Source organism: Cupriavidus necator (assembly GCF_040578825.1).
Classification (GTDB): domain Bacteria; phylum Pseudomonadota; class Gammaproteobacteria; order Burkholderiales; family Burkholderiaceae; genus Cupriavidus; species Cupriavidus necator_E.
On record NZ_JBEFLI010000008.1, the window covers coordinates 57,672 to 114,831 of the forward strand.

47 protein-coding genes (1 of these 47 running past the window's edge) are annotated in these 57,160 nt (G+C 67.0%); 22 read left to right on the forward strand and 25 right to left on the reverse strand.

What is annotated here, in order from left to right:
• Positions 1-10 precede the first annotated feature (10 nt).
• Positions 11-985 carry a Bug family tripartite tricarboxylate transporter substrate binding protein gene (locus AB1I47_RS06620; RefSeq protein ID WP_354682971.1) on the reverse strand — a complete coding sequence of 325 codons (975 nt, stop codon included), beginning with the start codon at positions 983-985 and terminating at the stop codon, positions 11-13.
• A gap of 113 nt (positions 986-1,098) precedes the next feature.
• Between AB1I47_RS06620 and AB1I47_RS06625 the strand changes: the two genes are divergently transcribed.
• Positions 1,099-2,010: a LysR family transcriptional regulator gene (locus tag AB1I47_RS06625; RefSeq protein ID WP_354682972.1), complete on the forward strand. Its 912-nt coding sequence runs from the start codon at positions 1,099-1,101 to the stop codon at positions 2,008-2,010.
• A gap of 7 nt (positions 2,011-2,017) precedes the next feature.
• Here the strand turns inward: AB1I47_RS06625 and AB1I47_RS06630 are convergent, their stop codons facing one another.
• Positions 2,018-2,923, reverse strand: coding sequence for a LysR family transcriptional regulator (locus AB1I47_RS06630; protein ID WP_354682973.1), 906 nt, complete (start codon positions 2,921-2,923; stop codon positions 2,018-2,020).
• Between the two features lie 119 nt (positions 2,924-3,042).
• Between AB1I47_RS06630 and AB1I47_RS06635 the strand changes: the two genes are divergently transcribed.
• The 6 genes from AB1I47_RS06635 (at position 3,043) to AB1I47_RS06660 (ending at position 9,533) form a co-directional block, all read left to right on the forward strand.
• Positions 3,043-3,252 carry a tautomerase family protein gene (locus AB1I47_RS06635; RefSeq protein ID WP_354682974.1) on the forward strand — a complete coding sequence of 70 codons (210 nt, stop codon included), beginning with the start codon at positions 3,043-3,045 and terminating at the stop codon, positions 3,250-3,252.
• Complete coding sequence (locus AB1I47_RS06640) at positions 3,249-4,052, forward strand: 2-keto-4-pentenoate hydratase (protein ID WP_354682975.1); 804 nt, start codon at positions 3,249-3,251, stop codon at positions 4,050-4,052. Before AB1I47_RS06635 ends, AB1I47_RS06640 begins: the two co-directional genes overlap by 4 nt.
• Positions 4,049-4,816, forward strand: a complete 768-nt coding sequence (locus AB1I47_RS06645; RefSeq protein WP_354682976.1) for a 2-keto-4-pentenoate hydratase — start codon at positions 4,049-4,051, stop codon at positions 4,814-4,816. The genes AB1I47_RS06640 and AB1I47_RS06645 overlap by 4 nt, the downstream gene beginning before the upstream one ends.
• A gap of 27 nt (positions 4,817-4,843) precedes the next feature.
• Positions 4,844-5,797 carry an acetaldehyde dehydrogenase (acetylating) gene (locus AB1I47_RS06650; protein ID WP_354682977.1) on the forward strand — a complete coding sequence of 318 codons (954 nt, stop codon included), beginning with the start codon at positions 4,844-4,846 and terminating at the stop codon, positions 5,795-5,797.
• Between the two features lie 5 nt (positions 5,798-5,802).
• A complete protein-coding gene (gene dmpG / locus AB1I47_RS06655) occupies positions 5,803-6,828 on the forward strand; it encodes a 4-hydroxy-2-oxovalerate aldolase (RefSeq protein WP_354682978.1) in 1,026 nt (341 codons plus the stop codon).
• A 164-nt stretch (positions 6,829-6,992) separates the two neighbouring features.
• Complete coding sequence (locus tag AB1I47_RS06660; RefSeq protein WP_354682979.1) at positions 6,993-9,533, forward strand: NAD-dependent epimerase/dehydratase family protein; 2,541 nt, start codon at positions 6,993-6,995, stop codon at positions 9,531-9,533.
• A gap of 23 nt (positions 9,534-9,556) precedes the next feature.
• On the opposite strand, the gene AB1I47_RS06665 is transcribed toward AB1I47_RS06660, so the two are convergent.
• Complete coding sequence (locus tag AB1I47_RS06665) at positions 9,557-10,684, reverse strand: sensor histidine kinase (RefSeq protein WP_354682980.1); 1,128 nt, start codon at positions 10,682-10,684, stop codon at positions 9,557-9,559.
• A 141-nt stretch (positions 10,685-10,825) separates the two neighbouring features.
• Between AB1I47_RS06665 and AB1I47_RS06670 the strand changes: the two genes are divergently transcribed.
• On the forward strand, positions 10,826-11,194 hold the full coding sequence (locus tag AB1I47_RS06670) for a VOC family protein (protein WP_354682981.1): 369 nt from the start codon (positions 10,826-10,828) through the stop codon (positions 11,192-11,194).
• Positions 11,195-11,199: 5 nt separating this feature from the next.
• Positions 11,200-12,120, forward strand: a complete 921-nt coding sequence (locus AB1I47_RS06675; RefSeq protein WP_354682982.1) for a MipA/OmpV family protein — start codon at positions 11,200-11,202, stop codon at positions 12,118-12,120.
• Between the two features lie 73 nt (positions 12,121-12,193).
• Here AB1I47_RS06675 and AB1I47_RS06680 read toward each other — a convergent pair whose 3' ends face one another.
• From AB1I47_RS06680 to AB1I47_RS06730, 11 genes are all read right to left on the reverse strand, one after another.
• Positions 12,194-12,520: a hypothetical protein gene (locus AB1I47_RS06680; RefSeq protein ID WP_354682983.1), complete on the reverse strand. Its 327-nt coding sequence runs from the start codon at positions 12,518-12,520 to the stop codon at positions 12,194-12,196.
• A gap of 230 nt (positions 12,521-12,750) precedes the next feature.
• Positions 12,751-13,788: a class II fructose-bisphosphate aldolase gene (fba, locus tag AB1I47_RS06685; protein ID WP_354682984.1), complete on the reverse strand. Its 1,038-nt coding sequence runs from the start codon at positions 13,786-13,788 to the stop codon at positions 12,751-12,753.
• Positions 13,789-13,800: 12 nt separating this feature from the next.
• The gene (gene gph, locus AB1I47_RS06690) at positions 13,801-14,547 is read right to left on the reverse strand and encodes a phosphoglycolate phosphatase (protein WP_354682985.1); all 747 of its coding nucleotides are present in this window, start codon (positions 14,545-14,547) and stop codon (positions 13,801-13,803) included.
• Positions 14,547-16,559, reverse strand: a complete 2,013-nt coding sequence (gene tkt / locus AB1I47_RS06695; RefSeq protein ID WP_354682986.1) for a transketolase — start codon at positions 16,557-16,559, stop codon at positions 14,547-14,549. Before tkt ends, gph begins: the two co-directional genes overlap by 1 nt.
• 28 nt (positions 16,560-16,587) lie before the next feature.
• On the reverse strand, positions 16,588-17,466 hold the full coding sequence (locus tag AB1I47_RS06700; RefSeq protein ID WP_354682987.1) for a phosphoribulokinase: 879 nt from the start codon (positions 17,464-17,466) through the stop codon (positions 16,588-16,590).
• 11 nt (positions 17,467-17,477) lie between these two features.
• Positions 17,478-18,566: a class 1 fructose-bisphosphatase gene (locus AB1I47_RS06705; protein ID WP_354682988.1), complete on the reverse strand. Its 1,089-nt coding sequence runs from the start codon at positions 18,564-18,566 to the stop codon at positions 17,478-17,480.
• A 49-nt stretch (positions 18,567-18,615) separates the two neighbouring features.
• Positions 18,616-19,380 (reverse strand): ribulose-phosphate 3-epimerase, encoded by a 765-nt coding sequence (rpe, locus tag AB1I47_RS06710; RefSeq protein ID WP_354682989.1) that lies wholly within the window; start codon positions 19,378-19,380, stop codon positions 18,616-18,618.
• Position 19,381: 1 nt separating this feature from the next.
• Positions 19,382-20,155, reverse strand: a complete 774-nt coding sequence (locus AB1I47_RS06715; RefSeq protein ID WP_354682990.1) for an HAD family hydrolase — start codon at positions 20,153-20,155, stop codon at positions 19,382-19,384.
• A gap of 3 nt (positions 20,156-20,158) precedes the next feature.
• Positions 20,159-21,094: a CbbX protein gene (cbbX, locus tag AB1I47_RS06720; RefSeq protein ID WP_354682991.1), complete on the reverse strand. Its 936-nt coding sequence runs from the start codon at positions 21,092-21,094 to the stop codon at positions 20,159-20,161.
• 137 nt (positions 21,095-21,231) lie between these two features.
• Positions 21,232-21,663, reverse strand: a complete 432-nt coding sequence (locus AB1I47_RS06725) for a ribulose bisphosphate carboxylase small subunit (protein WP_354682992.1) — start codon at positions 21,661-21,663, stop codon at positions 21,232-21,234.
• 56 nt (positions 21,664-21,719) lie between these two features.
• Entirely contained in the window at positions 21,720-23,180 is a 1,461-nt protein-coding gene (locus AB1I47_RS06730) for a form I ribulose bisphosphate carboxylase large subunit (RefSeq protein ID WP_354682993.1), read from the reverse strand.
• Between the two features lie 185 nt (positions 23,181-23,365).
• Here AB1I47_RS06730 and AB1I47_RS06735 point away from each other — a divergent pair, with 185 nt between their 5' ends.
• On the forward strand, positions 23,366-24,316 hold the full coding sequence (locus AB1I47_RS06735) for a LysR family transcriptional regulator (RefSeq protein WP_354682994.1): 951 nt from the start codon (positions 23,366-23,368) through the stop codon (positions 24,314-24,316).
• Positions 24,317-24,361: 45 nt separating this feature from the next.
• Here the strand turns inward: AB1I47_RS06735 and AB1I47_RS06740 are convergent, their stop codons facing one another.
• Genes AB1I47_RS06740 through AB1I47_RS06755 form a run of 4 tightly spaced genes read right to left on the reverse strand, consistent with a single transcriptional unit; the run spans position 24,362 to position 32,861 of the window.
• The gene (locus tag AB1I47_RS06740) at positions 24,362-25,381 is read right to left on the reverse strand and encodes a Bug family tripartite tricarboxylate transporter substrate binding protein (RefSeq protein ID WP_354682995.1); all 1,020 of its coding nucleotides are present in this window, start codon (positions 25,379-25,381) and stop codon (positions 24,362-24,364) included.
• A 44-nt stretch (positions 25,382-25,425) separates the two neighbouring features.
• Positions 25,426-27,909, reverse strand: coding sequence for a CaiB/BaiF CoA-transferase family protein (locus AB1I47_RS06745; protein WP_354682996.1), 2,484 nt, complete (start codon positions 27,907-27,909; stop codon positions 25,426-25,428).
• 37 nt (positions 27,910-27,946) lie between these two features.
• A complete protein-coding gene (locus tag AB1I47_RS06750) occupies positions 27,947-31,264 on the reverse strand; it encodes an acetyl-CoA carboxylase family protein (RefSeq protein WP_354682997.1) in 3,318 nt (1,105 codons plus the stop codon).
• A 49-nt stretch (positions 31,265-31,313) separates the two neighbouring features.
• Positions 31,314-32,861 carry an acyl-CoA carboxylase subunit beta gene (locus AB1I47_RS06755; protein ID WP_354683028.1) on the reverse strand — a complete coding sequence of 516 codons (1,548 nt, stop codon included), beginning with the start codon at positions 32,859-32,861 and terminating at the stop codon, positions 31,314-31,316.
• Positions 32,862-33,081: 220 nt separating this feature from the next.
• Here AB1I47_RS06755 and AB1I47_RS06760 point away from each other — a divergent pair, with 220 nt between their 5' ends.
• Positions 33,082-34,797 carry a sigma-54 interaction domain-containing protein gene (locus AB1I47_RS06760; protein WP_354683029.1) on the forward strand — a complete coding sequence of 572 codons (1,716 nt, stop codon included), beginning with the start codon at positions 33,082-33,084 and terminating at the stop codon, positions 34,795-34,797.
• A 95-nt stretch (positions 34,798-34,892) separates the two neighbouring features.
• Here AB1I47_RS06760 and AB1I47_RS06765 read toward each other — a convergent pair whose 3' ends face one another.
• The gene (locus tag AB1I47_RS06765) at positions 34,893-35,951 is read right to left on the reverse strand and encodes a VWA domain-containing protein (RefSeq protein ID WP_354682998.1); all 1,059 of its coding nucleotides are present in this window, start codon (positions 35,949-35,951) and stop codon (positions 34,893-34,895) included.
• Positions 35,952-36,025: 74 nt separating this feature from the next.
• Between AB1I47_RS06765 and AB1I47_RS06770 the strand changes: the two genes are divergently transcribed.
• The 4 genes from AB1I47_RS06770 to AB1I47_RS06785 are packed head-to-tail and all read left to right on the forward strand — an operon-like array spanning position 36,026 to position 40,051.
• Positions 36,026-36,946: a S1C family serine protease gene (locus AB1I47_RS06770; protein ID WP_354682999.1), complete on the forward strand. Its 921-nt coding sequence runs from the start codon at positions 36,026-36,028 to the stop codon at positions 36,944-36,946.
• Between the two features lie 12 nt (positions 36,947-36,958).
• The gene (locus tag AB1I47_RS06775; RefSeq protein ID WP_354683000.1) at positions 36,959-37,972 is read left to right on the forward strand and encodes an AAA family ATPase; all 1,014 of its coding nucleotides are present in this window, start codon (positions 36,959-36,961) and stop codon (positions 37,970-37,972) included.
• A complete protein-coding gene (locus AB1I47_RS06780) occupies positions 37,950-38,996 on the forward strand; it encodes a DUF58 domain-containing protein (protein WP_354683001.1) in 1,047 nt (348 codons plus the stop codon). Before AB1I47_RS06775 ends, AB1I47_RS06780 begins: the two co-directional genes overlap by 23 nt.
• Positions 38,993-40,051 (forward strand): VWA domain-containing protein, encoded by a 1,059-nt coding sequence (locus tag AB1I47_RS06785; RefSeq protein WP_354683002.1) that lies wholly within the window; start codon positions 38,993-38,995, stop codon positions 40,049-40,051. Before AB1I47_RS06780 ends, AB1I47_RS06785 begins: the two co-directional genes overlap by 4 nt.
• 174 nt (positions 40,052-40,225) lie before the next feature.
• Here the strand turns inward: AB1I47_RS06785 and AB1I47_RS06790 are convergent, their stop codons facing one another.
• From AB1I47_RS06790 to AB1I47_RS06800, 3 genes are all read right to left on the reverse strand, one after another.
• Entirely contained in the window at positions 40,226-41,296 is a 1,071-nt protein-coding gene (locus tag AB1I47_RS06790; protein WP_354683003.1) for a glycine-rich domain-containing protein, read from the reverse strand.
• 72 nt (positions 41,297-41,368) lie between these two features.
• The gene (locus tag AB1I47_RS06795) at positions 41,369-44,755 is read right to left on the reverse strand and encodes a bifunctional diguanylate cyclase/phosphodiesterase (RefSeq protein ID WP_354683004.1); all 3,387 of its coding nucleotides are present in this window, start codon (positions 44,753-44,755) and stop codon (positions 41,369-41,371) included.
• Between the two features lie 305 nt (positions 44,756-45,060).
• On the reverse strand, positions 45,061-47,073 hold the full coding sequence (locus AB1I47_RS06800) for a transcriptional regulator (protein ID WP_354683005.1): 2,013 nt from the start codon (positions 47,071-47,073) through the stop codon (positions 45,061-45,063).
• Between the two features lie 84 nt (positions 47,074-47,157).
• Here AB1I47_RS06800 and AB1I47_RS06805 point away from each other — a divergent pair, with 84 nt between their 5' ends.
• Genes AB1I47_RS06805 through AB1I47_RS06815 form a run of 3 tightly spaced genes read left to right on the forward strand, consistent with a single transcriptional unit; the run spans position 47,158 to position 49,598 of the window.
• On the forward strand, positions 47,158-48,396 hold the full coding sequence (locus tag AB1I47_RS06805) for an MFS transporter (RefSeq protein ID WP_354683006.1): 1,239 nt from the start codon (positions 47,158-47,160) through the stop codon (positions 48,394-48,396).
• A gap of 10 nt (positions 48,397-48,406) precedes the next feature.
• Complete coding sequence (locus AB1I47_RS06810; RefSeq protein ID WP_354683007.1) at positions 48,407-49,303, forward strand: alpha/beta fold hydrolase; 897 nt, start codon at positions 48,407-48,409, stop codon at positions 49,301-49,303.
• Positions 49,304-49,349: 46 nt separating this feature from the next.
• Positions 49,350-49,598: a hypothetical protein gene (locus AB1I47_RS06815; protein ID WP_354683008.1), complete on the forward strand. Its 249-nt coding sequence runs from the start codon at positions 49,350-49,352 to the stop codon at positions 49,596-49,598.
• 104 nt (positions 49,599-49,702) lie between these two features.
• Here the strand turns inward: AB1I47_RS06815 and AB1I47_RS06820 are convergent, their stop codons facing one another.
• Together AB1I47_RS06820 and AB1I47_RS06825 are read right to left on the reverse strand one after the other, a co-directional pair.
• On the reverse strand, positions 49,703-51,748 hold the full coding sequence (locus tag AB1I47_RS06820; RefSeq protein WP_354683009.1) for a sensor histidine kinase: 2,046 nt from the start codon (positions 51,746-51,748) through the stop codon (positions 49,703-49,705).
• Positions 51,745-53,148, reverse strand: coding sequence for a sigma-54-dependent transcriptional regulator (locus AB1I47_RS06825; protein WP_354683010.1), 1,404 nt, complete (start codon positions 53,146-53,148; stop codon positions 51,745-51,747). The genes AB1I47_RS06820 and AB1I47_RS06825 overlap by 4 nt, the downstream gene beginning before the upstream one ends.
• A gap of 309 nt (positions 53,149-53,457) precedes the next feature.
• On the opposite strand from AB1I47_RS06825, the gene AB1I47_RS06830 reads away from it, so the two are divergent.
• Positions 53,458-54,885 (forward strand): L-lactate MFS transporter, encoded by a 1,428-nt coding sequence (locus AB1I47_RS06830; RefSeq protein WP_354683011.1) that lies wholly within the window; start codon positions 53,458-53,460, stop codon positions 54,883-54,885.
• Positions 54,886-54,918: 33 nt separating this feature from the next.
• Positions 54,919-55,041, forward strand: coding sequence for an MFS transporter small subunit (locus AB1I47_RS06835; protein WP_354683012.1), 123 nt, complete (start codon positions 54,919-54,921; stop codon positions 55,039-55,041).
• Between the two features lie 29 nt (positions 55,042-55,070).
• On the opposite strand, the gene AB1I47_RS06840 is transcribed toward AB1I47_RS06835, so the two are convergent.
• A complete protein-coding gene (locus tag AB1I47_RS06840; RefSeq protein WP_354683013.1) occupies positions 55,071-55,322 on the reverse strand; it encodes a hypothetical protein in 252 nt (83 codons plus the stop codon).
• 233 nt (positions 55,323-55,555) lie between these two features.
• On the opposite strand from AB1I47_RS06840, the gene AB1I47_RS06845 reads away from it, so the two are divergent.
• Both AB1I47_RS06845 and AB1I47_RS06850 read left to right on the forward strand, forming a co-directional pair.
• Entirely contained in the window at positions 55,556-56,611 is a 1,056-nt protein-coding gene (locus tag AB1I47_RS06845) for a catalase family peroxidase (RefSeq protein ID WP_354683014.1), read from the forward strand.
• A gap of 40 nt (positions 56,612-56,651) precedes the next feature.
• Positions 56,652-57,160 carry the 5' portion of a cytochrome b gene (locus AB1I47_RS06850; RefSeq protein ID WP_354683015.1) on the forward strand. It continues 37 nt past the right edge of the window, so only the first 509 of its 546 coding nucleotides appear in the window; the start codon lies at positions 56,652-56,654; its stop codon lies beyond the right edge, outside the window.

The following is a 57,160-nucleotide window of genomic DNA, read 5'->3' on the forward strand; positions in this document are numbered from 1 at the left end:
GGTTGAGCGCTTAGTTGAGGGTGATGCCTGCGTCCTTCATGACGCGACCCCATTTGTCCGTCTCCTGCAGCATGTATTTCGCAAAGGCTTGCGGCGCCATGCCCTCCACTTCGAACCCTTGCGTCCCCAGCTGCGACTTCACGTCCTCTGACTTGAGCGCTTCGTGGAATGCCGCAACCAGTTTCGTTTGCACGGCAGCCGGTGTGCCTGCCGGCGCGACGACGCCGAACCATACGGAGGATTCGAAGTTGCGAAGCCCGAGCTCAGCCAGCGTTGCGAGCTTCGGTGCTGCCGGCGAGCGATGCGCACCGGCCGAGGCCAACGCGGTCAGCTTGCCGTCGCTGACGTAGCGCATCACGGTCGATGCCGGTGCGAACATGACATTGACCCGTCCGGCAAGCAGGTCAGTCATGGCTTCGGCGCTGCCCTTGTAGGGAACGTGGAGCATTTCCACGCCGGCGACTTTGTCGAACAGCAGCGCTGCCAGGTGCGGCGAGGTGCCAATGCCAGACGACGCGTAGCTCAGCTGACCGGGCTTCGATTTCGCCAGGGAGATGAAGTCCTGCAGGGACCTGGCGTTAAGGGATGGATGCACGACCAGCACGTTCGGCACGCGGCCAAGGAGCGTGATGGGGACAAACGATCTGGGCAGGTCCACCCCCACGGTGCCGCGCGAGTTCGCGTTGATGGCATTGGCCACCGTCACGACGAACAGCGTGTAGCCGTCAGGCGGCGACGCGGCGACGGCACGGGCCGCCGCGGAACTGCTCGCGCCGGGACGGTTGTCGACGACCACCGGCTGCTTGAGGATTTCCCCGGCGCGTTTCGCCACGATGCGCGACACGACATCCGTTGAGCTGCCCGCGGCGAAGCCGACGGTGAGTTTGATGGGACGATCGGGAAAGGCCTGTTCCGCCATTGCACCGGCCGGACAAACCAGTGCAAGGGCCGTGGCAAGACCACAGAGAAGGTCACGGCGTAGCATTTCTGTCTCCTGTGCAGGATGCCTTCTGTGTCATGGCACCCGTTGCCAGCATTTAATACCCGCGCCATCTATAATTCAAACGACTTATACCTATCAATATATTGGGTTTTCCAATGAATGTGACGCTAAAGCAGCTGCAGGCGCTGGTGCTGGTGGCGCGCTATGCCAGCTTTACCAAGGCGGCGGAGTCCATGCATCTGACCCAGTCGAGTGTGAGCCTGCTGGTGCGGGATCTCGAGGAAACCCTGAATGCCAAATTGCTGGACCGCTCCACACGCTCGGTGGCGCTGACGGAGGTCGGGCACGATCTCTTTGCCGGGGCGGAACGTATTCTCGGTGACCTCAACCACGTGGTCACGAACGTGGGCGAGCTGGTAGCGAAGCGGCGTGGCCGCGTGGTGCTGACCGCGCCCCTGGTTCTGTCCAGCACGTTTGTGCCGAGAGTGATTGCCGCGTTCCGATCGCGCTACCCCGGCATCGAGCTGCTGCTCAAGGACTCGCTACCCGACCAGGTGCTGCCCCAGGTGGCAAATTCTGCGGCGGACGTCGGCATCGGGACATTCGGCTCGACGCCCGATGGTGTGCACGCCACCGTACTGTTCCGGGAACCGCTCGCCGCGGTCTTTCCCATCGGCCATCCCCTGGCTGGCAAGGCACAACTGAACTGGGCCGATCTGCGGGACATGCCCTTGCTGGCGTTGCCCCGTGGCAGCGTGCTGAGGGAACTCGCCGACAGCGGACTGATCGCCGCTGGCCTGGACGGCGAACCGGTCTTCGAGGCGACCTACGTCGGCACGCTGATCGGCCTGGTCAAGGCTGGCCTTGGCGTGGCGATCGTGCCAGGCTCCGCGACCGTGCTGGCCGACCAGAGCAAGATCGCCTGGAAGCGGCTGGACAATCCCGTCATCGAGCGCGAAGTGTTCCTTATCCACCGCGGCGCGAGTTCGCTCTCCCCGGCAGCCGAAGCGTTGATCGAAACGATCGGGCAGGAAGCCTTGACGTTCTTCTCCGCGGTGACGGCATAGGCTGCCACTAAGGCGCGACGACGCCAGGATCATTCCGGTAGGCGCGCACGATGCCGAGAAAGGCCTGCAGCACGGCAGACGTGTCCCCGCGGCGATAGACACAGCTCAGCTCGATGTCGCGCAACCTGGGATCTTGCAAGGGCTTGTACACAACCCCCGGCAAACGGAGATTGGCTGCGGACTCCGTCGTGACCGCGAGTCCAAACCGGCTGGCGACCAGCGCAATGCATGTCACCACGTCCTCAACCTCCTGCTCGACCCGCAGCCTGGCCCCTGCCAGCCGGAACGCTTCCGCAACCTCCTGCGCCAGACCGTGCAGCGGGATATTGGGGTAAAGGATCATCGGCTCGTTGTCGAGATCGGCGATGGATATGGCCTTCCGGCGGCACAGTGCATGGCCCTCGTACAGGGCGACCAGATAGGGCTCGCGCAGGACCGGTTCCACAACCAGGTCTGCTTCTTCCGGCACCAGGCGGTTAAACGCCACGGTGATACGACGCTCGCGCAGCGCAACGATCTGCTCGTTTTTCGTCATGTTGTGAAGGCTGATCCGGACTTCCGGCCGCGCGGTATGAAACCGGGCCAGCAGGCGGGGAATCACGTTGAGGATGCCCGCGCTGAAGATGCCCACGTCTAGCCGCCCGAGCATGCCCGCCCCCGCGAGCCTGGCCTGCTCTTCCGCCAGCCTGGTCAGCGCCAGGATGTTGGGGACGTCCTGCAGCAGCCGCTTGCCCGCCTCGGTGAGTTCCGTGCCGCGATTGCCGCGCTCGAACAGCCGCACGCCGATCTGCCCCTCGAACGCCCGTATCTGCCTGGTCAACGGAGGCTGGGCCATGTGCAAGCGCTCGGCGGCCCGGCCAAAGTTGAGCTCCTCCGCCACTGCCAGGAAGTAACGCATCTGACGCACGTCCATTGTCGCCTCGCTGTCCTGCGGAAATCACGATACCGGAATGGTATCACCGGGCATGAAAACGGTATTGGACCGGCATCGCAGCGCGCCGCAATACTTCCTCCACTCTCAGGAGATTCGCTATGCCAATCGTTCAAATCTCGCTGGTCAGCGGCCGCGATCAGGCCGTCGTGAAGCGCTGCCTCAAGGCCGTTGCACAGACCGTACATGAAACGTTAGGGGCCCCGCTCGAATCGATCCGCGTTTTCGCCACGCCCGTGGAACCGGCGCACTGGGTCATGGGCGATCGCGCCAAGGATGAGCCCGCCGACACCCGGGAGGTATCCGAGTGAAGCCAACCGAAATCGCAACCGCCGCCCTCGCCTTGCGGCAAGCGGCGCAAACGCGCGAGTACATCGCCCCGTTACGCGAAACCTATCCGGACCTCACCATCGAATCTGCCTACGCGATCCAGCGTCTCAACACGGTGCAGAAATGTGGCGAGGGCCATCGCGTGGTGGGTTGCAAGATCGGCCTCACCTCCGTCGCGGTGCAAAAGCAGCTCGGCGTCGATCAGCCGGACTTCGGCATGCTGTTCGACGACATGAGCTATGGCGATAGCGAGCCCATCCCTTTCGAGACGCTGACGCAGCCGAAGATCGAAGCCGAGATCGCGTTCGTGCTGGGACGGGACCTGACGATGAACCATCCCGGACAACTGGACGTCCTCAACGCCGTGGAATACGCGCTGCCGGCGCTCGAAATCGTGGGAAGCCGGATTGCAGACTGGAACATCGGCATCACCGATACCATCGCCGACAACGCTTCTTCCTCGGCTTTCGTGCTCGGCAGTTCGCCGAAAAAACTGAGCGAAATCGACCTGCGCCTGTGCGGAATGGTGCTGGAACGCGCGGGTGACCCGGTGTCGACCGGTGCCGGCGCCGCATGCCTGGGCAATCCTCTGAACGCCGTCGTTTGGCTGGCCCGCACGATGGCCGCGTTCGGCACCCCGCTGAAGGCAGGCTCGGTGGTCCTTTCGGGGGCGTTAGGCCCGATGGCCGCCGTACGCGCCGGCGACATATTCGAAGCCCGCATCAGCGGACTGGGCTCCGTCAGGGCCGTATTCGGGCCATCGGCCAGGGAGGCAGCATGAGCCAATACTCCGACTTCGCACGCATTCTCGATGCAGCCGCGCAACGCGCGCAGCCCGTCGCGCAGTTCGATCCCGAGGGAGTCATGCCCCTCGCTGAAGCTTACGAAGTGCAGCGTGCATCGATCCGATGCCGCCTCGCGCGCGGCGAACAACGCGTTGGCGTAAAGATGGGCTTTACCAGCCGCGCCAAGATGCTGCAGATGGGCCTGTCCGACGTGATCTGGGGACGGCTGACCTCCGGCATGCTCATCGAGGAAGGATCGACAGTCGATGTCTCGCGCTTCATCCATCCGCGTGTCGAGCCCGAACTGGCGTTCGTCCTGCGCGCGCCGCTTTGCGGGCAGGTCACTGCAGCGCAGGCGCTCGCTGCCGTGGAGGCCATCGCGCCGGCGCTCGAAATCATCGATTCGCGTTATCAGGACTTCAGGTTCTCGCTGCCCGAGGTCATTGCCGACAACGCCTCGTCAAGCGGCTTTGTCATCGGACCATGGCAGGACCCGCACCAGGACTTCTCGAACCTGGGCCTCACGCTGTCGCTCGACGGGCGCACGGTGCAGGTCGGATCCACCGCCGCGTTGCTCGGCCACCCGCTGCGGTCACTGGTCGCTGCCGCGCGTCTGGCCGAGCTTGCCGACGAGCCCCTGCAGGCCGGATGGATCGTCATGGCCGGTGGCGCGACGCCCGCCGAGTGGATCACGCCGGGGCAGTATGTCTGCGTCGACATGGAGCGGCTTGGACGGACGGGCTTTCACGTCGGCGGCTGAGACCGCCCGGGTTTTATGGAGACAGACATGCAACACAAGGTCAAGGTTGCGATCATTGGGCCCGGCAATATCGGCACCGACCTGATGATCAAGGTCATGCGCAACAGCAAGCATCTGGAGATGGGCGCCATGGTCGGCGTCGATCCGGCGTCGGACGGCCTGGCAAGGGCATCCCGGCTCGGCGTTGCCACGACCGCCGACGGCATCGAAGGTCTGCTTCGACTCGATGTCTTCCGCGATATCGATATCGTCTTCGATGCCACCTCCGCCAGCGCGCACGCGCGCCACAACGAGGTCCTGCAACGTGAAGGCGTGCAGGTGATCGACCTCACGCCCGCGGCGATCGGTCCGTATGTCATTCCGGCGATCAATCTCGAGGAAGAGGATGCGCCGAACATGAACATGGTGACGTGCGGCGGGCAGGCGACGATTCCCATGGTGGCGGCGGTGTCGCGCGTCGCCAGGGTCCACTACGCCGAGATCGTTGCATCGATCGCGAGCAAGTCCGCCGGACCCGGCACACGCGCGAATATCGACGAGTTCACCGAGACCACCCGCAAGGCGATCGAGCAGATTGGCGGCGCCGAGCGCGGCAAGGCCATCATCGTGCTGAATCCGGCGGAGCCGCCATTGATCATGCGCGATACGGTCTTCGTGTTGTCGGAACAGGCCGACCGCGCGGCCGTGGAGCAAAGCATCGCCAGCATGGTGAAAGCCGTCCAGTCTTACGTACCCGGCTACCGCCTGAAGCAGGCGGTCCAGTTTGAGGACATTCCCGCGGACAAGCCGATCAATGTGCCGGGGCTTGGGCTGCGGCATGGGCTCAAGACCTCGGTATTCCTCGAGGTCGAGGGCGCAGCCCACTATCTCCCCGCCTATGCGGGAAACCTGGACATCATGACCTCCGCGGCGCTGGCGTGCGGGGATCTGATGGCGCGGCGCCGGATGGCCGCCGGCATCGCGCGTGGCGCAAAGGAGTGAAAACAATGAACCCCACCAAGCGAATCTACGTCTCGGATGTCACGCTGCGCGACGGCAGCCATGCCGTACGCCATCAGTATAGCCTGGACAACGTGAAAGCGATTGCCGCCGCATTGGATCGGGCCGGCGTCGACAGCATCGAGGTCGCGCATGGCGACGGCCTGGAAGGCTCGAGTTTCAACTACGGCTTTGGCGCACACTCGGATGTCGCGTGGATTGCGGCCGCGGCGGAGTCAGTCCGCAACGCGGCAATTGCGACGCTGCTGCTGCCGGGCATCGGCACCACGCACGATCTGCGCAATGCGTTTGACGCCGGCGCTCGCGTGGTCCGCGTGGCGACACATTGCACCGAGGCGGACGTTTCCCGCCAGCACCTGGAATACGCACGCGAGCTCGGCATGGACGCCGTCGGCTTCCTGATGATGAGCCACATGACAACGCCGCAGCATCTCGCGGCACAAGCGAAGCTGATGGAAAGCTACGGCGCGACCTGCGTCTACGTGGTGGATTCGGGCGGCGCACTGGGAATGAGCGACGTGCGCGACCGCTTCCGGGCATTCCAGGACGTGCTGGATCCGAAGACCGAAACGGGCATCCACGCGCATCACAATCTGAGTCTCGGCGTTGCGAATTCGCTGATTGCGCTCGAGGAGGGTTGCACACGCGTTGACGCAAGTCTGGCCGGCATGGGCGCCGGTGCGGGCAACGCGCCGCTGGAGGTATTGATTGCCGCGGCGGAACGCCAGGGGTGCAAACACGGCTGCGACCTGTATGGCCTGATGGACGCCGCGGACGACCTGGTCCGTCCGCTCCAGGACCGCCCGGTGCGCGTGGACCGCGAAACGCTTGCGTTGGGCTACGCCGGCGTGTATTCCAGCTTTCTGCGCCACGCGGAAATCGCCGCCGCCAAGTACGGCCTGAAGACCGTAGACATCCTGGTCGAACTGGGCCGCCGCAAGATGGTAGGCGGCCAGGAGGACATGATCGTCGATGTGGCGCTGGATCTGCTTCGGGATGGAACGCTTCACTGACAGGGGCGGCAATCCGAAGAAATTACCCCCGCCGGCTGTAAAAGCTGCATGCAACCACCTGAAGCCATCGGATACCGCACCTGCGTATCGGTTTTCAATGCTTCAGCGCTTCGGGTGCGCATCTTGCGTCCTGGTTGGACGACGTGCCATGCCAAGGGGATACCATGCCTGAGCAAAAACCTGTCGTATTGATCACCGGTTCGGAAGGCCGGATTGGTAAAGCGATCGCCGACGAACTGTCGCACGCATATACGGTCGTGGGCTTCGAACGCGCCTGCCGGGGCGATAACTGCCTGGATGCGGACATCACATCCGACGAATCGCTGGCGCAGGCTTTCGCGCAATTGCGCGCCGGGTACGGCGAGCGCATCGCCTCGGTGATCCATCTCGCTGCCTTCTATGACTTCTCCGGCGAACCCGATCCGCAATACGAGGAAGTGAACGTCAAGGGCACGCAGCGGCTGCTGCGCGCCTTGCAGGCCTTCGAGGTCGAACAGTTTGTCTATGCCAGCACCATGCTGGTCCATGCACCGAGCGCGCCAGGGCAACCCATCAACGAAGATTCCCCGTTGCAACCGGCATGGGCCTACCCGGAATCCAAGCTGGCGGCCGAGCGCATGGTGCAGGCCGAGCGCGGACGCATTCCCGCGCTGACGCTGCGCATCGCCGGCGTGTATACCGATAACTGCGAACTGCCTGCGCTCGCCTATCAGATCGAGCGCATTTACGAGCGGCAGATGTTGAGCAGGCTGTTTCCCGGCGATGCGACGCACGGACAGGCGTGTGTGCACCTGGACGACGTGGCACGGGCGTTCCGCGCCGCCGTCGAGCGGCGCGCGCAATTGCCGGAAGAGACCGCGATTCTGCTCGGCGAGCCGGTGACTGAAAGCTATGAAGCGTTGCAGAACCTGATCGGGCGGCTGGCGCATGGCGAACCCTGGGATACGCGGCAAATCCCCAAGCCCGTCGCCGCCACGGGCGCATGGCTACAGGACAAGGCGGAGGCGGTGATCCCGGATGCGATCGACCGCGGCACGGAGCCGTTCATCAAGCCATTCATGGTGGAGCTGGCCGACGATCATTACGAGCTCGACATCTCACGCGCCGAACGCCTGCTTGACTGGCATCCGCAACACAACCTGCGCCGCTCCCTGCCGCTGATGATCGGCGAATTGCGCGAAGATCCGGCGCAATGGTACAAGCGCAACAAGATTCCTCTGCCGCTGTGGCTGGAAGAAAGCGCGGACCAGGGCGCGCCGAGTCCGGCTGCGATCGCCGAATACCATGCGCTGGACCGCTCCGAGCATCAGCGCACGCTGTGGTGCCACTTTGCCAACGTCGCGCTGGGGCTGTGGCTGATCAGCAGCCCGTTCGTCCTTGGCGTTGCCGACACCTGGCTGCAGGCCATTGAACCGCTCACGCCGACCGGGCGCGGGCTCGCTTACTCCGACACATGGATGACCCTCAGCGATGTCGTGACCGGCGCACTGATCGTGCTGTTCGGGCTGTTGTCGCTGTCGCGCGATGCCGGCTGGGCCCGCTGGGCCGTGGCCGCGCTCGGCTTGTGGCTGCTGTTTGCGCCGCTGCTGTTGTGGACGCCCAGCGCGGCAGCGTACGCCAACGCTACGCTGGTCGGCGCGCTGGTCATTGCGTTCGCGGTCGCGATCCCGTCAGCGCCAGGCATCAGCCCGATCGCCCGCGTATCCGGGCCGGATACGCCGCCCGGCTGGGACTATAGTCCGTCCGGATGGACCAACCGCCTGCCCATCATCGCGCTCGCGTTCGTGGGGCTGTTTATCTCTCGCTATCTGGCGGCTTACCAGCTTGGCCATATCGGCGCCGCATGGGATCCGTTCTTCGGCGACGGCACGGAACGCATCGTCACCTCCTCGGTGTCCGAGGCATGGCCAGTGGCCGATGCCGGCCTGGGCGCGGCCGTCTATGTGCTGGAGATCATCACCGGCGTGATCGGCGACAAGCGGCGCTGGCGCACGATGCCGTGGCTGGTGCTGGTGTTCGGCATCCTGATCGTGCCGCTGGGCGTGGTCAGCATCTTCTTCATCATCATCCAGCCGGTGTGGCTCGGCACCTGGTGCACGGCCTGCCTGATCGGCGCGCTGGCGATGCTGCTGCAGATCCCCTATTCGTTCGACGAGATCCTGGCCACCTTGCAGTTCCTGAAGAACCGGCGCCAGCAGGGCAAGCCGTTGTGGTACGTGCTGCTGCGCGGCGACACCATGGCCGGCGGCAGTGCCGACTATTCGGACAACTTCGAGGCGCCCGCCGGCGCGGTGCTGCGTGAAATGCTGCTTTCCGGCGTCAACCTGCCCTGGACATTGCTCGCCAGCGGCGCCATCGGCATCGCGCTGATGGGTTCGCGCCTGCTGTTCGATGCCTCCGGTGCCGCGGCCGACAATGACCATATCGTCGGGTCGCTGGTCGTGACCTTCTCCATCATGGCGTGGGCCGAGGTCGGGCGTCCGCTGCGGCTGGTCAATATCGGCTTCGGCGCATGGCTTGCGGCAGCGCCATGGATGCTCGACGGCTACACCGGCATCGGCGCCGCGATGTCAGTGCTGCTTGGCGTTGCGCTGGTGTGGCTGTCCTTGCCGTTGGGACGGATCGAAGGCCGCTACGGCGAATGGGACCGGATCGCGCGATTCAGCCCCGCCCTGCCTCGCAGGCTGCGCCATGCGCATACATGAATGGCTGCGGGGATAGCGTCAGGTTACGGCCGGCAAGCTCTCGGCAAACGCACGGCGAAGGTGGTCTCCGCCTGGTCGGACCTGACCTCGATCGCGCCGCCGTGTGCCTTGGCAATTTCGCTGGCAATGTACAAACCGAGCCCGAGGCTTCGTTCGTCGCCATGACGGTTGTCGTGGTCCGGCCCGCGCCTGAGTGGGTCGAAGATGTATTCAAGCATCGAACTGTCCAGCGCCGGCCCCCGGTTCCTGACTTCGAACCGCACCTCCTCGTCCTCGCCCGTCGCCACCACCTCAATGGCGGTGTCCGGCGATCCGTACTTGATTGCATTCAGGACAAGATTGCCAAGCACTTGCTGCAGCCGCTGCCCATCCCAGACGCCCTGCAGGTCGCCATATAGATGGAGACCGATTTGCCGCTCCGGATGAACCGCACGGAGCTGGTCCAGTTCGTCCGCAAAGCGCGCCGCCAGATCGATCTGGCTGGGATGGATATTGAGCCCCAGCCCCAGCCTGGTCCGATTGAAATCGCACAGGTCATCCAGCAGCGCCTGCATGCGTGCGCCGCTGCGCATCAACCGGGTCGCCGCTTCCGACACCGTTTCGCCGGCATTGAGGGCGCTCAGATAAGACGCGGTGACGAGAATCGTCTGGAGCGGGCTGCGCATATCGTGCCCGAGCATCCCCAGTAACAGGTTGCGCGCTTGCTCGGCCTGGGCACTGAAAAAGCCGATCGATTCGGCAATCGCCTGGTCAATGGCCTCATTGAAACGGATAACGTCGTCCAGGAGCGGCTCCGATGGCTCGCAGGCGGCGATCCACAAGCGAAGCACGCTGGCGCGTAGCGCCCGGTACTCCGCAGTCAGCTGGGTGACGGTAAAGCCACTGCATCCGCGCAGCCATGCATGGGTTTGCGCCGCTGTCTCCGGAGCATCGAGAGGCCTGGAGCTTCTCCCTAGCGACTTCTCGTACTGCTCCTCGCTGGTCTGCGAGGTCCGCAAATCCTTCGCCACGGCCTCCAGGATTTGCTGCGCGTGGTCGCGAAGCGCCGTGGAATCCATGTGGGCGGCCGAAGGCAGCATGGTCGAGGCAAAGGTTTCCCACTGCGCCAGGATCGGTTCCATGTCTTGCAGGATGAAGTCGGCTAGTCGCATGCGGCGCTTCCTGAGTGGGGTGCGGGAAAGTGAAGCTTCCCCTATTCTTCAATGTAGTGCGACCACGCGACAGAAATCAAACCGGTGGCCGGCTTGCGCGCCGGTCCTTGCCCCGCCCCCGGAGATTGCGGAGATTGCCAAATGGCCATCCAGCTCAACCACACCATCGTCTTTTCTCATGACAAAAAGGTTTCCGCGGACTTTCTTTGCGAGATTCTCGGACGCCCGGCCGCCGTGCCGTTCGGTCCGTTTCTTGCCGTTCGGCTGGACAACGATGTCACGCTGGACTTTATGGACGCGGACGGCGATGTTGCCCTGCAGCACTATGCCTTCCTGATCAGCGACGCGGAATTCGAGCAGAGCTTCGCCCGCATCCGCGCGAGGAATCTGACGTACTGGGCGGACCCGTACCGCCACCGCCCCGGCGAGGTCAGCACCGACAATGGCGGCCGCAGGATCTATTTCGAGGATCCGAGCCAGCATCTTCTGGAAATCTTCACCAAGGAATAAGGCGCATGCGCATCAAGAAGAAAAAGAGCCGCGACAACCGCCACGGGCTTCAGCATCCCGTGCCCAAGGCCGATATCAGGTTCCGCAAGCGCTGCGGAGCCCTGGCGGTCGCGGCCGCGGCGTTCGGGACGCCGTGCGCGGCGCAGGATTTCGATGACATCGAGCGGCCGTTATGGGAAGCCGGCCTTGGCGTGGGGGGCATCACGCTGCCGCACTATCGCGGCTCGGACGAGCGCGCCAACTACCTGTTTCCGGTGCCGTATTTCATCTACCGGGGCGAGGTCCTGCGCGCGGACCGCAACGGCGTGCGCGGCAAGCTGTTCGACAGCGACCGGGTCGAACTCAACGTGAGCCTCGGCATCTCGCTGCCCGTGAAAAGCCGCAACGACGAAGTCCGCAGCGGCATGCCCGACCTGAAGACCGCGGTGGAAATCGGCCCTTCGCTGGCGGTGACGCTGTGGCATTCCCCTGCCGACCGCACCCGCCTCGACCTGCGGCTGCCGGTACGGCTGGCGGTAACGGTGGAATCGTCGCCAAAGGCGATCGGCTGGATCTTCTCGCCGCACCTGAACCTGGACGTCGCCAACGTGGGCGGCATGGCCGGCTGGAACCTGGGACTGATGGCGGGGCCGCTATTTTCGACGTCGCGTTATAACCAATATTTCTATTCCGTCGAAGAGCAATTCGCGACCGCGGCACGGCCGGCCTACGAGGCGCGTGGCGGATACTCGGGCAGCATGGCGCTGGCGTCGCTGTCCAAGCGCTTCCGGCATTTCTGGTTTGGCGCCTTCGTCCGCTATGACCGGCTGGACGGTGCAACGTTCGAGAACAGCCCATTGGTGCGGCGCAAGGACGCCCTCGCGGCAGGGCTGGCGCTGAGCTGGGTCTTTGGCGAATCGTCGACGCGCGTGCCGAGCCGGGAATAGCTGGCATGCAAGCGCCGGGATCCAATCCCAGGCAAAAAAAGCCCCGGCAGGTAGGCCGGGGCCGTCATTTAAGTTAGTGCAGCTGGCGCTTCAGGTCAGAAAGCTCCGAATGCATCGTGGTGATTGCATCCTTCACCTTGGTGTCGAGCCCGCCGGCCTGTTGGCAAGCCCGCTCGGCACGATCGCCTATCCGTTCGAGGTCATCGACACACTGCCGTATCCGGTCTTCGTCCTGGGACGACATGGTCTTCTTTGCCGACTGGCATTCCTTGTCAAGCTCATCCACCCAGTTCATCAGGTCTGGTGGAATGCTCGAGTCGGCGTGGCAGGTCCGTGATGCCTCGCTGATGGTTTGCTGCAGATGGGTAAAGCGCTGCTGGATTTCACTGGGTTGCAACATGATGCCCCCTTTATTGAACATCAGTTCCAGATGAATTCAGGCAACAACTGACGGGTGTATTGCCTGAGCCATCGTCATTCGCGCGCCGCAATCGACTGCCAGCCCCGGTGCTTCCGTCACTTGGCATCCGAAGCCCGCGAAAGACGCTTTTTTAGTGTAGGTCATCATCGCCAGCCTGCCCCGATATGGCGCCGGGGCACGAAACCAGAAAGCCACCTGGCGCCTGCCGATCAACGGTAGCGCGCGGCCAGCTTCTCCAGCGCCACCGGCTTGATCCGCGAGGCCTGCCCGGCGCAGCCGAAGGCCTCGAAGCGCAGCTTGACCACGCCCTTGGCCCCCTTCTTGGCCGCCAGCAGCGCCTTGCGTGGATCGAACTCGCTGCGGTCCTCCGCCAGGGCCTTGCGGATCGCCCCGGTCATGGCCAGGCGGATATCGGTGTCGATATTCACCTTGCGCACACCGGTGCGGATGCCACGCTGGATTTCTTCGACCGGCACGCCATAGGTTTCCTTGATGTCGCCACCGTACTGGCGGATGATGTCCAGCCATTCCTGCGGCACCGAGCTGGAGCCGTGCATCACCAGGTGGGTGTCGGGAACCTGCTCATGGATCTCGCGGATGCGGTCCATCGCCAGAATGTCGCCGGTGGGCTGGCGCGAGAACTTGTAGGCGCCGTGGCTGGTGCCGATGGCAATGGCCAGCGCGTCAACGCCGGTACGGGCGACAAAGTCCCGCGCCTGCGCCGGGTCGGTCAGCATCATGTCGTGCGACAGCGTGCCCGCCGCCCCCACGCCGTCCTCTTCGCCAGCCTGGCCGGTTTCGAGCGAGCCCAGGCAGCCCAGTTCGCCCTCTACCGACACGCCGACCGCATGCGCCATCTCGCACACGCGCCGCGTGACGTCGACGTTGTAGTCATAGTCGGCCGGCGTCTTCATGTCTTCGCGCAGCGAGCCATCCATCATCACGCTGGTGAAACCGGAGCGGATCGAGGCCTGGCAGATCGCCGGGCTGGAGCCGTGGTCCTGGTGCAGCACGATGGGGATGTCCGGATGGGTCTCGGCCGCGGCCAGCACCATATGCCGCAGGTAGGCCTCGCCGGCGTACTTGCGGGCCCCGGCCGAGGCCTGCAGGATGACCGGGCTGTCGGTTTCCTCGGCCGCTTCCATGATGGCGTGGATCTGTTCCAGGTTGTTGACGTTGAAAGCCGGCACGCCGTAGCCGAACGCTCCCGCGTGGTCCAGCAACTGGCGCAAGGATATGAGTGACATGGTGAAGCTCCTTTACTCGATGGGGATTCGGTGAGGCCGGTTCAGGTGGCGGCAGGCGGCCGGCGCCAGCCGCGCCGGCGTGAGCAGCGCCGGCAATGCCTCCATCGAATCGACCAGCGCGTCAGCGCCCAGCGCCGCGGGCCCGCCGGGGCCGGCGTAGCCATAGCGCACCAGGCAGACCGCCATGCCGGCCGCGCGCGCCGCCGCCACGTCGACCGGCGAATCCCCCACCAGCACGCCCTGCGCCGGATCGACGTCGAGCAGGCGGCAGGCATGGCGCAGCGGCTCGGGGTCCGGTTTCATCTGCGCGATCGAATCGCCCGCCACCAGTACTTCCAGGTACGCCGCCAGTCCGGTCAGCGCCAGCAGCGGCGCCGCCAGCGCGCGCGGCTTGTTGGTGACGCAGGCAAGGCGGTAGCCGTGGTGCCTGAGCGCTGCCAGACCCGCTTCCACGCCCGGGAATACCGAGCCGAGGCGGCCGTTGGTGTCGGCATAGTGGCGATGGAACATCGCCTCGGCACCGGCGGCGTCGATGGCGTCCACACGCGGCGGCGCGAGCTGCGCGGTCTCCAGCACGCGCCGCACCAGGTTGGGCACGCCACGGCCGATAAAGCCGGCCACGGTATCGAACGGCAGCGGCGGACTGCCGAGTTCGGCCAGCATGCGGTTGGCGGCCTCGACAATGTCGGGCGCGCTATCGACCAGCGTACCGTCCAGGTCGATCAGCACCGCGGTGCAAGGCATGGATACGGTAGCCATCACGCCCCCTCCAGCAGCACGCGCGCGGCCGCCGCGACATGCGCCGGGGTCAGGCCGAAGTGCTGGTACAGCGCCTCGGCCGGCGCGGATTCGCCGAAGCTGTCGAGGCCTAGCGCCACGCCCTCCTCGCCCACTACGCCGCGCCAGAACCAGGTGGCGCCGGCCTCCACGCTGACGCGCGGCAAACCTGGCGGCAGCACCGTCTCCCGGTATGCCGCGTCCTGCGCGTAGAACAGCTCGACGCAGGGCATGGACACCACGCGCGCCGCGATGCCGGCATCGGCCAGGTCCTGCGCGGCGCGCACCGCGATCTCCACCTCGGAGCCTGTCGCCACCAGCACCACGCGCGGCGCCACCACATCGCGCAGCACATAGCCGCCGCGCGCGATGCCGGCGCGCTGGGCCGCATCGCGCTCGAACGGCGTCAGCGCCTGCCGCGACAGCACCAGGCACGTGGGCCCGTGCTCGCGCCGCAGCGCGGCCTGCCAGGCGTACGCGGTCTCGGCGCCGTCGCAGGGCCGCCAGACCCGGTTGTTGGGGATCAGGCGCAGGCTGGCGGCGTGCTCCACCGGCTGGTGGGTGGGGCCGTCCTCGCCGAGGCCGATGGAATCATGGGTCAGCACGTGCACCACGCGCAGCCGCATCAGCGCCGCCATGCGGATGGCATTGCGCGAGTAGTCCGAGAAGGTCATGAAGGTGCCGCCGTAGGGGATCAGCCCGCCATGCAGCGCCACGCCGTTCATGACCGCGGCCATGCCAAACTCGCGCACGCCGTAGCTCACGTAGTTGCCGTGCCCGGCGTGGTTGACCCAGACCGAGGCCTTGACATTGGTCAGGTTGGAGCCGGTCAGGTCGGCCGAGCCGCCCAGCAGCTCGGGCAAGGCGGACGTCAGCGCCTCCAGGCAGAGTTGCGAAGCCTTGCGCGTGGCGATCTTGCCTTGCAGTGCCGAGGGCGCGTCCAGCAACGCCATCAGTTCCGCATCGAAGCCTTCCGGCAAGCGGCCGTTGATGCGGCGCAGGAATTCCTCGGCCAGCTCCGGATGCGCGGCGTGATAGCCGGCGAAGCGCGCCTCCCATTCGGCCTCGCGCGCGGCGCCCTGTGCGCGTGCGTCCCAGGCGTCAGCCACGTCCGGGGGCACCACGAAGGGCTCGGTCTCCCAGCCCAGCGCCTCGCGCATGGCGGCGATTTCCTGCGCGCCCAGCGGTGCGCCATGCACATCGTGCCCGCCTGCCTTGGCCGGCGCGCCCTTGCCGATCACCGTCCGGCAGCAGATCAGCGTGGGCCGCTCGCGCTCGGCCCTGGCCGCGTGCAGCGCGGCGTCGATGGCCTGCGCATCGTGGCCGTCGACGCCGGCAATCACATGCCAGCCGTAGGCGGCAAAGCGCTTCGGGGTATCGTCGGCAAACCAGCCGGCGACGTTGCCGTCGATGGAGATGCCGTTGTCGTCGTACAGGCAGATCAGCTTGCCCAGCCCGAGCGTGCCCGCCAGCGAGCAGGCTTCGTGGCTGAGCCCCTCCATCAGGCAGCCATCGCCGAGGAAGACATAGGTGTGGTGGTCGACGATGTCGAAGCCGGGCCGGTTGAAGCTAGCGGCCAGCAGCTTCTCCGACAGCGCCATGCCAACGGCATTGGCCAGGCCCTGCCCCAGCGGCCCGGTGGTGGTTTCCACGCCCGGCGTTACGCCCAGCTCCGGATGGCCTGGCGTGGCCGCGTGCAGCTGGCGGAACTGGCGCAGCTGCGACATCGGCAGGTCGTAGCCGGTGAGATGCAGCAGCGCGTACTGCAGCATGCAAGCATGGCCGTTGGACAGCACGAAGCGGTCACGGTCGGGCCAGGCCGGGTTGGCGGGGTTGTGGCGCAGGTGGCGGCGCCACAGCACTTCGGCCATCTCGGCCATGCCCATGGGCGCGCCAGGGTGGCCGGATCTGGCCTGCTCCACCGCGTCGGCGGCCAGGAAGCGCAGCGCGTTGGCGCAGCGCGCGGCGGAGTCGATACGTTCGGGTGCATTCATCAGTGGTGTCCTCGCAAACGGCAATGGGTCACAGCTCGGCGCGCTTGCGGCGCTCCATCATGCGCAGGACGAAGGGCGTGAAGATCAGCTGCATGGCCAGTTCCATCTTGCCGCCCGGCACCACGATGGTGTTGGCGCGCGACATGAAGGAGTCGTGGATCATGCTCAGCAGGTACTGGAAGTCGATCCCCTTCGGGTTGGCAAAGCGGATCACCACCATGCTTTCGTCCGGCGCGGGAATTTCGCGCGAGATAAAGGGGTTGGACGTGTCCACGCACGGCACCCGCTGGAAGTTCACATGCGTGCGCGAGAACTGGGGGCAGATGTAGTTCACGTAGTCCGGCATGCGGCGCAGGATGGTGTCGGTCACCGCCTCGGTGGAGTAGCCACGCTGCTTCTTGTCGCGCCAGAGCTTCTGGATCCATTCCAGGTTGATCACGGGCACCACGCCGATCAGCAGGTTCGGATACCTGGCGACATTGACCTCGTCGGTGACCACGCCGCCATGCAGGCCTTCATAGAACAGCAGGTCGGTGTCGGGCGGCAACGGCTCCCACTCGGTGAAGGTACCGGGCTCCTGCCCGAACGGGGCGGCCTCCTCCGGGCTATGCAGGTAGTGCCGGCGCATGCCCGTGCCGGATTCCGCATAGGAGCGGAACAGGTTCTCCAGCTCGGCGAACAGGTTGTTCTCCGGACCGAAGTGGCTGAAGTTCATATTGCCGGTGCGCTCGGCCTCGGCCATCTTGACCTTCATTTCGGCGCGGTCGAAGCGGTGGAAGCTGTCGCCTTCGATCACCACAGACTTCACGCCCTCGCGGCGGAAGATGCTCTCGAAGGTACGGGTCACCGATGTGGTACCGGCGCCCGAGGAGCCGGTGATGGCGATGATGGGATAACGTTCTGACATGGCCGGGCACCTCAGGCGGAAACGCGAAACAGGCTGCGCTCGTTGAACAGGGGATTGGGAAGCTCGGGATCGGCGGGATCGGTGTGGTAGCGCTCGATCCGTTCCACTTCATTGCGCGAGCCGAAGATCACGCCGATGCGCTGGTGCAGCGCGGCAGGCGCCACCGACATCAGCGGCTGGCGGCCGGTGCTGGCGCGCCCGCCCGCCTGCTCCATCAGGAAGGCGATGGGGTTGGCCTCGTAGAGCAGGCGCAGCCGTCCCGGCCTGGCGGGATCTTTGGTATCGCGCGGGTACATGAAAACGCCGCCCCGCATCAGGATGCGGTGCGCCTCGGCCACCATCGAGGCGATCCAGCGCATGTTGAAGTCCTTGCCGCGCGGCCCGCTTTGCCCGGCCAGGCATTCGGTGATGTACTGCCGCACCGGTGCTTCCCAGAAGCGGCTGTTCGACGCGTTGATGGCGAATTCGTGGGTGTCGGCCGGCACGCGCAGGTTGGGATGCGTAAGAAAGAACTCCCCCAGGTTGGGATCGAGGGTAAAGCCGTTGACGCCATTGCCCACCGTCAGCACGAGCATGGTGGTGGGGCCGTAGAGCGCGTAGCCGGCCGCCACCTGGGCCGTGCCGGGCTGCAGGAAGTCCTGTTCGGTGACCGCGTCCGCGCCTTGCGGGGCGCGCAGTACCGAGAAGATGCTGCCGACCGAGACATTGACGTCGATATTGGACGAGCCGTCGAGCGGATCGAACAGCAGCAGGTATTTGCCGCGCGGGTAGCGCTCGGGGATCTGGTAAGGCGCCTCCATTTCCTCCGAGGCCATGCCCGCCAGGTACCCGGCCCACTCGTTGACGCGCACGAAGGCGGCGTTGCTCAGCACATCGAGCTTCTGCTGGACTTCGCCCTGGACGTTGATGGCGCCCCGCTCTCCGTCCGCGGCGCTGCCGTGCCTGTCTCCCAGCGCGCCGAAGGCGACCGCGCGCGCAATCTCCTTGCAGGCCATGGCGACGTTCAGGATCAGGCCGTTGAAGCCGCCGCTGGCGGTCGGAAAGCGGCGGCGCTCCTCGATCAGGAACTGCGTCAGGGTCATCCTCTGGACTTCGGGCATGGCAGGTCTCCTTGATTTGATGTGTATTCTTTTGTCGCGCCGGGGCCGGCTACGTGAAGGTCGCGGCCTCGCGCAGGCGGCGCAGGATGCCCCGGTAGCCGCCGTCGGTATCCGGCGCGCCGAACACGGCGCTGCCGGCAACGAAGGTGTCGGCACCGGCGCGCGCGATCGCGGCGATGTTGTCGGCCTTGACCCCGCCATCGATCTCCAGCCACACCGGCCGACCGCCGGCCTCCGCCTGCCGGTCGATGCGCGCGCGGACCTGGCGCAGCTTGTCCAGCACGCCGGGGATAAAGGCCTGGCCGCCAAAGCCCGGATTGACGCTCATCAGCAGCACCAGGTCGAGCTGGGCGAGCGTATGGTCCAGCCAGCCCGCCGGCGTGGCCGGGTTCAGCACCAGGCCGGCCTTGCAGCCGTGATCGCGGATCAGGCCGATGGTGCGGTCCACATGGCGGCTCGCCTCCGGATGGAAGCTGATGATGCTGGCGCCCGCCCTGGCGAACAGCGGGATCAGCGCGTCGACGGGCTCCACCATCAGGTGCACGTCGATGGGAATCGACACGTGCGGCCGGATCGCTTCGCACACCAGCGGGCCGATGGTCAGGTTGGGCACGTAGTGGTTGTCCATCACGTCGAAGTGCACCAGGTCTGCGCCGGCTGCCTCGATCGCGCGCACCTCCTCGCCCAGCCGCGCGAAGTCGGCGGACAGGATGGAGGGCGCCAGGCGGATCGCACCGTTGCTGGTGCCGCGATCGCTGCCCTGATCGCTGCCCTGATCCTGGCCATGTTCAATGTGCTGGTCGGTGGCGTGCATATCAGGCTGCCTCGAACCATGTGCCGCGATGCCAGGCGCGCAATGCGGCGAGGTCCGCCCAGCGGTGTTCCGCGCCCGGCAGGAGCTGCGGAAGCGGCTGCTCCGGGTCGCCCAGGTGCGGCAGTACCAGCAGCGCGCCGTCGAAACGGTCCTGCGCGGTATAGGCGGTGGGCGTGACCACGGTGGGGATGCCGGCCGCCTGCGCCGCGCGCACGCCGTTCTCAGAATCCTCGATGGCCAGGCAATCGGTGCCCTCCAGGCCCAGCCGGTCGAGCACGGCGAGGTAGACATCCGGGGCCGGCTTCTTGACCGCGGTCGTGCCCGCGTCGCAGATGGCGGCGAAGCGCTCGCGCCAGCCTGCCCCCAGCGGCGCCCGCAGCAGCGCGTCGAGGTTGGCCGGCGTGGTGGTGGTGGCAATGGCGATGGGAATGCCGGACCGGCGGGCTTCGTCGATCAGGCGGGCAATGCCCGGCCGCAGCGGCAGCCGGCCGCTGCCGACGCGCTCGGCATAGTGGCGGGTCTTGATGGCATGGACGGCGTCGATGGTTTCCCTCACCTTCGCGCCGCGGGCCTCTGCCGAGACTTCGGGGTCCAGCATGCGCCAGTAATGCATCAGCCGCTCCTTGCCGCCGGCCACCCTGAGCAGGCGCGTGTAGAGCGCTTCATCCCAGCACCAGCCGAGGCCGGCTTCGGCAAAGGCGGCATTGAACGCCTGCAGGTGGGCCGTCTCGGTATCGGCAAGCGTGCCGTCGACATCGAAGATCAAGGCTTGCATGGCTTACTCCTTGTCCTTCGCCTGCGCGAACACGCGGCTCGCCAGCAGGTCGGCGGCCGTGATGGTGGTCAGGGTCTGGTCGTCGACCACCGCGCCGGCGTCGTCCAGCAGCCGCGAGGCATGGCGCAGCCGCGCGCGGTCGAGCGCATTGCGCACGCTGCGGGCATTGGCGAAATGCGGCTGCGCCATGCGCCGCGCCAGGTAGTCGGCAAACACGGCCGCGCTTTCATCGTCGAAGCGGTACTGCATCTCGCCCAGCATCAGTGCCGCGATCTGGCGCAGCGCGTCGAGCTGGTAGTCGGGGAAGTCGATATGGTGGGCCACGCGCGAGGACATGCCCGGATTCGATTCGAAGAAGCGGTCCATACGGTCCTTGTAGCCGGCCAGGATCACCACCAGGTCTTCGCGGTTGTTCTCCATGACCTGCAGCAGGATCTCGATCGCCTCCTGGCCGTAGTCGCGCTCGTTCTCCGGGCGGTAGAGGTAGTAGGCCTCATCGATGAAGAGCACCCCGCCCATGGCCTTCTTCAGGATCTCCTTGGTCTTGGGCGCGGTATGGCCGATGTACTGGCCGACCAGGTCATCGCGGGTCACCGCCACCAAGTGGCCGCGGCGCACGTAGCCCAGCTGGTGCAGGATCTGCGCCATGCGCATGGCCACGGTGGTCTTGCCGGTGCCGGGATTGCCGGTAAAGCACATGTGCAGGCTCGGCGCCCCCGCGCTGAAGCCGCGCGCGGCGCGCAGCTTGTCCACCAGCAGCAGCGCGGCGATATCGCGGATGCGCGCTTTCACCGGCGCCAGCCCGATCAGCTCGCGGTCGAGCTGGGCCAGCAGCTCGGTGATGCCCGAGCTCGCCAGCGACTCGGCCAGCGATCCGGCCACCGGTCCGGCATCGGCGGCAGGAGGTTGCAGCACTGCGGTCGTTTCGGGTGCGGACATGGCAGGCTCCGGGAGAAACATGGTCAATCGGTTCGATAAAGCCGGCGCGCGGCATCCCCCGGCGCGCGGCCTGGCGGCGCACGCAGCCGTGGCATGGCACAGCGTGGAAATCGCTGCCGGCAGCGCTGCGCGGCGGCTCAGTCGATGCTGCGGTAGCGGCTGCCCTCGGGCCGCGCCTGCACCGCGTAGCTCTCGACCGAGTAGCGGATCGTGCGGCCGGGCTCCTCCTGCCGCACCAGCCGGAAGCCGGGCTCTTCGGCGGGACGGTTGACGATGAACGACATCACCACCGACTCCACCGTATGGGTCGAATCGAAGGCGGTGACGCGGATGTAGTGGTTGGGGAAGGTGCTGCGCGCGCTGTTGATCTCCTGCAGGATGCCGGCGGCATCGCGCAGGTCGAACATCGGCAGGCCGAACATCTCCCAGTAGGTATTGCGCGGATGCGGGTCGTCGGTGTATTCGATGCCGACCGCCCAGCCCTTGTCCAGGCAGTACTCAAGCTGGCTGGTGATCTGTGCGTCGGTCAGGTCGGGCAAGAAAGAGAAAGTGCCTTGGGTTATGCGCATGATGTCCTCTCGTTCTGTGGGTTCGCTGGGGATCGCAGGGGATCGCAGGGGCCGGGTCAGGCCACCGACGCTGTCGGCACGAAGTCCGAGGTATCGGTCGGCGTGTAGTTGAAGGTGATGTCGCCCCAGGTATCGAGCGCGGCCCGCAGCGGCCCGCACCAGCGCGCGGCGTCGCGCAGGATCTCCGGCCCTTCGTTGAGGATGTCGCGCCCTTCGTTGCGCGCCAGCACCATCGCTTCCAGCGCGACGCGGTTGGCGGTGGCCCCGGCCTGGATGCCCTGCGGGTGGCCGATGGTGCCGCCGCCGAACTGCAGCACCACGTCGTCGCCGAAGAGGCTGATCAGCTGGTGCATCTGGCCGGCGTGGATGCCGCCGGAAGCCACCGGCATCACCTTGCGCAGCGAAGCCCAGTCCTGGTCGAAGAACAGCCCGCGCGTCAGGTCGGTGCGTGTATAGGCGTCGCGGCACACGTTGTAGTAGCCCTGCACGGTAAGCGGGTCGCCTTCGAGCTTGCCCACCGCCGTGCCCGTATGCATATGGTCCACGCCCGCCAGCCGCAGCCATTTGGCAATCACGCGGAAGGACACGCCATGGTTCTTCTGCCGGGTGTAGGTGCCATGGCCCGCGCGGTGCAGGTGCAGGATCATGTCATTCTGGCGGCACCAGTTGCTCATGGACTGGATGCAGGTCCAGCCGACGATCAGGTCGACCATGATGATGACCGAGCCCAGCGATTTGGCGAACTCGGCGCGCCGGTACATCTCTTCCATGGTGCCGGCGGTCACGTTGAGGTAGCTGCCCTTGACCTCGCCGGTGGCGGCCGAGGCCTTGTTGACCGCATCCATCACGAACAGGAAGCGGTCGCGCCAGTGCATGAACGGCTGCGAGTTGATGTTCTCGTCGTCCTTCATGAAATCCAGCCCGCCCTTCAGGCCCTCATACACCACGCGCCCATAGTTGCGCCCCGACAGGCCGAGCTTGGGCTTGGTAGTGGCGCCCAGCAGCGGGCGGCCGAACTTGTCCAGCCGTTCGCGCTCGACGATGATGCCCGTGGACGGGCCGGCGAAGGTCTTCACGTAGGCGACCGGGAAGCGCATGTCTTCCAGGCGCGCAGCCTTGATCGGCTTGAAGCTGAAGACGTTGCCGATGATCGAGGCGGTCAGGTTGGCGATCGACCCTTCTTCGAACAGCGACAGGTCATAGGCCACGTAGCAGAAGAACTGCTCGGGGTTGTTGGGCACCGGATCGACCCGATAAGCCTTGGCGCGGTACATGTCGCAGGCGGTCAGGCGGTCGGTCCACACCACGGTCCAGGTGGCGGTGGAGGACTCGCCGGCCACCGCGGCAGCGGCCTCGACCGGATCCACGCCGTCCTGCGGGGTGATGCGGAACAGCGCCAGCAGGTCGGTATCCTTGGGCTCGTAGTCGCCGTCCCAGTACCCCATTTCCTTGTACTTCATGACGCCGGCGTCGTAGCGCTTGCGCGGCTTGGCTTGGATCGTCTCAGGTGCGTTCATGCTGGTCTCCCTTGCGTGGATTGGCGGCGTGGCTGCGTGGTTGAAAGATATAAGCCGACCCACATAAGGTAAATTCAGATATTCTTAGCCCTTACATAAGCTATTCCTTAAGTGCAGGCGGCGCCGCACCGCCTGTGAACGTTGAACAGCCGCCCCCCACTGCCCCCACTGCCCTCATTGCCCCAATGTCCTTTCTGCGCGCCCTGACCCTTCGCCAGTTGCAGATCTTCGTCACGGTGGCCAGGCACGCCAGCTTCGTGCGCGCGGCCGAAGAGCTGCACCTGACCCAGCCGGCGGTGTCGATGCAGGTCAAGCAGCTTGAATCCGTGGCGGGCCTGGCGCTGTTCGAGCGGACCAAGGGGCAGCTCAGGCTGACCGAGGCCGGCGATCGCCTGCTGCACCATGCGTCGCGCATCCTCGGCGAGGTCAAGGATGCGGAGGAAGGGCTGCAGGCAGTCAAGGATGTCGAGCAGGGGTCGATCACGATCGGGCTGATCAGCACGGCGAAGTACTTCGCGCCCAAGCTGCTCGCCGGCTTCACGGCGCTGCACCCGGGCGTGGAGCTGCGCATCGCCGAAGGCAATCGCGAAACGCTGCTGCAACTGCTGCAGGACAATGCGATCGACCTTGCGCTGATGGGCCGTCCGCCGCGCGAGCTGGACGCCGTGTCGGAACCCATCGCGGCGCATCCGTACGTGGTGGTGGCCTCGCCGCGGCACCCGCTGCGCGGCGAGAAGGGGTTTGACCTGCACGAGCTGCGCCACGAGACTTTCCTGCTGCGCGAAAGCGGCTCGGGTACGCGCACCGTGGCGGAGTTCACGTTCAGGGACCACCTGTTCACGCCGGCCAAGGTCATCACGCTGGGCAGCAACGAGACCATCAAGCAGGCGGTGATGGCGGGCATGGGCATCAGCCTGCTGTCGCTGCACACGCTGTCGCTGGAACTGCGCACCGGCGAGATCGCGCTGCTCGACGTGACGGGCACGCCGATCGAGCGCGTCTGGCATGTCGCGCATATGGCAAGCAAGCGCCTGTCACCCGCCAGCGAGTCCTGCCGCGCCTACCTGCTCGAACACACCGCCGCGTTCCTGGGGAAGGAATATGCCGGGCTGTTGCCCGGGCGGCGCGTGGCCTGAGACCGGTCAGGTCAGGACCGGTCTACAGGCTCTTGCCGGACGGGTTCACTCCAGCGTGATGCCTTCGCGCTGGATCACGGCGCCCCAGCCGGCGTCCTCTTTCTCAATGCGCCTGGCGAAGTTCGCGGAGTCGACCATGACGACCTCGCCCTGCTGGCCCAGCGCGGCGCGCGCCTTGCCGTCATCCAGCACGCCACGCGTGATGGCATGCAGGCGCTGGACGATCTGCGGCGGCGTGCCGGCCGGCGCCAGCATGCCGATCCAGAACGTCACGTTGAACGGCGCGATGCCGGCCTCTTCGAGCGTGGGGACTTCAGGCAGCTGTGGCATGCGCTTCGATGCGGTGATCGCGAGCGGTTTCAGCTTCCCTGCCTTGATGTGAGGCAGCGCGGTCCACGTATCGAATGCCGTCTCCAGCTCGCCGCTGATCACCGCCAGCTGCGCCTGCGCCGACGACTTGTACGGAATATGCGTGGTCTGGATCTTCGCCCGGTTGTTCAACATGGCGAAGCTGAGATGCGCGATATTGCCCGGGCCTGCCGAGCCATAGCTGATCTTGCCAGGATGTTGCGAGGAAAAGCGCACCAGGTCGGTGACCGACCCTACCGCGTTCTTGCGCGACCATTCAGGATTCGCTACCAGGATAAAGGGTGCCTCCAGCACCAGCGTGACCGGTGCGAAATCCTTCGGCTTGTAGTTGCTCTTCTTGTACACCTGATGGTTGATGGTGATGCTGCTGGAGTTCGTCATCAGCAAGGTATATCCATCCGGCGCCGCCCGCGCCGCCTCCGCCACGCCGATCAGTCCGTTGGCGCCCGCCCTGTTCTCCACGACCACAGGTTGGCCCAGGGACTTGCTCAGGTGGTCCGAGACAATGCGTGCCGCGGTGTCGGTGAATGAACCTGCCGGGAACGGAACGATCATTCTGACCGGCCGGCTTGGCCAGTTCGCCTCCTGGGCCGCGGCCGGGCCGGAGATTGCGCAAAGCAGGACGCCAAGCGCGGCGGCAACCCTGAATATGCCCGCGGATGGAACGCGGCGCGTCGCAAAATTGAGTCTCTTCATGTCGTCTCCTCTTGTACTAGTCATGTTCGAAACACCTGCCGGCGCTACGGCAGCGCTCTCGATTGCCTGGGCTGCGCCGTCTTGCCAGTGATGCCGCGTTGTTCCAGGTCCGCGATCTGTTTTGCGCTCAGTCCCAGCACGCAAGCCAACACTTCCTCGTTGTGTTCGCCCAGCGTCGGTGCGACGTTGCGGATCGGCATGGGGTCGATGCCAGTGCGGAACCAGGCGGTGCTGGCCGGGTAGCTGCCGATGTGGGCGCGCTCGACGTCGCGCCAGAATCCCCGCGCGCGCAGGTGGGGATCCTGCAGGACCTGCGCCATGGTTCGCACCGCGCCCGCGGCGACGCCGGCCTGTTGCAGCAGGCGCATCGCTGCTTCCGCATCCCGCTCCGCGCACCAGGCGGAGATCGCCGCATCGATCCGGTCCTGATGCGCACGACGGCCCGAAGCCCGCGCAAGCTGCGTATCGGCGGCGAGGTCCGCCCTGTCGAGCACACGACACAGCGCAGGCCAGTGCGCATCGGTCACTGTCAGCACGATCCACGCGTCTTCGCCCGCGCAGCGGAAGCAACCGTGCGGCGCATGCATCGGATGGCGATTGCCCTGGCGTGCAGAGACGGTGCCGCTGACAGACTGCTCCAGGATGAACGGCGCCGCCATCGGCAACATCGCCTCCACTTGCGACAGGTTCACATGTCGGCCCGCGCCGGTGGCCTGCTGCTCGAACAGCGCCAGCAACATCGCGGCTCCTGCATTCAGGCCGCCAATCGGATCGCCATAGGCGTATGACGTCATCGCCGGCGGTCCCTCCGGGTGTCCGGTATGCAGCGGCAGCCCGCTGGCCTGCTCCAGCGTGCCGCCGTAGGCGCGGGTGTTGCTCCATGCGTTGCCGAGACCGAACGCCGGCATCGAGACCATGACCAATCGTTTGTTCACGGCGCGCAGTGCCGCGTAGTCCAGGCCCAGCCTCGGCAGGACTTCGGCGGAGTAGTTCTCGATCACCGCGTCCGCGCCTTCGACCAGCTGCAGCAGCAACTGCCTCCCCTCGGGGCGCGTCAGGTCCAGCGTGATCCCCAGCTTGTTGCGGTTCATCAGGTTGAAGTTCGAGTTCTTCTCGTACAGCCGCTCCCGATAGAACTCTTCCGTGAAGTTGGCACCGCGCCACCAGTCGGGATAGCAGGTGCTTTCAACCTTGATGACTTCCGCGCCAAAGTCGGCCAATGTCCGCGAGGCGAGCGGCCCGGCCCAACCCATCGTCAGGTCGATAACGCGGATCCCTTGCAGCGGCAACTGCTCGGTGGAAGTCCGCTGGCGCTGCAGACGAGGACGGTACGCCAGGCCCGCGGTCCGGTAGTGATCGTCATGCGCGCCCTTCGCCGGCGCCGTTCCACCCGGCAACGGCCCGGCCGCATCCAGGCGCAGTGGTACCACCGGGCCTTCGAAGGTCGCGCCTGCCGCAACCACCGGGACAAACGCGCCACGCTGCCGATGCACGTCCTGCCCGAGCAGCGCCTCCATCGTCGGCACGATGACGGTCGGGTGCTTCTTCGCGCCGAGGATCTCGAACCACTGCCCGGCCGACCGGGTCAGGAACGCGCGTTCGAGCAGCGCGTCGATCTCGTCCGCACGGGCCATGCGCTCCTGGCCGTTGGCGAAGCGGGGGTCGTCGGCCAGCTCGGGATGCCCGATCGCCTCGCACAGCGCTTTCCACTGAGGCAGCGTGTGGGTGAAGATGCCGATCCACCCTGCCGCGGTCTGGTAGATGCCGGCCGGATGCGTGCCACAGAACCGGTTGACGCCAAGACGCCGAAGCGGGTGGCGCTTGTCCGTGACCATGCCGGCTTCCATTTCGACCACGCTCAGGATGGCCTCATGCGCGCTCAGCACATAACGGCGGCTGCCATCCGCCGCCCCGATCAGGCCCGCGACAGCCGCCGAGAACGCCATCAGCCCGAACACCACGGCGGTCTGCACGTCATGCGGCATGTGTGGTGGTCCGTCAACCGGGCCACTGGCATGCACGGCGCCGGCCAGGCTGCGGCACACGGCTTCCGCGCCGGCATACTGGCTGTAAGGGCCGCTCTCCCCGAACCAGGTCAGCACGACCTCGATCGGCTCGCGCTCGTGTGGATCGCCGGTATCGCCGGTATCGCCGGTACCAGCGGACCAGACCGGCCTGGCGTGGATGCCTGCGGTCAGTGCTCGCGCATCGAGCACGACATCGCAGGTTCGCGCCAGTTGCGCCAGCCATGTCATGTCCTTCGGGTTGTTGCCATCCGCCGTGACGCTGCGCTTGTTGGTGCTGAGCCACGCAAAGAGCGCGCTTTCAGCAGGCTCTGCGCCGGCAGCGCCGACCATCGGCGGCATCTGCCGCCAGGCATCGCCCGCCGGGCTTTCCACCTTGATGACCTCGGCACCGAAATCGGCGAATAACTTGCCCGCATACGCCAGTGCCGGGCCAGTGCCGACCTCCAGCACGCGCAGGCCGCGCAGCGCCAGCCGGGCCGCGTCAGGACCATTTATCGTCATAGGAACCTCTTGTGTATGGACTATCCAGGGCCAGGCTTCACCATGCATCGACAAACGGGCGGCGCGCTCTGCGTCGCCGGACGTCGGCTGATGCGATCCCCTGGACGATCCACTTGCGCGTCTGCGCAGGGTCGATCACGGCATCGATCTCCACCGCGGCGGCCGTGCTGATCGCGTGGCCGCGCTCGTAGGCCTGGCCAACCAGCTGGTCGAACAGCGCCTTGCGTTCCGGCCCGTCGGGCACCGCCTCCAGTTCTTTCTTGAAGCCCAGCGTGACGGCGCCTTCCAGGCCCATCGGACCGAATTCCCCGGTCGGCCACGAAACGACGAAATTCGCCGAGCGGAAGCCGCCTCCCGCCATCGCCATGGCGCCCAGGCCATACCCCTTGCGCAGCGTGACGCCCAGCAGCGCAACGCGCAGCTTGGCCGCCGTGAGAAACATGCGCGACACATGGCGCACCTGCGCGCGCGCCTCGACCTCCGGCCCGACCATGAACCCGGGCGTGTCGATCAGCGAGATGAGCGGCAGTCCGTGCGCGTCGCACAACTGCATAAAGCGCGACGCCTTGTCCGCGGCGTCGGCATCGATGGCACCGCCGAGATGATGCGGGTTGTTGGCCATGATCCCCACCGGCTGCCCCTCCACGCGGGCGAGTGCGGTGTGTATGCCCGCGCCGAAGCCGGCGCGCAGCATCAGCACGCTGCCGACGTCTGCGATCCCTTCGATGGCTTTGCGGGAGTCGTACACGCGCAGCCGGTTCTCCGGCACGACATGGCGCAAGTCGAGGGGATCCGGTGCGGTCCAGTGCGCCACGCGCCCCTGGAACATCGACAGGTAGTGCTTCGCCACCTGGACCGCCTGCGCTTCGTCATCGACGAGGACATCGACCACCCCATTGGCAAACTGCACCGAAGCCGGACCGACGTCTTCGGGGCGGAAGATCCCCAGGCCCCCGCCCTCGATCATGGCGGGCCCCGCCATGCCGAGATTCGCTGACTTGTCCGCAATGATCACGTCGCAGCAGCCCAGGAAAGCCGCGTTGCCGGCAAAGCATCGGCCCGACACGATGCCGACGACCGGGACATGCCCGTTCAGATCGGCAAATGCGGCAAACGACGGCTGGTACAGGCCGGACACCGAGGGGAAATCCACATCCCCCGGGCGCCCGCCACCGCCTTCGGCAAAGAGCACCAGCGGCAGCTCGTCCCGCATCGCAACTTCGACGATGCGGTCGGTCTTGATGTGGTTGCGCTTGCCTTGCGTTCCCGCCAGCACCGTGGCGTCGTAGGCCATCACCGCACTGCGCGCCTTGTCCTTGCCGACAAGTTCGCCGTTGATATCGCCGATGCCGGTAATCAGTCCATCCGCCGGAGTGTTGGCGATGAGGTCTTGCCGGCTGCGGCGGGAGGCCTGCGCCGCGACGGCAAGCGCGCCGTACTCGACGAAGGTCTCCGGATCGCACAGGTCCGCGACGTTCTCGCGCGCGGTGCGCTGGCCGCGCGAGCGGCGCTTTGCCACCGCATCGGGGCGCGCGTCGTCATACAGCCAGGCATGCCGGTCGAGCACGCGCTGCAGGTCGGCACGGATCGCATGCGGGTCGGCATCCCCGACGACATCCGCTGACTCGCCGCTGGCCTCGGCCTGCTCCAGCACCATCAGGATCTGGCCTTCCGGCGCCAGCGCGCCTGCCTGCAGCCGCAGGTCGATGACGCGGCCGCCGCATTCAGCCGTTACCGCGTGTTCCATCTTCATGGCGTCGAGCACCGCAACCGTCTTGCCCGGCTGGACGATATCGCCCACATTCACTGCAATCTCGACCACCCGTCCGGTCAGTGGCGCGCGGATCGCTACCGCCCCCTCACTGACGGCCTCTTCGGCGTCCGCCAGGCGCGGCGCGAGCACAGCGGCCGCGGGCGTCGCGGCGCCAGGCAGGGATGCCTGCGCGCGCTCGGCCCTTGCGATCTCCGCCGCGCAGGCAATCAGCTCCGGGAAAATCGCTTCGAAGTGCCGTGTGTGCACCTGCTGGCTGAGGAAATCGGCGCGCTGCGCGAGGGCCCGCAACAGGTCAAGGTTGGTCGGCACCCCGACGATCCGGAATTCCGCGAGGCTACGCTGCAGGCGCCGCACCGCCCCCTCGAACCCGGGCGCGGCGCTGGTGACAACCAGCTTTGCCAGCAGCGTGTCAAAGTTGGGCGACGGCGCATAGCCGGTGTAGCCGTGCGTGTCGACGCGAACGTCCGGACCCGACGGCGGATCGAAGCATTCGAGGCGCCCCTGGGCCGGGCGCGCAAGGCCTTGCGCATCGGTCGTTTCCGCGTTCACACGGACCTGGATGGCGTATCCCTTCGGTTGCGGCGGCGAAGCGTGGTTGAGGCCAAGGTCACTGAGGGTCTGCCCTGCTGCCAGCCCGAGCTGCAGCGCGACAAGGTCGACGCCGGTGACTTGTTCCGTGATGGTGTGCTCGACCTGCAAGCGGGGATTGGCTTCGATGAAGACAAAATCCTGCTGCTCACCAGACGCCGTTTCCTCTACCAGGAACTCGAAGGTACCCAGGCTCAGGTAGTTGACGCGGCGCGCCAGTTTCAGCGCGGCCCTGATGATCTGCTCGCGCAGCGCCGGGCGCAGCACCGGGCTGGGAGCGATCTCCACCAGCTTCTGGAAGCGGCGCTGCAAGGTGCAGTCACGCTCGCCAAGCGCGATCACCCGCGCCCCGTCGCCGGCAATCTGCACTTCGATATGGCGCGCCCGGCTGACCAGCCGCTCGGCGTACAGGGCATCGATGCCAAACGCGGAACCCGCCTCGGAGCGGCAGCGCGCGTAAGCCTCCGCCAGGTCCTCGCGCCGCCGCACCACGCGCATGCCGCGGCCGCCTCCGCCGCCAACGGCCTTGATGACGATGCCGGCATCGCCTTGCGCTTCGAAGAAGCTGGCGATTTCTTCGACCGATGCCCCGCCTCGCGTTGCCGGCATGGTGGGGACATCGCACTCCGCCGCCAGCCGCAGCGCACTGCCCTTGTCCCCGAACAGCGCCAGCTGTGCCACGGTGGGGCCGACGAACGTGATACCGGCGTCAATGCACGCCTGGGCAAAATCGGCACGCTCGCTCAGGAAGCCATAGCCTGGATGGATGGCATCGCAACCGGAAGCCTTCGCCGCGGCAATGATGCCGGCAATGTCGATGTACGCCGGCGGCCCGGCCCCGTCGAGCGCAAGCGCCTCGTCCGCCAGCAGGCGATGCCGCGAACTGACGTCGTCCTGCGAATAGACCGCGACCGTGCGGATATCCATGTCGCGCGCGGCGCGTTGGACGCGCAACGCGATCTCCCCTCGATTGGCGATCAACAGCTTTTTCAATGGATGTCTCCTTCGTTTTATTAAGTCAATGCTGTGGGCTGCACAGTGATCAGGGCCGGATGCCAAAGCGGCTGATGCCGGTTTCGCGCAGCGGTGCCGCCAGGTTGGCGAACTCGCACAGCAGCGTGCGCGTGTCGCGCGGATCGATGATGTCTTCGATGACGAACGCCTCGGCGCTGCGAAACGGCGAGGTCAGGCTGCGCACCCGCTGCTCGATCTCGGCGTGCTTCTGCACCGGATCGTCGGCGCCTTCGATCTCGGCCTTGTAGGCAACCTCCAGTCCGCCTTCGATCGGCAGCGAGCCCCAGTTGGCCGATGGCCAGGCATAGCGGCAATTGAACCGCCCCATATGCTGGTGGCCGGCTGCCGCCACGCCATAGGCGCGGCGCAGGATCACCGAGCACCACGGCACCGTGGTCTGGTAGACCGCCGCCAGCGCACGCACGCCGTAGCGCATGGTGCCCGCCTGCTCGGCTTCCAGCCCGATCTGGAACCCCGCGATATCGACAAGGTTGACCACCGGCAGGTGGAAGGCCTGTGCCATGTCGACAAAACGGGTGAATTTCTCCGCGCTGGCGCTGTCCCAGCCGCCGCCATGGAAGGCCGGATCACTGGCGATCACTGCCACCGGCCAGCCATCGAGCCTGGCCAGGCCGGTGACAAGCGCGCACCCCCAGTTCATGCCGATCTCGAAGAACGAATCGGCATCGACCAGCGCCTGCACGATCGGGCGGATCTCGTACGTGGCACGGGTGTCGCGCGGGATGGCCGACAGCAACCATTCGTCGCGACGCGCCGGATCGTCGGCCGGCTCGATCCGCGGCGGCAGTTCATGGACGGAACCCGGCAGGTAGGACAGGAAGCGGCGTGCGCGCCCGAAGGCCTCCAGCTCGGTGGCGACCTCGTCGTCCACCACGCCGTTGCGGGTATGGATCTGGCTGCCGCCCAGCGCGTTCTTGGTCAGGTTCTGGCCAACGCGCGCCACCACGGGCGGACCTTCATTGAACAGCTGCGAAGTCTCCCTCACCATCACCGAATAATGGCTGGCTGCCACACGGGCAGCGCCCATGCCCGCCACGGACCCCAGTGCCAGCGACACCACCGGCACCACGGACATGTTCTCCACCACGTGCTGCCAGACCTTCATGGTGGGGATCAGGGTGTGGCCCTTGATCTCGATATTGCGCACCGAGCCGCCACCGCCGGTGCCGTCGACCAGCCGGATCATCGGCAGGCGCAGATCGTGCGCCATCTTCTCGGCGTGGACCAGCTTGTCGCCCACCGCACCGTCATTGGCACCGCCGCGCACGGTGAAGTCGTCCCCCACCAGCACCACCGGCCGCCCGCCCACCTGGGCCCGGCCCATCACTAGGTTCGACGGCACCAGGTCCACCAGCCGCCCGTTGCTGTCATAGCGGCCGCTGCCGGTCAGCCCGCCGACCTCGCGGAACGAGCCGGCATCGGCAATCTGATCGATGCGCTCGCGTACGGTGAGCTTGCCGGCCGCCTTGTGGCGCTCCACTTTGTCTTCACCCCCCATGCGGGCGGCGAGCCGCCTGCGGTAGGCCAGTTCATCGATTTCGGGTTGCCAGGTCATCATTCAGGACTCTTCTGCCGGTGTCGACGGATTCAGGTTGTTGTTTCCCATACCGCACGACCCATGCCACCCTGAGGACACTTGCAACCCCATTGAATTGATTGAGGAATTTCCGGCGCCCGCTTACCATGTCCGCGATAACGACAGCATGTGTCCGCTTGACGGACACGCATGGAGACAAGCAGTGTCCTCAGCAACAACACCGCAAGGCGCGGCCGGCATGCCTGCGCTGGGTGCCGTAGTGCTCTCTCCCGCCGGCAAAATCGCCATGGTGGGGGTCTGTGCAGACCCCGCTATCGCCGAGGCGGCGCAAAACGCCTGCAAGCACGCCACGGACGTGGTCAAGGGGCGCAGGCTTTTTCCAGTCGCGGCCGGCGATCGCCGCTACATCGGCCTGTGCCTGGAAGACGGCAGCCACCAGCTGATCCTGCTGCATCGTGTCGACACGCAAACCGTGCTGTTCGACTTCGTTGGCACGGTGCCCTTTGCCGGCGCCATCCTCGACCACTTCCTGACCGACCCGTACCAGGCCATCACGGTGGTGGACCGGCAGGGCCTGCTGCGCTTTATCAGCCCGGTGCACGAGAAATTCCTGGGCCTCGAAGCCGGCGCGGGCACCGGCAGCCCCGCCGCCGACGTCATCCCGAATTCACGGCTGCCGCAGGTCGTCGCGACCGGCAAGGCGGAGATCGGGCAGTTGCAGGAGATGAACGGCGTCACCCGCGTGGTCAACCGCATCCCGATCCGCCAGGACGACCATGTGGTCGGGGCCATCGGCCAGATCCTGTTCAAGGGACCGGAAGCGCTGGTGCGCATGCACAAGGAGCTGACCGCGCTGCGCACGCAGGTGGCGCGTTACCAGCGCGAACTGGACGGCTTGCGGGAAAGCCAGCCCCTGCTGGCGCTCATCGGCGAAAGCGCGCCGATGCAGCGCCTGCGCCGCGAGATCCAGACCGTGGCACCGCTTGACGTGCCCGTGCTGGTCCTGGGCGAAAGCGGCACCGGCAAGGAACTGGTGGCCCGCGCCATCCATCATGCGGGCCAGGAGCCGGGCGGCGACAGGCCGCTGGTCAGTCTCAACCTTGCCGCCCTGCCCGCCACGCTGATCGAATCCGAGCTGTTCGGCCATGCACCCGGCGCCTTTACCGGAAGCCGGCGCCAGGGACAGGCCGGCAAGCTGGAACAGGCCGCCGGCGGCACCGTATTCCTGGACGAGGTGGCGGACATCCCCATGGAGATGCAGGTCAAGCTGTTGCGGGTGCTGGAGGACCACATGGTCGAGCGCCTTGGCAGCCGCCGCGCGCAGCGTGTGGATTTCCGCCTGATCTCCGCCACCAATCGCGACATTCCCGCCCTGGTCGACGCCGGGCGCTTCCGCCTGGACCTGTTCTACCGGCTTAGCGGCGTGGTGCTGCGCATTCCCGCGCTGCGCCAGCGGCGCGAAGATATCCCGGCCCTGCTGCAGCACTTCGTCAGCGCGTTCTGCGCGCGCAATGCGGTGCCGGTGCCTGAAGTCGATCACGATGTGGCGCGGCACCTGGCCGGCCAGCCCTGGCCCGGCAATGTGCGCCAGTTGCGCCAGCGCATCGAGGAAGCGCTGGTGTTCTGCGATGGCCGCAGATTGCGCGTGGCGGATTTTGCACGTGGGGAAGCCGCACGCGGGCCGGTGAGCATGGAAAGCGGATCAGGCGCGAATCCAGTGGTGCAGGCGTATCCGCCCGCCCAGATCGACGAGGCCGGCATGCCTTCGCCCTCACCAACGGCACCAGCGGCGGGGGTAGGGGCCGAAGCCGGTGCCGGCATGAGCGAGCTTGCCTATGCAGCCGTGGTCGACGCCATCGCGCGCCATGGCGGCAACAAGAAGCGCGCCGCGGAGCAATTGCGGATCTCGCGGTCGCACTTGTACAAGATCCTGGAACGCGGGCCGGCGCGCTGACAGGGCCTGTTGCGCGGCCCGTTGCGCGGCTCGTTGCGCGCTACCGGGCCGGCTGCGGCAAGCGGCGTGACGTCCCCTGCGCTTCGGCGCGGTGGTCACCGCCGGAACCACAACAGCGAGAGTCCGCACGCCGCCACCAGCAGCAGCACCGAGGCAGCGGAAAACAAGGCACTCACCTCGGTTTCCCTGCGCTCGAGCGCAAAGCGCGCGCTGAGCTGCCGATACACCTGGCTCAGGTCGGCGGCCGAGCCTGCATGGAAGTACTCGCCGCCCGTCATCGACGCCACCGCGCGCAACGCGGGTTCATCGAGCTGCATGTAGTAGGACAGGCTCGACTCTGCCGCGCTCCCCTGCGGCGAACCGAAGCCCACGGTATAGACGCGCACGCCGCGCTGGGCGGCCATGCGCGCGGCCTCCATCGGGTCCGGGCCGGTGGTACGGCGGCCATCGCTGAGCAGGATCACGGCACCGTGCGGGTACGAGCCCGGCTGCGCCGCTTCGCGCTCCTGCTCCCGCTTGCGGGCGGCATCGGCCGCGGCGGCCTCGTCCAGCGATGTGCCGCGCCCGGAACGGCCCGACACGCTGCCGAACAGGATCGCCTCCAGGTCGATGCCATCGTCGGGAAACAGCACTGCCAGCGCCTGGAACAGTCCGCTGCCGGTCGCCGTGCCGCGCTGGAGCTGGAAGCGGTCCAGCGCGTCGAGCATGTCCTGCCGGTTGTCGGTGGGAGGCAGCACCACGGTCGCGGTGGCGGCGAAGGACACGATGCCCAGCCGCACCCTGGCCGGCAGCCCCACGACGAGGTCGCGGGCGGCCTGCTGGGCGGCGCCGATCCGTGTGGGAGGCACGTCGGTCGCCTCCATGCTGCGGGAGGTGTCCATCGCCAGTACCAGCGTGACGGTGTCGGCCGGCAGGGTCACGGTGGCGCTGGGGCGGGCACATGCCAGCAGGGCGGCGGTCAGCGCGAACAGGAACAGCAGCGGCGGGATGTGGCGCCGCAGACGTTGTCCCGGACCCAGCGCGGCGCGCGGCAATGCAAGGCTTGCATAGAGCAAGGCGGCCTTCTTGCGCCGCGCGATCAGATACAGGTATGCGGCTGCCAGCAGTGGGACCGCGAGCAGCAGCCAGAGCATCTGCGGCCAGAGAAACTGCATGCCCTGCTCCTTGGCGCGTGGGTAAGAGGATGGTACTGTATTTTCCACGGCGGGACGGGACCTCGGGGGCTGCGATGAAACGGGTGGCGATCTACGGATGGGTCTCGGTGGCGGTTGTGCTGGTTCTGGCTGCCGGTGTGGGCTCGGCGTGGCTGTTGCAGCCCGCGCGGCGCGCCCTCACGCAGGCGGACATCGACGCCGCGGTGCTGCATACGCTGGAAACCAAGAGCCTGCCGTCGCGCACGGCCCGCGCGGCCGAGGCGGTGCGCGAGTCGGTCGTGGAAATCCGCAGTTTCCCGCCAGTGGAAAAGATCGCCGAAGCGGCGTCCGCGCCCGAGGCCAGGCGTGATCCCTCTGCCACCCGCCCCGACACCTCGCCGCCGGCCAGCTCGTCGCGTTGGGCGGGGGATGGCGGCGACCGTGCCGGCGACAAGGAGCAGCCCGCGGCCAAGTCCGAAGGTCCACACGTCGGTTCTGGCGTGGTCGTGACCGAGCGCGGCGTGATCCTCACCAGCTACCACGTCATCGCCGGCGCCCGGCGCCTGGAAGTCAGGTTCCACGACGGTCACAAGTCCGAGGCCACGGTGCTGCAGGCGATCCCGGAGAAAGACCTTGCCGTCCTCCAGCCCAAGTCCATTCCCGACGACCTGCCGGCGGCGACGCTCGGTTCCAGCCGCGATCTCGTGCCCGGCACCGAAGTCGTCGCGGTCGGCTTTCCGTTCGGCATCGGCCCGTCGGTGTCTGCCGGCGTGGTGTCCGGACTCGACCGCAGGTTCGTTTCGCCCGATCACAAGCAGGACCTGGACAAGCTCATCCAGTTCGACGCCGCGGCCAATCCGGGCAACTCCGGCGGGCCGCTGGTGAATATGGATGGCGAGGTGATCGGGATCGTCACCGCCATCCTCAACCCCAACAAGAGCGGCACCTTCCTCGGCATTGGCTTTGCCATCACGATCGAAAGTGCCGGTGTTTCCGTCGGATCTTCTCCTTTCTAGCTGCGGGGGCCTATGAACGACCAAGCCAGAGTTGCGGTGGACAACGCCGAGCTGATGGAACGCCTGTTGTATGAGGTCAAGCGCGTGGTGGTGGGACAGGACCACTTTCTCGAACGGGTACTGGTGGCCATCCTGGCCGGTGGCCACTTGCTGGTGGAAGGCGTGCCGGGCCTGGCCAAGACGCTGACCGTCAACACGCTGGCCAGGACCATGAGCGGCTCCTTCAAGCGCATCCAGTTCACGCCAGACCTGCTGCCGGCCGACCTGATCGGCACCCGCATGTATAACCAGGGCACGGGCGAGTTCTCCACCGTGCGGGGACCGGTGTTCGCCAACCTGCTGCTGGCCGACGAAATCAACCGCGCGCCGGCCAAGGTGCAGAGCGCCTTGCTGGAAGTCATGCAGGAAAAGCAGGTCACCATCGCCGGCGAAACTCATCGGGTGCCCGCGCCCTTCCTCGTCATGGCCACGCAGAATCCGATCGAGACCGAAGGCACCTATCCGCTGCCGGAGGCGCAGGTCGACCGCTTCATGATGAAGGTGCTGGTGGGCTATCCCAGCGAGGAGGAGGAAGTCGTCATCGTCAACCGCGTCACCGGCCCCCGCATCTCCGTGACCCCCATCGCCACGCCGGAGCACCTGACCGGCCTGCAGGAAGCGTGCCGCAAGGTCTATGTGGATCCAAGCCTGGTCCAGTACGCGGTGCGCGTGGTGGCGGCGACCCGCAAACCAGGCAGCTACGGCCTGGCCGACCTGGACCGCTATGTTTCCTTCGGCGCCAGCCCCCGCGCCACCATCGGCCTGGTCGAAGGCGCGCGCGCGCTGGCGTTCCTGCGCGCCCGGGACTATGCGCTGCCCGAAGATGTGATCGACCTCGTGCCTGACGTATTGCGCCACCGCCTGGTGCTCTCCTACGAGGCCATGTCCGATGGCGCGACGCCCGACCAGCTCATTGCCCGTATCGTCGCGGCGCTGCCGGCGCCCGAGCGTCCGCTGGAATCCCATGTTCGGGCGGCTGCGGGCTAGGGGCCGGCGCGGCCCCGAAGCCGCAGCCGACACCGCTCCCGCCGGCGCGGCGCTTGCCCGTGTCGGCGCCAGCCAGACCGACGCCCTGCTGCGCCGCCTGGAATGGACGGTGGTGCGCCGCCTCGACGGCCTGCTGCAGGGCGACTACCGCACGCTGTTTCGCGGCTTCGGGCTCGACCTTGCCGACTTGCGCGAATACCACCCCGGCGACGACGTGCGGCACATCGACTGGAACGTGACGGCGCGGCTGCAGACGCCGCACGTGCGTGAGTACCAGGAGGACCGCGAGGTCGGCGTCTGGTTCCTGCTGGACCTGAGCGGGTCGGTCGACTTCGGTTCCGGCACCGTGCGCAAGCGCGACCTGCTGAGCGACTTCACCACCGTCATGGCGCTGCTGCTGACGCGCTATGGCAACCGGGTCGGCGCTCTGCTCTACGGCGGGGCGGCAGACCTGGGCGCATCCGTGATACCGGCGCGCGCGGGGCGCCGTCACTTGCTGCACCTGCTCGACCGCATGCATGCCACGCCCGCGGCGTCGCCGGGCGAGACCCGGTTGCGCGACCTGCTGGAGCGCGCACGGGTTGTCGCGAAGCGACGGTCGGTGCTGTTCGTCGTCTCGGACTTTATCAGCGCCCCGGGGTGGCAGGCGTCGCTCGGCATGCTGGCCCGGCGTCATGAAGTCGTCGCCGTGCGGCTGGTCGATCCCCTGGAGCTGGCCTTGCCCGACCTCGGCATGGTCGTGCTGCAGGATGCCGAAAGCGGAGAGCAGATGGTCGTCGACACGCATGACCCCGCCTTCCGCAAACGCTTCGCCGCCGCCGCCGAGGCGCGCGAGGCCGAGCTGCGCCAGGGCTTCGCGCGGGCCGGCGTGGCGTGCCTGACGCTGTCGACCTATGCCCGGCTGGACCTGGCGCTGCTGCAATTCGCCAGCCAGCGCCGGCGCCGGCAAGGGGCCGCAAAAGGCGCCGCGGCAGGCGCCACAAAAGGCGCCGCTGAAGGGGCCACCAGGGAGGGGGCAGCATGATGGATGCGATCAGCCGGTTGCCCGTCTTCAGCTTCCTGTGGCCCGGCATGCTGTGGTTGTTCGCGGTCGTCCTGATGCTGGGCGCCGCTTACCTGTGGCTGGATGCGCGCCGGCGGCGCGCGACGGTGCACTATCCCGCCCTGAAGACCGTCGGCCTCGCCATCCAGGGCCGCGCGAACTGGCGCCGCCACGTCTGCCCCGCGCTGGCGCTGCTGGCCCTGGCCGCACTGGTCTTCGCCATCGCCCGTCCGCAGGCCGTGATGATGCTGCCCTCGCGCATCGAGACCGTGATCCTGGTCATCGACCTGTCGGGCAGCATGCGCGCGCAGGATGTCCAGCCCACCCGTATCCGCGCCGCGCAACAGGCAGCCAAGGTCCTGCTGGACGCCCAGCCCGCGGGCGTCAGCGTCGGGGTGGTCGCGCTGGCCGGCACGGCGGCTGTGGCGCAGGCGCCCAGCCGCAGGAAGGAAGATGTGGCCATGGCGATCGACCGCCTGCAACCGCAAGGCGGCACCGCGCTGGGCAACGGGTTGCTGATTGCGCTGACGACCCTGCTGCCGCAGACGGCCTCCGATGCCGAGCGCCTGATGAACGAAGAGCCCACGCCGCCGAAGCAGCCGGACCTCTCCGACAGCGGCGACACCGTGACGCCCGGCTCCTATTCCGCCGGTGCGATCGTGCTGTTCTCCGACGGTGAAAGCAATGCCGGCCCCGGCGCCTTGCAGGCGGCGCAGCTTGCCGCCGCGCATGGCGTGCGCATCTATACCGTGGGCGTCGGCACGCCCCAGGGCGTCGTGCTCTCGGCCGACGGCTGGTCGGCCCGCGTCAGGCTGGACGAGAAGGTGTTGAAGCAGGTCGCCGACGCCACCGCGGCCGAGTACTTTCGCCTGGAGGATGCCGCCCAGTTGAAGAAGGTGTACCGCGCGCTCAACGCGCGGCTGGCGTTCGACAAGCGCAGCCAGGTCGAAATCACCGCGTTCTTCGCCGCGCTCGGGGCGCTGCTGGCGACTTGCGCGGGGCTGCTGTCGCTGTGGTGGTTCGGGCGCGTGTTGTAGACGCAGGGCCGGACTGATGCACCTCCCCGGCGACCCGGCCCGAGAACCCACCCGCTTCGGCGCCTCGGTCATTGATCGAGATGCGCGGCGTTTGCATCGCGTTGCAACGGAACATGCCGGCGCGGGCGACATGGCGAGCCTGAGGGTGCCCGCCCGGCCGGCAAGTCCTGGCCTTCAGCAGGCCGCGGGAGGCGACGTCAGGGCGCAATAGGCCGGCCTGGCCGCACCTGAGGGGGGCCGGCCGGCGACTTCAGCCGCGGCTGCGCGCGCGCAGTATGCGGGGTCGGGGGCTTTGGCCGAGCGTGCGCAGTACGCGGGGTCTTCCGCCCTGGCCGAGCGCGCGCAGTACGCGGCGTCTTCCGCCCTCGCCGAGCGCGCGCAGTACGCGGCGTCGGCCGCCCTGGCAGAGCGTGCACAGTATGCAGGTTCCTCTGCCTTGGCCGAGCGCGCGCAGTACGCGGCGTCTTCCGCCCTGGCAGAGCGTGCACAGTACGCGGCATCCTCCGCCTTTGCCGAGCGCGCACAATACGCAGCATCCTCAGCCTTTGCCGAGCGCGCACAGTACGCGGCATCCTCCACCTTGGCCGAGCGCGCACAATACGCAGCATCCTCAGCCTTTGCCGAGCGCGCACAGTACGCGGCATCCTCAACCTTGGCCGAGCGCGCACAGTACGCGGCATCCTCCGCCTTGGCCGAGCGCGCACAGTACGCAGCATCTTCCGCCCTGGCCGAGCGCGCACAGTACGCAGCATCCTCCGCCCTGGCCGAGCGCGCGCAGTACGCAGCATCCTCAGCCCTGGCCGAGCGCGCACAGTACGCAGGCGCGTCAGCACCTGCCCGAGCACAATATGCGGCAGAGGTCAGCGGACTGCCGAACTCGCGCACGCTCAGCGCATCGCTCTGCGCGGCCATTGCCAGCAGGCGGGCCTCGTCTTCCGGCCCATCGATGCCAACGTACGGGTCGTGGTGAAGCACATAGCCGAAGATGCGCTCGCAATCGGCGGCATAGCGCCGGGTATCCAGGATATGGGCATGCCAGAAGGCATCCACCTGTTCGCTGGGGACGGCGGGCGTGTCCGGATACTTCGCGGCCAGCTTGAGGAAATGCCGGTAGCCGCTCTCCGCGTGCTCCAGCGCTTCCGGGGTCCAGTGCACATGCTTCTGGTGCAGCAGCTTGGCCTTCATCCTGGAAAAGTCGAGGGCGTCGATGGCGTGCCACATGGTGTCAACAGTTCGGTCCTGCATGATTCATGCTCCCATTTTTTATTGGACTGCCTCTTATTGCACTTGCATAGGCGCGCGCCGGATTGCCGGCAGTCAGGCGCGCATTGGTAGCGGCCCCGGCTCGAAAGTGGGGCCATTCTCCATGCGGCTGGCGAGGAAGGCAGTGATCTTCGCCGGCGGCAGCGGATGGCTGAAGTAGTAACCCTGGACTTCGTCGCAGCCCTCGCGGCGCAGGAACTCGAGCTGCGCCTCGTTCTCCACGCCTTCGGCGACGACTTCCAGGCCCAGGCGGTGGCCGAGCCCGATCACCGCGCTGGTAATCTGCGTGTCGCTGCGGCTTTCCGGTACGTAGCGGACGAAGCTGCGGTCGATCTTGACCGTATCGATGGGGAAGCGGCTCAGGTAGGCAAGCGAGGAATAGCCCGTGCCGAAGTCGTCGATCGCCAGCCGGACGCCCGTGCGCTTCAAACGCGAGAGCCAGCTCGATGCCTGTTCGGCATCGCGCATGACCATGCTCTCGGTGAGCTCCAGCTCCAGCAGGCTGCCCGGCAGGCCCGCTTGCCGCAGGGCGTCGATGATGGTCAGCCTGAGCGACTTGTCGGCAAACTGCCGTGCTGAAAGATTGACCGAGACCCGCACCGGCTGCAGTCCCTCGGCGCGCCATGCGGCATTCTGGCGGCACGCCTCGCGCAGCGCCCACGCGCCGATCTCGACAATGGCGCCGCTCTGCTCCGCGAAGGGAATGAAATCCCCGGGCATGACCATGCCGAGTTCCGGATGGTTCCAGCGGATCAGGGCCTCGACCGCCGTGCACTCGCCGGACGCAAGCGCAATGCGCGGCTGGTAGTAGAGGACGAATTCGTTCTGCTCCAGTGCGCGGTGCAGGTGCGACTCCATGTCGATGCGCTTCTGCAGGGACGCGCTCATGCCGCGGCAGTAGAACTGGTAGCCGTTCTTGCCGAGCTGCTTGGCGCCGTACATGGCCAGGTCGGCATGCTTGAGCAGGGTCTGCCAGTCGTTGCCGTCCTCGGGGAAGGAACTGATGCCGATGCTTGCCGTCATCCGCAGTTCCGATTCGTTGACGACGAAGCCAGGCGCGAGCGCGGCCTGGATCCTGGCGATGGTCCGGCCAAGGATTGTCGAGTCGCCCTTGGGGTCGAGCAGCACGACGAATTCATCGCCGCCGAAGCGGGTAATCAGGTCCACATCGTCCAGGCTCGCGCGCAGCCGGTCGGCCATCTCGCGCAGCACGATGTCGCCGGCGTTGTGGCCGATCGTGTCGTTCACGACCTTGAACTCATCCAGGTCGACGAAAATGACATGCAGGGTCTGGTCGCCCGTGCGGGCCCGCGTGAGCGCCTTCTCGAACTCGGCCTTGAACATCAGCCGGTTGGGCAGCCCGGTCAGGGCATCGTGATTGGCGATAAAGCGCAGGTTTTCCTCGGCCTGGCGCCGCAGCAGGAAATGCCCGGTCTGGTTGGCAACGCCGCTCGCCATCGCCAGCGCATGCGTATCGGGGCTGCGCCTGGCACGGGAATAGAGCTCGACCACGCCGAGCGTCACATGGCCCCGGCTCAGCGGAAAAGCGAACACCGTGCGAATGCCGCCCGCGCTGAGCCACCTGGCTTGCGCATGCCGGGCGATCGCGTTGCGGTTTGCAAACCATTGCGGCGCCTGCAACACCGCGGCACCGGCGGGCAATGCGGGGCGTGCGGCGAGCCACGGCTCCAGCGCCTTGACGCGGGCCAGGTAGACCGGCGGCAGCTTCAGTCCCTGGCTGTCGTCGCCGGGCCAGAAGGCACCTGCCTCCCAGTCCATGCCTTCAAGCAGCGTGTGGACGATCTCCTCGAGCACCTCGATCTCGCTGGTGGCGGTAGCCAGATGCAGCGCAATCTGGTGTTCCTGCGCCCTGGCCTGCTCGGCGCACTTGCGCTGGCTGATGTCCTGCGCGGTGCCGCGCAGCACGGCGCTGTCGTGCGCCCCATGCGCATGGCCGATCAGGTGCAGCCAGCCCCGGCGTCCGCGCCGCGACCGGTACGGGCACTCAAGCTCGAACGGCTGGCCATCCTGCAGCGCGGCACGCATCTTTTCCTGCAGCACGGCGCGATGGCCGGGGTCGATCGCCTGGAACAGCGCTTCGGGCGTCGGTTTGTCGCCGCGCCAGCCCAGCAGGCGCACCATTTCCCGGGAAAAGTGCGCGATGTCCCTGCCCAAATCGATACGCCAGTCGCCGACGTGAGCGATCTGCTGTGCCTCGGCGAGCGCCGCCTGGCTGTCGCGCAGGCTGTGCGTCATCTGCTCGGCCACGGCCACGGCGCGCGCCCGCGAACTCGACAACGCGTAGGCAAGCCAGCCCAGCAGCACGCTGATGATTGCGCCGGAAATCACCACCAGCGCCGGCAGGTAGCGCTGCGGACCACTGATGGCGTTGGCATCGGCGTCAAATGCGATCACCCAGCGCCGTCCGCCGAAATCCCGCACCACGCTCCTGGTCAGGTCATTCTGCTCGGCGTCCGCGCCCTTCTGGCCGTGCGCCAGTGTCGCCGCGCCACGCGCGCCACTGGCATGGACGCTGCTGGCGTCCGCGCCCCGGCCGCGTCCCCGCGCCGGCAGGCCGGTCACACTGTCATACAGCAGGTTGGCGGCGGAGGGAGGAACCGCGGCCTCGGCGAAGTCGCCGGCGTCATACACGCGAAACCGGATGCGGCGCAGGTTGTCGCTGCTGACCAGGTCTTTCAGCAGATCGTCCACGCGGATGCCCGCCCCGACCGAGCCGATATAGGCGCCGCGGCGCGCTTGCACGGAATCCAGGTTCGGCACCTTGCGGTACACCGGCAGGCGCAGCGCGATGCCCACATGCGGGTTCTTTGCCTCGCTGAAGATCAGCCGGCCGCTGCTGACGGACTTGCCGGTGTCGCGCGCCCGTTCCAGCGCCGCCAGGCGGCGTGGCTCTGCGCCCATGTCGACGCCGATCGATGCCAGGTTCATGGCGAGCGGCTCGACATAGGTCAGCACGAAGTGGCCGGGGCGCTGGCCAGGGGGACGGACGTTGAACGTCACGCCCGCATCGCGCAGGATCGGATCGCTGCGCTGCCCGGCGATAAACGCATCGAGCTCGGCCGCCGGCACATAGGGCGCGTAGTTCAGTGTCTGGAAACCGGGATAGCGCTGCGGCAGGTTCAGCCCGCTGACGAAATCGCGAAACTCGCCGCGCGAGACATGGTCGCTGGCGCCGAACAGCGCCTGCATGGTCACCAGTACGTCGGTATAGAGCCGGATCCGTGTATCGATCTGCTGGATGACGTCGCCGGTATCGTTCTCGAAACGCAGGCGGACATCCTTTTCCAGCAGGTCGGTGCAGAACGCGTAGACGACGGCCGTCGTCAGCACGCCAAGCAGCAAGGTGCCCGCCGTGATGGTGCGCGACCCAAGGCGTCCAAGCAGGCGCAGCAAGCGCGCAAGCGTCTGGCCCAAGATCATCTCCCCCCGGTATGGCGGCGGCCCTGTGGCTGAGCGGCCAGCGCCAACGACTACTGCGAAAAAGGCACTTTTTCAACGGCGCGACCATTCAGCGGGCCGTTTTTTATGTCTTAACAATCTATAGCAAGCCGGGTCAGACGTGCGCTAATTATCGCGGCCAGGACACCCTCCTTAAGTAGGGTGTCTGTTTGGCAGGCTGTGGACTATCGACGGGGCGATTGCAAGGGTAAACATGGGCCTCGCTCGCGAAATTTTCGTGCCAGGCGCTTCCTGCAACAGGGTGGGGGCAACCCACCTGATCCCGCTCACCCCATCCCGATCCGCCGCGCGCCTTCACGGAACAGGGCCTCGCCTTCCGGATCGAATGGGAAGCTCATCAGGAAATCGGCAAGGCTGTAGGCAGGGGCGATCTTGCGGATGGTGGCGGCCTCGGCGCGCGCCTGGTCCAGCGAGCCGGCCAGCGCGAGGCAGCAGGCCGCAATCGCGTGGATGTGCGGGAACGCATTGGGCCGCGCGGCTGCCTTGACGGCCCAGCCCGCGGCTTCGTCGAAGCGTCCGAGACGGACCAGCGCCATCGCGCGCGTGGCGAGCATGCCAAACAGCATCGGATCGAAAGGACTCAACTGGCGTGAGAGGTCCGATGAAACGATGGCAGCCTGCGGGTCGCCGGAAATCGAGCGGACGAATGAAAGATTGTAGTGGCCCAGCGCGAAGTTCGGGCTGAGATCGATGGACTGCTCAAGCTCGGCCACGGACTCTTCTGGGCGGCCCCGTAGCCAGAGCGCACGACCCATCGCCCAGTGCACCGCCGGGTCGCGGTCGTCGACCATCAGGCCCTGCGCCGCGGCGTCATAGGCCTTGTCGATTTTCGGGCCGCGCTCGTCCCGCTGCTTCCAGTTCTGGAACGCGTCCTGGAAATGCGTGAACGACAGTCCGGCATAGGCGCGCGAGAAGGTCGGATCGAGCCGCAGCGCAGTCTGGAAAAAGTGGCGGGCCATCTCGTTGTCTTCCCTGCGATACCGGTACATATGCCACAGGCCGCAATGATAGGCCTCCCATGCATCGAGGGAGCTCGGCGGCTTGAGGATGGCACGGTTGCGCTCGAGCGTCTCGATCTCGCTGGCGACGGAAGCGACGATGCGGTTGCCCACCTCCTCCAGCACGAGGAATGCGTCGTCCAGCTTGTGGTGGAAGGTATCGGCCCAGACGATGCGGGCGCTGCGCGTCTCGGCGAGCTCCACCGTCACCGTGAGGCGCCCGTTGCGCGTGCTTACCGTTCCGCCCACGACGTAGTCGACATTCAGCGTGCGGCCAGCTTCTTCCGCGCCGACGTGCCGCTCATGCAGTGCGTACACCGTCCCCTGCGCAATGACAAACAGGCTGCGCAGCTTGGCGAGCCGCGTGATGACATCATGCGCCAGCGCATCGGCCGCGCCGCCGCGGGCGTAGGCCTGGGTGGAAGGATCGACGAACGGCATGATCGCGATGGAGCCGTGCCGGGGCATCGCCGGGCCGAGCTGGGCGACCTGGTTGACGCCAGCGACCTGTGCGCGGTCTTCGAACGCGACGACCGTCGCTGTCACGGCCGCCCGCCAGGCGTTGCGGATCGGCCGGCTGTCGAGGCCTTCGGCCTCGAACAGCTTCACAGTCGCCGCCACATGCTCCTCCCCTTCGCGCAGGCGGCCATGCCGGGCGAGCGTGGCCAGAATGGTCGCGTGGACGTGCTGGTCGAAGGGCGCCAGCTCGCGCCACTTGTCCAGGTACCCAAAGGTCTCTTCCCCGGCAGCACTTGTCGCCAGATGCTCCAGCAGCGCGGTATGACAAGCCCGCAAGCGCCGCCGTTGCGCGGTCAGCCACGCGCTGAACACCGGGCAGCGGGCCAGCTCCAGACCGTCCAGGAAATCCCCTTCGAACAGCATCGCCAGGCTTCTTTGCCGCTCCGGACTCAGTGCCGTGACGCCTGCCTCGAACGCATGCGCGATCTCGAGCGCATCGACGAAGCCATCGGCGAGATCGAGCCAGATCGTGTCCGCGCTGGTCTTCAGCCGCTGCCGATCGCCCGAGTCGACGAGTTTCCGGATCCGGCTGAGGCACCAGCGTAGTTCGCCGCGTGGATCGTTGGGCATCTCCCACAACAACTCGCACAGATGGCTGCGCGAGACCGGGCGTGGTGCAAGCGCCAGGTAGCCGAGGAGCGCGCGGACCTTCCTGGACGCAGGCAGCGACACGGCAACGCCATGCTGCCGGATGCGCAGCGGCCCAAGCATCTGGATCTGCACCGCAGGGATGCCGCTTTCGCGCGGCCGGTCTGATTCCACGGCAATTCCCACGCCGCCTACCACGCGCGCGGCAAAAGATCGGGACCGGAACCACCTGGAACGGACGGAAAAGGAGAAGCAGTCATGGACACCACCGTGCACGTGCGCAGCCGCAGTCATCTGGCCATCGCCCTGGCCGCCGGAGCGGTCTTCGCACTCGGGCTCGGCCTGCGCCAGGCGCAGCCGCTCTTCCTCAGCTTACTCAATTCGCATACCGGCGTCGGCTACGCCACGGTCAGCCTTGCCTTCGGCGTCTCACAGCTCATGTGGGGCGTGGCGCAGCCGGTGGCAGGCGCGGTCGCGGACCGCTGGGGGCCGCGCCGGGTGATGATTGGCGGCGCCGTCCTGTTTGCCGCGGCAATCGCCGGGACGCCGGTCTCGAACAATGCCTTCATGCTGATGCTGCTGATCGGCGTGGCGGGCGCGGCCGGCGCTGGCGCGATCGGCCCGGCAATGCTGATGTCGGCAGCGAATCGCCTGATCCCCGAGGCGAAGCGCGCGGTGGCGAGCGGCATCGTCAATGCGGGCGGATCGGTCGGCCAGTTCACCATCCTGCCCCTCACCCAGTTGCTGATCGGGACCACCGGCTGGCAGCAGGCCATGGTGCTCCTCGGCATGGCGGGACTGGCCGCGATCCCGGCCATCATGATCGTCACGCGCGCGGCGCCGGCGCCCGCCGTTGCCGGTGTTGCCAGCGGCGGCACGATGGGGGTGGCATTGCGCGGGGCGCTCAACGATCCCGGCTTCCTGTTGCTCAACGCCGGCTTCTTCGCCTGCGGATTCCACGTCGCTTTTATCTCGACGCATCTGCCTGGGGTGGTAGCGCTTTGTGGAATGCCCGCCACAGTCAGCGCCTGGTCACTGTCGATCATAGGGCTGTTCAACATCCTGGGCAGCCTGTCGATCGGCAAGGCCATCCAGACGGTCTCCATGAAATACGCGCTGGCTGCCCTCTACCTGGCGCGGGCGGTGGTGATCTTCGCGTTCTTTCTTGCCCCGAAGACGCCGGTGACCTTCGCCCTGTTCGCCGCCGGCCTCGGCTTCACATACCTCTCGACCGTCCCGCCGACCATCGGCCTGGTCGCAAAGCTGCGGGGCACCCGCTATCTCGCCACGCTTTTCGGCATCGTCATGCTGTCGCACCAGATCGGCGGCTTCCTCGGCGCCTGGCTCGGCGGAAAGGCGTTCGAGGCAACCCGAAGCTACGACTGGATGTGGCTGGCGGACATCGTCTTTTGTCTGTTTGCCGCCGCCCTTCACTTGCCGATCCGTGAGGTACGCCCCGTGCCTGCCGCTGCCAGCCAGATCCGCCAACCCGCTTGAGGAGACTGCCATGCATTCATTTCTCTCGACATCCCCGCTGCTGCCGCAGCAGACTTTCGATGTTGCTGCCGGACCCGAGGTAACCGTGAATACCACGCCGACAACAGGCATGCCCCAATCCGAACCATTCTTTCGCGAGACGGGCGCCGGGCCCGGGGTCGTGTGCATCCATTCGAATGCCGGCAACTCCGGGCAATGGCGTGCGCTGATGGAACAGCTCGCACCAAAGTTCCACGTGCTGGCGCCGGATTCGTATGACTCCGGCAAGGGCCCACACTGGCCATCCGACCGGGTCATTTGCCTGCGGGACGAAGCCGCGCTGATCGAGCCGGTGGTCAGGCGGGCTGGCTCATCGTTGGCGTTCGTCGGCCACTCATACGGAGCCGCCGTCGCACTGATCGCAGCCCTGGCGCATCCTGGCCGCGTGCGCGCGCTGGCCCTGTACGAGCCAACGCTGTTTGCGCTGGTTGACGCGCAGACGCCTGCGCCGAATGACGCGGATGGCATCCGCGATACCGTCGCTGGCGCGGGCGCCGCCCTTGACGCAGGGAACCAGGACGCCGCCGCCGAGCGCTTTATCGACTATTGGATGGGGTCCGGCGCCTGGAAGCAGACCCCCGAAGCACGCAAGCCGCCGATAGCCGCATCGGTGACGAATGTCCGCAGATGGGCGCATGCGCTGTTTACGGAGCCCACACCCCTGCAGGCATTCCGTTCCCTTGACGTTCCGGTGCTCTACATGGTCGGCAAGCGCTCGCCGCCATCGGCGCATGGGGTGGCGCGGCTCCTTGCCACCGCACTGCCCCGGGTGGAACTGGTGGAATTTGAAAATCTGGGGCATATGGGTCCCCTCACCCATCCTGATACGGTCAATCAGGTGATCGCGGAATTTCTCGAGCGCGTATGACCGAGCCGATTCGGAAACAATGGATCGGGACACCAGCGGTGCCAGCATGATCGCGACCACCGTTCACGCCAAGACCGGCCTGCTGCTGTTTGCTCCGGCGGCGCGGGAGTATCTGTCGAATCCGTGGTTTGCGGCCAAGCTGGCGCTGATCGGTGCCGCCGCCCTCAATGCGGTGGTGCTGCATCTGGCGTCGCGCCGGCAGTCGGATGCAGGCCATGGCAGGTTTGCCGGGCTGCTGTCCCTCGGGCTGTGGGCTACCGTTGTGCTGGCGGGGCGAATGCTGGGGTTCGGATAGTTCCAAGCGGGGAGAGATGGAGGCTTATTTCATCATTCGCGGCTCGGCTTCGGGAGACACCCGGCTCAGGACCAGGCGCAGGTAATCCACGCCTTCGTTGTCGATCAGTATCGGATATTCCGGGTGTCGTCCCCGGACTGCGCCGGCGCCCCGTCTGCGCGCAGCCAGACGATGAATTCGGCGCCCTGCCCCACCGTGCTCTCCACGGTGATGCGGCCGCCATAGCGCTCCACCAGCGCATAGCTGATCGACAAGCCGAGGCCGGTTCCCATCTGCTTCTTGGTGGTGAAGAACGGATTGAACAGATTGGGCAGGTCTTCTGCGCGGATGCCGCGGCCAGTGTCGCGCACATGCAGCGTCACGCCGAGCCCGTCCCAGTCGCGCGTAGCCAGCGTGAGCGTGCCGCCCTGCGGCATGGCGTGGATGGCATTGGTCAGCAGGTTGACCACCACCTGCTGCAGCTCGCCACGGCTGATGCGCACGCGGCGCGTGGCCTGCCAGTCCTGCTCGATCCGGATCTCCGGCCCCTTCATCAGGTGCCGGACCAGGTCCAGGCAACCGGCCGCGACTTCGCCCACGTCCAGCCGCTCCATATTGCCGGCGAACTCCTCCGGCCGGATGAACTGCAGCAGCCGGTTGGTCAGCAGGTAGATGCGCCGCACCTGCTCGTCGATCAGCCGGAGCTCGTGCCGGACCGGTTCCGCCGCCGGGCCGAGGATCTGGCGGGCCACGTCAAGGTTGCCCTGGATCACCGCGATCGGATTGTTGATCTCATGGGCCACGCCCGCCGTAAGCTGCCCCGCGACCGCCAGCTTCTCCGACGTGATCAACTGCTGCCGGGTAGCCCGCAGCACGGCGTTGGCATCCTCCAGCTCGCGCGTGCGTTCGGCCACCTTGCGATCGAGCGAGTCCGCCCAGTCCCTGAGTTCGGCATTGCGCTGCTGCAGGTCCGACAGCAACTGGTCGAACTGGCCGGCGAGCTGGCCCAGCTCATCCTCGCTGCCCACCGGGCCTACCCGTGCCTCGGCATTGCCGGCCTTGAGCGCGTGCATGGTGCCGACCATCCGCGTCATCGGCGCGAACACGCGCCTGGCCCAGAACAGGGAGAACAAAGCCCCCGCCACGGCCAGCAACAGGAACAATCCCACCAGCACGCCCAGCGCCAGGTCCCTGGCCTGGCTGATCGGCCTGGCCAGGTAGCCCACGTACAGCATGCCGATGCGCTGGCCGCGGCTGTCCGCGATCGGCTCATAGGCGCTCATGTACCGGTCGTTGACCACAAAGGCCAGGTCCAGCCATTTTTCGCCACGCAGCAGCACCTTGTCGCGCACCTCGCGCGAGACCCGTGTTCCCAGCGCGCGCTCGCCATGGAACAGCCGCACGTTGGTGGCAATGCGCGTGTCGTCCAGGAACAGCGTGGCCGTGCCCTGGCTGCCGCGGGGCAGGGATTCCGGCTGGTAGACCAGCGCGTTGATCGTGTCGATGAAGCCGAGGTTGTGGTTCAGCAGCGTGCCGCCGTGCAGGATCCCCACCAGTGCGCCCGCTTCATCGAACACCGGCGCCGCCGCGTGCACCACCATGCCGCGGGTTTCCCGGGTCCTGTCGGTCGGCGCCGCGTTGGCGGTGGGGCGCAGCGTCACCTGTGCGCGCCGGGCAAGGTCGGCCGAGACGGCAGCCAGTTGCGCGGCGGACCATGCGTCCGTGGCGGCGTCCGCGCGGCCGGCCGCGGCGCTGGCCACCACGCGCCAGGCGGCGTAGTCCGCCCCCGCGGCGCCTGCCGGCGCGGCGGCGAGCAGCCGTCCTTGCGTATCGAGCAACTGCAGGAAATCGAATCCGTGCGCGCGCCGCGCTTCGGCCAGGATGGCGGGCATGGCGTCGCCAGGGCCAAGCCCATTCACCAGCGCATGCGACCTGGCCTCCTGCAGGATCCGGTCTTCCACGCCGCCGACCATATGCTCGAAGTACTCATGGGCGACCAGCAGGTCGCTGTTGACCTTGTATGTCAGCAGCGCCTGGAACACGCGATTGCCCCATAGCGCCATCAGCAGCAACAGTGCCACCAGCGCCACCAGCAAGGGCGCGATGACGATGGACACGAGCTTGGCGCGCAGCGAGGCGCGATAGCGGCGCAGCAGCGTGGCGGCGCTCAAGGATGCAGGCCCCACTGCAGGCACTTCCGGTCCAGCGTGCGGCGCGAGATGCCGAGCCGGCGCGCGGCTTCGACCCGGTTGCCGCCCTCCGCCGCCAGCACCTGCAGGATGTGTCGGCGTTCCACCGTTTCCAGCAGCGTGGCGTCGTCAGCGGGCGTGGCCGCGCCCTCGCGGACCGCTTCCGGCAGGCCGGGCTGCGCCGCATCGGCTGGCTGTGCCAGCAGTTCGACCGGGTATTCGCCCAGGATCAACGCCCGCTCCACCAGGTTGCGCAGTTCGCGCGCGTTGCCTGGCCAGTCGTAGTCTCTGAGCAGGCGCGCCAGCGAAGGCGACAGCGGCACCATCGGCAGTCCGAGCTGAGCGGACAACTGCTCCGAGAAATGCTCGGCCAGCGGCACGATGTCTTCTGGCCGCGTGCGCAACGGCGGGATCGCGACGGACACTACGTCGAGCCGGTAGTACAGGTCCTGGCGGAAGCGGCCGGCGGAAATCTCGCTGGCCAGGTTGCGGTTGCAGGCCGCGACGATGCGCACGTCCACGGCGATCTCGCGCTCGGTCCCGAGCGGCCGGATGCGCCGGTCCTCGATGACGCGCAACAGCTTGGCCTGCATCGGCAGCGGCAGCTCCGAGATCTCGTCCAGGAACAGCGTGCCGCCGTCGGCGTAGAGGAACAGGCCGTGGCGTGCCCCGGCCGCGCCGGTGAAGGCGCCCCTGGCGTGGCCGAACAATTCGCTTTCGACGATCTCGGGCGCCATCGCGCCGCAGTTCAGCGGCACGAACTGGCCCTGCCGCCCGCTGAGCCGATGCAGCTCGCGCGCCACCACTTCCTTGCCGGTGCCGGACTCGCCCGTCACCAGCACCGTCGACGGCATCGGTGCCACCCGCGCCACCAGCGCCATCACCTTCTTCATGGCTTCCGACTCGCCGATAAAGTCCTTGTGGATGGTGTACTTGTCCAGCTCGCGGCGCAGGATGTAGTTCTCGCGCGCGAGCCGGGTCCGGTCGAAGCAGCGCCGGATGGCGTTGAGCATCTGGTCGACGCGGAACGGCTTGACGATAAAGTCCGCTGCCCCGGAGCGCAGCGCGGCAATCGCCGTGTCCATGTCGGCAAAAGCGGTCATCAGGATGACATCGGCGGGGTTGCCGGCCGCGCGCAGCGCCTTGAGCCACTCCACTCCGCTGGCCCCCGGCAGCGCCACATCCAGCAGGATCAGGTCGACATGGCGTTGCTCCAGCAGCGCGGCGCCCGCTTCGGCGCTGTCGGCCGTCACCACGCTGGCCACCTTGCCTTCGAGCGCCCGGGACAGGAACGAACGCATGCCGGCCTCGTCGTCCACCACCAGGATCGTGCGGCGCTGCCAGTTGTCGGATTCGGCTGCGTTGCTTTGTCGTTCGCTCATCACTTTGATTATTGACGCCTGGTCTGGGCAACAGCCCAGTCTAGCGACTGTACGCTGACCGGCTGTATCGGGAGTAAACCGAGCCAGCCGCCGCTGCCGCGGCCGGAGATGGACAGTTTGGCCCGCGCACCGGGCCGCTCCCTGGACATTTTGTCCATGGCCTCGCCTCGTTGCCCGGGCCACGTGCTGCAAGCCGTTGACGATAAACGGAATCGACCCCTGGGCATAGCCCTTGCTCGACGACGCGCTCCCAGCCCATCGCTTCCGACGAAAAAAAGAGGCTGCCACTTCCAGGTAGGAGACAAGTTCATGCCATATCCCGCGCAAGCGCAAACGCCGTCGCAACACGCGCCGCGACATCCGTCGCGAGTGCCATCGCGGCCATCGCCCTTCTCCAAGGAGGCCATCATCGCCGGCCCGGGCTTCAACCGCTGGATGGTGCCGCCTGCAGCGCTGGCGGTGCATCTTTGCATCGGCCAGGCCTACGCCTTCTCGGTCTTCAACGAACCGCTGACCCGGATCCTCGGCGTCACGCGGTCCGTGCCGGGCGACTGGCAGCTGACCACGCTGGGCTGGGTGTTCTCTCTGGCGATCTTCTTCCTCGGCATCTCGGCCGCCTTTGCCGGCAAGTGGCTCGAGAAGGTCGGTCCCCGGCGCACCATGTTCACGGCGGCGTGCTGCTTCGGCGGCGGGTTCCTGATATCGGCGCTCGGCATCTGGCTGCACCAGATCTGGCTGCTGTACCTGGGGTACGGCGTGCTGGGCGGGATCGGGCTCGGGCTGGGCTACGTTTCGCCGGTCTCCACGCTGATCCGCTGGTTCCCGGACCGCCGCGGCATGGCGAGCGGGCTGGCGATCATGGGCTTCGGCGGCGGTGCGATGATCGGCGCGCCGTTATCGGTCGCGCTGATGAACCATTTCAAGAGCGCCACCAGCGCGGGCGTGGCGCAGGCCTTTCTCGTCATGGGCGTGGTCTACTTCATCTCGATGTCGCTTGGCGCGCTGGCCATCCGCATTCCCGCCCCGGGCTGGGCGCCACCGGGCTACGTTTCCACCGCCAGGCCGGGCAGGATGGTGACGCACGCCAACGTGCATATCGACCAGGCGCTGAAGACGCCGCAGTTCTACCTGCTCTGGCTGGTCCTGTTCCTGAACATCACGGCCGGCATCGGCGTGCTGGGGCAGGCGGCGGTGATGATCCAGGAAACCTTCAAGGGCAGCATCACCGCGGCCGCGGCGGCCGGCTTTGTCGGGCTGCTCAGCATCGGCAACATGACCGGGCGCTTCCTGTGGAGCTCCGCCAGCGACTACTTCGGGCGCAAGGCGACCTATGCCATCTTCTTCGCCTGCGGCGCCGCGCTCTACCTGGCCGTGCCGGCCGTGGGCGCGTCCGGCAACGTGGCCCTGTTCGTGGCGTGCTATTTCCTGATCCTGACCATGTATGGCGGCGGCTTCAGCACGATTCCCGCCTACCTGGCCGACCTGTTCGGCACCGCCTACGTCGGTGGCATCCACGGCCGCCTGCTGACCGCGTGGGCCGCAGCGGGCATCGCGGGGCCGGCGCTGGTGAACTACATCCGCGAGCACACGCTGGCGCTGGGCGTGCCCCGCTCAGAGGTCTACGTCGATACCCTGCATATCATGGCAGGCCTTCTGGTGGCGGGTTTCGTCTGCAACCTGCTGATCCGGCCGGTGCATGCGCGGCATCACCTGCGCGAAGCGGCCAGTCCCGCCTGAATGCCTGCTACCCGACCCACAGGAAACCCACCCATGCACAACCACCGCATTTTCAGCAAGACCTTGCTGCTGCTCGCGTTCTGGGCCTACGTGCTCATCCCGCTGGGAGCGGGAATCTGGTCGACCCTCGGCAAGGCCATGACCCTGTTTACCTGAGCGGCCGGCGCCGACCCTCCTGCGCTGCATCACGAGCCGGGGTTCCGGTTCGTCGATGCAGGGGGAGGCTCGGGCCGGTCCACGCTCTCTGCCTTCCCTGCCCTTCTCTTCTTCCCTTCCCCTTTGATCGGCGCCAGGTCGAGCGTCCAGCGGCCGGGCGAGGCCGGCGCGCGCACTGCCGCCAGCGTCCTGGCAAAGTCCAGTTCGGCGAGTTCGGGCCCGCCGCCCTCAATGCGGTGGTGCTGCATCTGGCGTCGCGCCGGCATTCGGATGCGCGCCATGGCGGCGTGCCGGGCTGCTGTCGCTGGGGCTGTGGGCCACGGTGGTGCTCGCCGGGCCATGCTCGCGTGCGGATAGCCCGGTCTGCCGGGCGTATGACCGAGCCGGTGAGGAAACGGCGGATCAAGGCGCTCCGACACGCCGCCTACCTGTTACGTTTTTTTGCGGCTTCGTGGAATAGTCCGACGGTGTCGCGTGTTTACCCCGATAAGTCCATTTCCATCGGGAGCCCGCCTTGCCTGCCACCGCATCTCCAGGCCAGCCACGCGTGTGCGTGCCGTGCCGACTCGCCGCGATCGGCGCCGTGGTCGCCGCCCTGGCCGGCGGCTTTGCCTATGCCGCCGGCTGGCTGACGCCGCAGCGGCTGACTGCGCAGACCGTCATCGACCAGTTCCAGCACAATGCCGGCCAGCACCCCGGATTCCGCCGCAACCATGCCAAGGGGGTCTGCATCGCCGGCTATTTCGACAGCAATGGCGCGGCGGCATCGTTGTCGAAGGCCGCGGTGTTCGCGCCGGGCCGCACGCCGGTCATCGGCCGGCTGGCGATCCCGGGCGGCAATCCCACGGCGCCGGACGGCAGCGTGCCGATCCGCAGCATGGCGCTGCAGTTCACGCAGGCCGACGGCCAGCAATGGCGCACCGGCATGAATTCCACGCCGATGTTCGCGGTCCGCACGCCGGAACAGTTCTACCGGCAGCTCAAGGCGGCGCAGCCCGATCCCGCCACCGGCAAGCCAGACCCGGCCAGGATGAAGGCCTTCCTTGCCGCTAATCCCGCCGCGCAGGCCTTGCAGGCCTGGCTGAAGCAGCATCCGCCATCGTCCAGCTACGCCAATGGCAGCTACCACAGCATCAACGCTTTCTACCTGGTCGACACGAAGGGACAGCGGCACGCAGTGCGCTGGACCATGCGGCCGGAGCAGCCCTATGCGCCGTTGTCCGACGTCGACAAGGGCGTGCCGTCCCGCCTTGCCGACGAACTGTCGCAACGACTGGCGTCGGGCCCGCTGCGCTGGCACCTGCTGTTGACGCTGGCAGCGCCCGGGGATCCAACCGACGATGCCACGCAGGCCTGGCCCGCAGGGCGGCGCCAGGTCGATGCCGGCACGCTGGTGGTCGAACGCGCCCACGCACAGGACGATGGCGCCTGCCGCGACATCAATTTCGACCCGACCATCCTGCCGGCCGGCATCGCCCCGTCCGCCGATCCGCTGCTGGCGGCGCGCTCGGCCGCCTATGCGCTGTCGCACCAGCGCCGCACGCGCGAGGTCGCGCTCGGCGCGCGCTGAGCCGGCACCGCGTCTCCAGAACAGATTGAGGCTGAATCCCATGCATCGTTCCTCCCCGACGTCGTTCACTTCCGTGCAGAAGCTGCTGCACTGGTCGATGGCCGTACTGCTGCTGGCCATGCTCTTCATCGGCGTGGCCATGGTCGCCACGCTGTCGCGCGGCCACGGCACGCTGGTCGCGCTGCATCGCCCGCTGGGTATCGCGTTGCTGGTGCTGGCGATCGTGCGCATTGCCGTGCGGCTGCGCCACGGCAGCCCGCCGTTGCCACCCGCCATGCCGCCTGTGCAGCGCGCCATTGCCAAAGCCTCGCACCTTGCGCTGTATGCGCTGATGCTGGCGATACCGCTGCTTGGCTGGGGCATGCTGTCCGCCGGCGGCAATCCGGTCACGATGGCTGGTGCGATTCAACTGCCGCCGATCCTGCCGGTCGACGTGCGCCTTTTCGCGCTGCTGCGTGCACTGCATACGTGGCTGGCTTTTGCACTGTTCGCGGTCGTGCTGCTGCACTTGGCCGCGGCACTGCTGCATGGGCTGGTGTTGCGTGACGG

What these genes read in the sequence shown, in the direction of transcription:
- AB1I47_RS06780 (WP_354683001.1), top strand. Translation starts at nt 37,950, where the DNA reads ATGTTCGGGCGGCTGCGGGCTAGGGGCCGGCGCGGCCCCGAAGCCGCA.
- AB1I47_RS06830 (WP_354683011.1), top strand. Translation starts at nt 53,458, where the DNA reads ATGCCATATCCCGCGCAAGCGCAAACGCCGTCGCAACACGCGCCGCGA.
- AB1I47_RS06650 (WP_354682977.1), top strand. Translation starts at nt 4,844, where the DNA reads ATGCAACACAAGGTCAAGGTTGCGATCATTGGGCCCGGCAATATCGGC.
- gph (WP_354682985.1), bottom strand. Translation starts at nt 14,547, where the DNA reads ATGGCTACCGTATCCATGCCTTGCACCGCGGTGCTGATCGACCTGGAC.
- AB1I47_RS06825 (WP_354683010.1), bottom strand. Translation starts at nt 53,148, where the DNA reads ATGAGCGAACGACAAAGCAACGCAGCCGAATCCGACAACTGGCAGCGC.
- AB1I47_RS06660 (WP_354682979.1), top strand. Translation starts at nt 6,993, where the DNA reads ATGCCTGAGCAAAAACCTGTCGTATTGATCACCGGTTCGGAAGGCCGG.
- AB1I47_RS06770 (WP_354682999.1), top strand. Translation starts at nt 36,026, where the DNA reads ATGAAACGGGTGGCGATCTACGGATGGGTCTCGGTGGCGGTTGTGCTG.
- AB1I47_RS06775 (WP_354683000.1), top strand. Translation starts at nt 36,959, where the DNA reads ATGAACGACCAAGCCAGAGTTGCGGTGGACAACGCCGAGCTGATGGAA.
- AB1I47_RS06625 (WP_354682972.1), top strand. Translation starts at nt 1,099, where the DNA reads ATGAATGTGACGCTAAAGCAGCTGCAGGCGCTGGTGCTGGTGGCGCGC.
- AB1I47_RS06730 (WP_354682993.1), bottom strand. Translation starts at nt 23,180, where the DNA reads ATGAACGCACCTGAGACGATCCAAGCCAAGCCGCGCAAGCGCTACGAC.
- AB1I47_RS06815 (WP_354683008.1), top strand. Translation starts at nt 49,350, where the DNA reads ATGATCGCGACCACCGTTCACGCCAAGACCGGCCTGCTGCTGTTTGCT.
- AB1I47_RS06835 (WP_354683012.1), top strand. Translation starts at nt 54,919, where the DNA reads ATGCACAACCACCGCATTTTCAGCAAGACCTTGCTGCTGCTCGCGTTC.
- AB1I47_RS06630 (WP_354682973.1), bottom strand. Translation starts at nt 2,923, where the DNA reads ATGGACGTGCGTCAGATGCGTTACTTCCTGGCAGTGGCGGAGGAGCTC.
- AB1I47_RS06700 (WP_354682987.1), bottom strand. Translation starts at nt 17,466, where the DNA reads ATGTCAGAACGTTATCCCATCATCGCCATCACCGGCTCCTCGGGCGCC.
- AB1I47_RS06765 (WP_354682998.1), bottom strand. Translation starts at nt 35,951, where the DNA reads ATGCAGTTTCTCTGGCCGCAGATGCTCTGGCTGCTGCTCGCGGTCCCA.
- AB1I47_RS06805 (WP_354683006.1), top strand. Translation starts at nt 47,158, where the DNA reads ATGGACACCACCGTGCACGTGCGCAGCCGCAGTCATCTGGCCATCGCC.
- AB1I47_RS06670 (WP_354682981.1), top strand. Translation starts at nt 10,826, where the DNA reads ATGGCCATCCAGCTCAACCACACCATCGTCTTTTCTCATGACAAAAAG.
- AB1I47_RS06785 (WP_354683002.1), top strand. Translation starts at nt 38,993, where the DNA reads ATGATGGATGCGATCAGCCGGTTGCCCGTCTTCAGCTTCCTGTGGCCC.
- AB1I47_RS06680 (WP_354682983.1), bottom strand. Translation starts at nt 12,520, where the DNA reads ATGTTGCAACCCAGTGAAATCCAGCAGCGCTTTACCCATCTGCAGCAA.
- AB1I47_RS06735 (WP_354682994.1), top strand. Translation starts at nt 23,366, where the DNA reads ATGTCCTTTCTGCGCGCCCTGACCCTTCGCCAGTTGCAGATCTTCGTC.
- dmpG (WP_354682978.1), top strand. Translation starts at nt 5,803, where the DNA reads ATGAACCCCACCAAGCGAATCTACGTCTCGGATGTCACGCTGCGCGAC.
- AB1I47_RS06810 (WP_354683007.1), top strand. Translation starts at nt 48,407, where the DNA reads ATGCATTCATTTCTCTCGACATCCCCGCTGCTGCCGCAGCAGACTTTC.
- AB1I47_RS06745 (WP_354682996.1), bottom strand. Translation starts at nt 27,909, where the DNA reads ATGACGATAAATGGTCCTGACGCGGCCCGGCTGGCGCTGCGCGGCCTG.
- AB1I47_RS06715 (WP_354682990.1), bottom strand. Translation starts at nt 20,155, where the DNA reads ATGCAAGCCTTGATCTTCGATGTCGACGGCACGCTTGCCGATACCGAG.
- AB1I47_RS06705 (WP_354682988.1), bottom strand. Translation starts at nt 18,566, where the DNA reads ATGCCCGAAGTCCAGAGGATGACCCTGACGCAGTTCCTGATCGAGGAG.
- AB1I47_RS06620 (WP_354682971.1), bottom strand. Translation starts at nt 985, where the DNA reads ATGCTACGCCGTGACCTTCTCTGTGGTCTTGCCACGGCCCTTGCACTG.
- fba (WP_354682984.1), bottom strand. Translation starts at nt 13,788, where the DNA reads ATGTCACTCATATCCTTGCGCCAGTTGCTGGACCACGCGGGAGCGTTC.
- AB1I47_RS06665 (WP_354682980.1), bottom strand. Translation starts at nt 10,684, where the DNA reads ATGCGACTAGCCGACTTCATCCTGCAAGACATGGAACCGATCCTGGCG.
- AB1I47_RS06840 (WP_354683013.1), bottom strand. Translation starts at nt 55,322, where the DNA reads ATGGCGCGCATCCGAATGCCGGCGCGACGCCAGATGCAGCACCACCGC.
- AB1I47_RS06725 (WP_354682992.1), bottom strand. Translation starts at nt 21,663, where the DNA reads ATGCGCATAACCCAAGGCACTTTCTCTTTCTTGCCCGACCTGACCGAC.
- AB1I47_RS06795 (WP_354683004.1), bottom strand. Translation starts at nt 44,755, where the DNA reads ATGATCTTGGGCCAGACGCTTGCGCGCTTGCTGCGCCTGCTTGGACGC.
- AB1I47_RS06760 (WP_354683029.1), top strand. Translation starts at nt 33,082, where the DNA reads ATGCCTGCGCTGGGTGCCGTAGTGCTCTCTCCCGCCGGCAAAATCGCC.
- AB1I47_RS06635 (WP_354682974.1), top strand. Translation starts at nt 3,043, where the DNA reads ATGCCAATCGTTCAAATCTCGCTGGTCAGCGGCCGCGATCAGGCCGTC.
- AB1I47_RS06645 (WP_354682976.1), top strand. Translation starts at nt 4,049, where the DNA reads ATGAGCCAATACTCCGACTTCGCACGCATTCTCGATGCAGCCGCGCAA.
- cbbX (WP_354682991.1), bottom strand. Translation starts at nt 21,094, where the DNA reads ATGTCCGCACCCGAAACGACCGCAGTGCTGCAACCTCCTGCCGCCGAT.
- AB1I47_RS06755 (WP_354683028.1), bottom strand. Translation starts at nt 32,861, where the DNA reads ATGACCTGGCAACCCGAAATCGATGAACTGGCCTACCGCAGGCGGCTC.
- tkt (WP_354682986.1), bottom strand. Translation starts at nt 16,559, where the DNA reads ATGAATGCACCCGAACGTATCGACTCCGCCGCGCGCTGCGCCAACGCG.
- rpe (WP_354682989.1), bottom strand. Translation starts at nt 19,380, where the DNA reads ATGCACGCCACCGACCAGCACATTGAACATGGCCAGGATCAGGGCAGC.
- AB1I47_RS06790 (WP_354683003.1), bottom strand. Translation starts at nt 41,296, where the DNA reads ATGCAGGACCGAACTGTTGACACCATGTGGCACGCCATCGACGCCCTC.
- AB1I47_RS06740 (WP_354682995.1), bottom strand. Translation starts at nt 25,381, where the DNA reads ATGAAGAGACTCAATTTTGCGACGCGCCGCGTTCCATCCGCGGGCATA.
- AB1I47_RS06675 (WP_354682982.1), top strand. Translation starts at nt 11,200, where the DNA reads ATGCGCATCAAGAAGAAAAAGAGCCGCGACAACCGCCACGGGCTTCAG.